This is a genomic window from Streptomyces mexicanus (assembly GCF_902506575.1).
In the GTDB taxonomy this organism is placed as follows: domain Bacteria; phylum Actinomycetota; class Actinomycetes; order Streptomycetales; family Streptomycetaceae; genus Streptomyces; species Streptomyces mexicanus.
The window spans coordinates 4,259,568-4,306,825 of record NZ_LR732544.1 but is presented as its reverse complement, the minus strand read 5'-3'; the positions used below and the strand labels follow the sequence as shown (position 1 = coordinate 4,306,825).

Sequence of the window (47,258 nt, the reverse complement as noted above, 5' to 3'; positions counted from 1 at the left end):
CTCCGTGTCAGGCACAGGGGCTGGGGCGCCGGGGACGGCGGGCTCGGGCGCGGAGGCCGCCTCAGGTGCGCTGTCCGTCTCGGGCGCGGGCGACGTCTCAGGCGCGTAGGCCGCCTCGGGGGCGTAGGCCGCGTCGGGCGCGTAGGCCGCCTCGGGTTCGCCGTCCGCCTCGGAGGCAGGGCGGGGCACCGGCGTCCCCATCACCGGTGGCGGGCCGAACTCCCCCGTCGGTGCCGCCACCGTGCCCGGCGGGGGTGCGGGAACCTCGTCGCCCGTCCCCGGCTCCGGTACGGCACGCAACGTGACCGTCGGGCCGGTACCGGCGGGCGGCTCCGGCTCGGGCACCGCGTGCAGCGGGTACGTGGGCGCCGGCTCCGGCACCGGCCCCCGCATCGTGCGCAGCACCCGCGTCGCGCTGTCCCCCGTCCCGTCGGCCCCGGTCGCGTCGCCCCCGGTCCCGTTGTCCCCCGCTTGGTCGGCACGCGGCGGCCGGGCGGGGCGGACGGCCTCGGCCGGTGGCGCCGGGTGCGGCCGGAACGGTACCGGCGGTGCCGTGCGCACCGGCTCCGCCGTGAAGGTGCTGGAGCCGTCACCGTGCACCAGCAACGACACGACGTAGCCGATGCGTTCGTCGGTGACCGTGGCGTGCACGGGCCGGCCGGTGGCCAGGACGATGCGGTGCAGGTGGTCCAGGACGGCCTGCTGGATCTCCTCGCCGGGCGCCGGCCGTACCGGTACGCCGTCCACGGATGCCCACGCCCCGGTCGGGGAGCCGGAGCCGTCCGCGCCCGCGGCGGCCGCGGGCACGTGCACGGCGATCGGGGTGGTCGGTGTGGATGCCGCCGAGCGCGCGGCGCGCTTGTGTTCCCGCTTCTTCTCGCGGCTCAGTCGAGACATCGGCTCCCTCATTCGGATGTGTGCCATCCGGTTGTACACGTACTGTCGAGTGTCTCCGTTCGCCCGCGCCGTCCACGTCACCGCGTCGTCACAGACTCGCACCAGGACCCGCACCGAAGGCCCTGCCTGTGACCGGGGTAACGTGCCGAGCGCCGGGATCGCCGGGACGACGACGGAGGGAACGGGCATGCGCGCAGGCGTGCAGCAGGGACCGGAGGTCTGGATCCGCGGGCCGGTGGCCGCGACCGACGCCGGTCTCCGTCCCGACCCCGGCGCCCGTCCCGGCTCTGCCCCGGGCCACTCCTGGGTGGCCGCGCACGGCGGCGCCGGCACCACCACGCTCGCGGCCGTCTACGGCGGCCACGACTGCGGACGGGCCTGGCCCGGCCCGGGCGAGCCGCCCTCGGTGCTGCTCGTCGCGCGGACCCATGCGGCCGGGCTGGACGCCGTCGGCCGGGCGCTGGAGGGGTTCCGCAGGGGTGCGGCCCCGGTCGGGCTCTGTCTGGACGGCGTGGTGCTGGTCGCGGACGCCCCGGGCCGGCTGCCGCGGCAGCTCGCCCAGCGGGTGCGGGCGATCGAGTCCGTCGCCGACGTGCACCGGGTGCCGTGGGTGCCCGCCTGGCGCGTGGGCGACCTGACCGGACGGCCACCACGCGAGACCGAGCCGCTCGCCCGTCTCCTCGCCGGCGCGGGAGCGCCCGGCCGGGCGCCGGAAGAACCGGGGCTGGGGCTGCCCTAGACGGTGATGTCCTTCGCCGTGAACCGGGCCCAGGCCGCCGAGCCGAAGACCGCCGCGTACAGCGCCTGCAGCTGAAGGTTCTTCAGCAGGCCGTCCCAGTAGACCGGCTCGCGCATCAGATCGGCGAAGGACAGCCAGTAGTGGGAGAACAGGTACGGCTGGACGGCGTGCAGCTGGGGTATCTGGTCGACGATCTGCACGCTGATCAGCAGGCCCACGGTCGTCGCCATGGCCGCGATGCCGCTGTTGGTCAGGGTGGACACGAACAGGCCGAGCGCGGCGATCCCGACGAGGGACGCGGCGACGACGAGCGCGATCAGCAGGGCACGCCACAGCCCCTCGGCGAAACCGATCTGTGTGCCGGAGATGGTCGTCAGGTCGCCGAGCGGGAACAGCAGCGCACCCACGACGAGCGCCGACAGGGCCACCACGAGGGTGGCGGCCAGGCAGAAGGCGACGGCGGTGGCGTACTTGGTGAGCAGCAGGCGGGTGCGGCCGGCCGGTGCCACCAGCAGATAGCGCAGGGTGCCCGCGTTCGCCTCGCCCGCAATCGCGTCGCCCGCGACGACTCCCACGGCCATCGGCAGGAAGAACGGCAGCGTCGCCGCCAGCGCGGTGAAGACCAGGAACAGCCCGTTGTTGGTGATCTGCGCGATGAACGCCGGGCCTTCGCCCCCGCCCGCGACCGAGGAGCCGTCCCTGGTCTCGATCCGCACGGCCACCCCGACCAGGACCGGCACGGCGGCCAGCACCCCGAGCAGCGCGAGGGTGCGCCAGCGCCGGAAGGTGGTCGCCAGCTCGCTGCGCAGCAGCCCGAACGTCCACAGCCGGTGCGGGGTACGCGAGGGGCATGCCGGCCCGGCGGCCGGCGCGGCGGTCTCAGCCCGCGACATCGAACCCCTCCCCCGTCAGTGCCACGAACGCGTCCTCCAGCGAGGCGCGTTCGACCCCGAAGCCGCGTACGCGCACCCCGGCGGCGACCAGCGCGGCGTTCACATCGGCCAGGTCGCGCTCCGGTGGTTCCCCGGTCACCCGGTCGCCGGTGACGACGACGTCGCCGACGCCCTGTTCCTTCAGCACGCGGGCCGCCTCGCCCGGGTCGGGCGTGGTGACCACCAGTTGGCCGCGCGCCCCGGCGGCCAGGTCGGCCACCGGGCCCTGGGTGACCAGCCTGCCGTGGGCCATGACCGCCGCGTGCGTGCACACCTGCTCGATCTCGTCCAGGAGGTGGGAGGAGACGAAGACGGTCGTGCCGTCCGAGGCCAGCTCCCGCACCAGGGAGCGGATCTCCCGCATGCCCTGCGGGTCCAGGCCGTTGGTCGGCTCGTCCAGGACGAGCAGTCTGCGCGGCTGCAGCAGCGCGGCGGCCAGGCCGAGGCGCTGTTTCATGCCCAGGGAGTACGCCTTGGCCTTCTTGCCCGCGGCCGCGGTCAGGCCCACCCGCTCCAGGGCGGCGGCGACCCGGGTGCTGCGGGTGCGTGGGTCGGCCGTCGGGTCGGCGGCGTCGTAGCGCAGGAGGTTGTCCCGGCCGGTCAGGAAGCCGTACAGGGCGGGGCCCTCGATGAGGGCCCCGATGTGCGGCAGGACCGTGCGCGCGGCACGCGGCACGGGGTGCCCCAGGACGTGGGCCGTGCCGGAGGTGGGCTCGATCAGGCCCATCAGCATGCGGATGGTGGTGGTCTTGCCCGAGCCGTTCGGACCGAGGAAGCCGAAGACGCTGCCCGCCGGGACGGTCAGGTCCAGGCCGTCCACGGCGAGCTGTCCGCCGCGGTAGCGCTTGGTGAGCGCGCGGGTGCGGATGACGCCGTCCACCGCGTCCGGCGCCACCGGTCGCGGCTCCCAGGCGGACGCCTCGTCCATCGGCTCCCTCGATCCGTCGTGCCCCTGCCGGGCGTCACTGTGCGGCGTTCGCCGCCTTCACCAGCGCGTCCTTGGTGACGGCTCCGGCGTACACCTTGCCGTCGTCCGTTATCAGGGCGTTGATCAGGCGGGTGGAGAAGACGGTGCCCTTGCCGAACGTTCCGCTCACCTGGTCGCCGAGCGAGCCGAGGAAGCCGCTCAGGGCGCCCTGGCCGGAGGACGACGGGATGCCGCCGCGGGCTCCGGTGTCGAAGGTGGCGATGGAGTTCCAGCCCGTGCCGAGCACCTTCATGCCGTCCTTGGCCGTCCCGCCGCCGGCGAGTCCCGGCGAGGGGAGGAGGCCCTTGGGGAAGCCACCGGAGGGCAGGGAGTGCTCGCCCGCCGCGGCGTGCTCGCCCTCGGTGACCTTCGCCCCCTTGGGCGGGGTGAAGCGGAAGGTGGAGGCGGCCGGCTCGGCGAAGCTGACCCGGGTGAAGCCCGCGTCCACGACGGCGGCACCGCCGGAGGCCGGGGTGAGCGTGAACTTCAGCGGCATCCCGGTCTTGGCGTCCACCGCGACGCTGATCACGCCGACCGTGGTGCCGGAGGCGTGCCGGGGCTTGACGACCAGCCGGTAGGCGTCCCGGCCGGCCACCCGGGCGGTGCCGTCGACCGTCACCGAGGTGGTGTCGTCGACCGACTTCAGGGCCTCGTCGGCGAAGTCCTTCGGCGTGGCGGGGGCCTGGTCCCGGTGCTCCTTGCCCTGCTGGGGAACGGTGGAGTGGTACACCTCGTCGGACTTGCTGTCGTAGCCCCAGAGGTCCTTGCCGTTGTGGACGATGCTGTACTCGGCGGCGCTCTCGATCAGCGAGATCTTCTGGCGGTCCGGTCCGTCGGTCGCGACCCGCAGGGTGTGCGTGCCGGAGGCCAGCTCGGTGAGCTTCGCGGACGGGTCGGCCGACGACCCGTCACCGCCCTTGCCGCCGCCGGAGACAAGGCCGTCCGCCAGCCCGCCGAGGTCCGGCAGGCCGAGGTCGGTGCTGATCCTGACCGTGCCGGACAGCTGCTCGACGTCCGACTTGGCGATCTTCTCGATGAGTTGCTGCGCGGTGATCTTCGGCAGGTCGGGGTCGCCGGAGTCGGCGAGTGCCGGGACGAGCCCGATGGTCGCCGCGGCCACCCCCACCACCGCGACGGGGACGACGTAACGAGCGGCCTTGCGTCGCCTCGCGTGCGGGTCACCGGCCTTCTCGGCGTCCCTGGTGTCGTCGGATTCGTACGGTGCCATGTGTGCCTTACCTCCGTCGTAGGCGGCGGCTGCCCAGTGCACTGCTCCCACCCCGAGCCGCCATTCTCACCCGAATCGGTGAGGAGTGGTGTGGTCCGTGTCTCCATCTGACCAAATCGGGGGCGCGGAAGCGTCAGACCGCGGAGCCAACTCCGTGTCCACCTGCGGTATGACGCACGGGGTGGACGTCTCCACCGCCCCGTAGGGGTCGGGGTGGAGAGCGCCGCCCGGGCACGGCGCCCGAAGGCGGCTTCCCGAGGGGCGGACAGGGGGCAGTTCCGGAGCGGCCGGGGGCAGTACGGGAGCAGGCCAGGGGCAGCGTCGAAGCAGGTCAGAGCATCCCGGGGCGGCCCGGGGGCGCGCCTGGGCACACCGGGCAGGCAGACCGGGAAGACGCGCCGCAGCAGACCGGGCAGCACCGGGTGGAGACGCCGGCGGACAGTCGGCCGGCCCGGTGCACCACCACGACGGGCGGCCGGCCCGGTGCACCACCGCGACGGCTAGCCGGCCCGGTGCACCACCGCGACGGCTAGCCGGCCCGGTGTACCACCGCGTCGCACAGTTCGAGCAGCGCGTCCTTCGCGTCGCAGTCCCGCAGCGGAGCGAGGGCGGCCCGCGCGTCCTCCGCGTAGCGCACGGTGTCCCGGCGGGCCTGCTCCAGGGCCGGGTGCGCGCGCAGCGCCGCCAGCGCCTCGGCGTGCCGGGCGTCGTCGCTCAGGTCGGAGTCCAGCAGCTCGCACAGCGCGACGTCCTCGGCCAGCCCGAGTCGCGCCGCGCGCTCGCGCAGCCGCAGCACCGGCAGCGTGGCGATGCCCTCCCGCAGGTCCGTGCCCGGGGTCTTGCCGGACTCGTGGGAGTCGGAGGCGATGTCCAGCACGTCGTCCGCCAGCTGGAAGGCGACGCCCAGCCGTTCGCCGTACTGCGTCAGCACGTCCACGACCGTCTCGTCGGCCCCGGACATCATGGCGCCGAATCGGCACGAGACGGCCACCAGCGAGCCCGTCTTGCCGCCGAGGACGTCCAGGTAGTGGTCGACCGGGTCGCGGCCGTCCTGCGGCCCGGCGGTCTCCAGGATCTGACCGGTGACCAGCCGTTCGAACGCCAGGGCCTGCACCCGGACCGCCTCGGGGCCCAGGTCGGCGAGGATCTGCGAGGCCCGGGCGAACAGGAAGTCACCGGTGAGGACGGCGACGGAGTTGCCCCAGCGGGTGTTCGCGCTGGCCACTCCGCGCCGCACCGCGGCCTCGTCCATCACGTCGTCGTGGTACAGCGTCGCCAGGTGGGTCAGCTCGACGACCACGGCCGACGGCACGACCCCCGGCGCGTACGGGTCGCCGAACTGGGCCGCGAGCATCACGAGCAGCGGCCGGAACCGCTTCCCACCCGCCCTGACCAGGTGCTGCGCGGCCTCCGTGATGAAGGGGACCTCGCTCTTGGTGGCTTCGAGCAGCCCTTCCTCGACAGCCGCCAACCCGGCCTGGACATCGGCTTCGAGAGCCTGGCCCCGCACGCTCAGCCCGAACGGCCCGACGACGGTCACGAGGGGTCTCCTGTCTGCTGGTGTCTGCTGGCGATTACACGGTTTGTCGATAGGTCGCTGCCATCACTCAAGTCAGCGTATCCGGTCATGTTTCGATCACCGATAGCGCCCACCGATACAGGCCGGGCGGTATCGGATCACGCCCGATATGACGCCGATCGCCACATATGCACAGATATTTGTCGACGTGATGCTCCTTGACCGAGGTTGCCCGCGCTCGCACACGTGCCCACACATACACACGTTCACACTGGCCATAACGTCACCCGACGTGACCATCGTCACGCTCCCTCGCCCCACACCTCCCTTCGTTTCCCGATTCAACCCTATTAGCACGCCAATTCCTGTTAGCTCTAAATGCCCTACCTGCCGAGTGGCCGTGAGGTGAATCACGTCCACCCCTCGGCCACCCCCGGTCCTCCTTCCCTCCTTCCCGCTTCCCGTAAGCCAGTTGACCCTTGGCAGACGCAAAGGATCAAGCGCCTCATACGCCCCAGACCAAGGTCAATTAGGACGATGTATGTGTCGGGTACTTGTTCGGGACATGTGCTGTCGCATACGTTCCCGCCACGCCGGGCGGACGCCGAATCCTGCCGCCGCCCGGAACCCATCGACCGAACCACTCACGGCAGGAGCGGGGGACCCAGGTAAGTCGCCGAGCCGGAGCGTCGTACGTCGTCCGACGTCCACGCCGCACCGGAACGGCTAGGGGTGAAGCCGTGCTCTCCCGAGGGCACGGCCGGGCACCTCCCCGCCCGAACCCGACAGCTCACCTCGCAGGCGGCGGAGAGGAAAACCCCATGGCTGTTCACGGTCGCCATCGCCGTACCCGTCGCACCGCCCGTCTCACCCGCGCCCTCGCCGTCGGCGGCACGGGCGCCGCCGTCCTCGCCCTGCCGCTCATCGGCGCCACCAGCGCCTCCGCGGCCACCCCGGCGACGACGAAGACCACCGCCACCACGGCGGCCTACCCGAACAACCTCGACGGCTGGATCCGCAAGTCGCTCGCGATCATGCAGGAGCGCGGCATCCCGGGCACCTACAACGGCATCTACCGCAACGTGATGCGCGAGTCCTCCGGCAACCCGGCGGCCATCAACCTCTGGGACTCCAACGCCGTCAAGGGCATCCCGTCCAAGGGCCTGCTGCAGGTCATCCAGCCGACCTTCAACGCGTACCACGTGCCGGGCACGTCGTTCGACATCTACGACCCGGTCGCCAACATCACGGCCGCCTGCAACTACGCGGCCGACCGGTACGGCTCGATCGACAACGTCTTCAGCGCGTACTGACCGGCGCAGCGGCCGGCCGGCCCCGAACCGGCCGGCCGCACCCTAGGCAAACAACCGTTCGAGGACGACGGCGATGCCGTCGTCCTCGTTCGACAAGGTGATCTCGTCGGCCACCGCCTTCAGCTCCCGGTGGGCGTTGGCCATGGCGACGCCCCGGGCGGCCCAGCGGAACATCGGGATGTCGTTCGGCATGTCCCCAAAGGCCAGGGCGGCTTCCCGGCCCAGCCCCAGGTGCTCGGCGGCCAGCGCCAGTCCGGTCGCCTTGGTGATGCCGCAGGGCTGCAGTTCCACGGTGCCCGGTCCCGACATGGTGACCGTGGCGAGCGGACCCACCGCGCCCCGGGCCGCCGCCGCCAACTCGTCGTCCGACAGACGCGGGTGGCGCAGCAGCACCTTGCTGATGGGCGCCCGCCACAGGTCCTCGCGCCGGTCGACCCGCTGGGCGGGCAGGGTCGGGTGCGGCATGCGGTAGCCCGGCTCGATGAGCGTCAGCCCGTCCACCCCGTCCTGGTCGACCGCGGCGTACACCTCTCCCACCTCGGCCTCGATCTTGCCGAGCGCGGTCTCGGCCGTCTCCCGGTCCAGGGTCACCGACCACAGCAGCCGGTCGGCGCCGGCGTCGTAGAGCTGCGCGCCCTGGCCGCACACCGCGAGCCCCGTGGCGCCCAGGGACGCCAGCAGGGACCGTACCCTCGGCGCCGGCCGGCCGGTGACGACCAGGTGCCGGGCACCGGCCGCCGCCGCCCGCGCCAGGGCGGCACGGGACCGCTCGGACACGGTGTCGTCGCCGCGCAGCAGCGTCCCGTCCAGGTCGGTGGCGATGAGGGCGTAGGCAGGGGGTGCGGGCATGATCAGAGAATACGGACCGTGCGCGGGGCCGGATCGCCCGGCCGTCCGGGGCAGCGGCCGCCGCTCCGCCGGGTCCGGCGGGCCTCCCCGGCCCGGTGGGGCTGCCCCGGTTCGGCAGGGCTCCCCAGCTCGGCGGGGGGCGGTTCCACCCGGCGGGGGGCGGCGCCCCCGGCGGGGGGGGGGCTGCCCCCCCGGGCGCGGGCGGCGTTCCGGGGGGTGGGGTTGCCCCCCCCTGTGCGGGGCGCCGGGCCCCCGCGCCCGGCACAGGGCCCGGCTCCCGGCTTACGCCCGGCGCTAACTGGAGGAAGGGTCAGCAGAAAGTGCAACGAAGGGAAATGAAGAAGGCCAGTAGCGGGAACATACGAAGGAGCACAAAAAGACGGATAGCAGGAGGCGTGTGTTTTATTATAAGTGTGCCGCGCGCCAGAAAGACCCACGCGAAGGGGGCCGCCGGCGGCGCAAGATGTGAAAAAGAGACAGCCCCAAAGGACGCTAAGCCGGAATTGGCCACTCCGACAAGGCCAATTCGGACATTGCAAACTCTTTAGACCTGCCCAAGACAGGCGGCACCGCCGTAACGTGTGGCGCGACCACATGAACGTGTGGCCCGCCCCTCCATGGAACGCACGGCACACGACAAGGAAGGCAGTACCCGATGCCCCCCTTCGAGGTCCCCGAGGGCGACCCCTTCGGTCCGCACAACCTTCCCTACGGCGTCTTCTCCCCGGCCGGATCGCAGGAGCGGACCGTCGGCGTCCGGCTCGGCGACCACGTCCTCGACGCGGGCGCGGCGGCGCACGCGCTCGGCTCCCCCTACGCCGCCCTGCTCGCCCGGCCGACGCTGAACCCGCTGCTCGCCGCCGGCCGCACCGCCTGGTCGGACGTGCGGCGCGCGCTGACCGCGTGGGTGACGGTGCCGTCCCACCGGGAGACCGTCGCGCCGTTCCTGCACCCGCTGTCCTCGGTGACCCTGCACCTGCCCTTCGAGGTCGCGGACTACGTCGACTTCTACGCCTCCGAGAACCACGCGCGCAACGTCGGGCAGATCTTCCGCCCGGACGCCGCCGACTCGCTCACCCCCAACTGGAAGCACCTGCCCATCGGTTACCACGGCCGCGCGGGGACCGTGGTGGTCTCGGGCACGGACGTCGTCCGGCCCTCGGGTCAGCGCAAGGCACCGGGCGACGCGGCGCCGGTCTTCGGGCCGTCGGTGCGGCTGGACATCGAGGCGGAGGTCGGCTTCGTGGTGGGCGCGCCGTCACCGCTCGGGCGGCCGGTGCCGCTGGCGGACTTCCGCGAGCACGTCTTCGGCCTGTGCCTGCTCAACGACTGGTCGGCGCGCGACATCCAGGCCTGGGAGTACGTCCCGCTCGGCCCCTTCCTCGGCAAGTCCTTCGCCACCTCGGTCTCGGCCTGGATCACCCCCCTGGACGCACTGGAGGAGGCACGGGTGGCCCCGCCGGAACGCACCCACCCCCTGCTGCCGTACCTGGACGACTCCCAGGAGGAGCCCGGCGGTTACGACCTGAGGATCTCCGTCGCCGTCAACGGGCACGTGGTCTCCGAGCCGCCCTTCTCCACCATGTACTGGACCGCCGCCCAGCAGCTGGCCCACATGACCGTCAACGGCGCCTCGCTGCGCACCGGCGACCTGTACGGCTCGGGCACGGTGAGCGGACCGGAGCCGGCCCAGCGCGGCTCGCTGCTGGAACTCACCTGGAACGGCCGCGACCCCCTCGAACTCCCCGACGGCAAGCGGACGTTCCTGGAGGACGGCGACGTGGTGACCCTGTCGGCCTGGGCCCCGGGCCCGGACGGCGCCCGGGTGGGGCTCGGCGAGGTGACCGGGCGGATCGTGGCGGGGGGAGGGACCGGGCCGGCCGGACCGGAAGAACCGGCCGGATCGGCACAACCGGCTGGACTGTTCCGACCGTCCGGACCCTCCGGAGGGTCCGGATCCCCCGGACGGTCCGGACCGTCCCGACCCTCCGGACCGTCCGGGCTGCCGGTGCGGGGACGTGCGCGGCCGTTGCCTGGGCGCTGGATGAGCGTGCGGGCGGCCGGGCGGCGGCTTCGGGCGGGTATCGGTTGCCGTCAGACCCTGACTCCAGGCGTCCACCGCCGTCATACTGACGGCAGGTCGTGCGCGCGCGCCGCGCACCGGCCGCCGCACGACCCCACCGCACCACACGATCCGACACCCGCCGACCTCCGATCAGGATCCGGAGTCCGTGGCATGACCGTCTGCCTGCTCCTGCTGAGCGCCGTCGCACTGACGGCCGCCCTGCCGGTCCCCCGCGCACTCACCCGGGCGGCGTGGCCCGAACGCGAACCCGTGGTCGCGCTGTGGGTCTGGCAGTGCCTGGTCGCCACCGTCCTGCTGTGCTGCCTGGCCGCCCTCGTGCTGGGCACCGCGGCCGTCTTCCACACCGTCCGCGACCGGGTGTTCGCCCCGGCACCACCGGCCGTGACCGCCGCCTACGCCCTGTCGGCCACGCCCGCGTGGGCCGCCGCGCTCACGCTGCTGCTGGCGTGCGGCGCCGCCTGGACCACGGCGATGCTCGCCCGCGAGCTGGCCGAGGCCCGCCGGCGCCGCGGCCAGGCCCGCGCGCATCTGCGAGAGCGCGCCCCCGAGCTGCCGGCCGGCCCTCCCACCGCCCGCGGGCCGCCGCTGGTGCCGGAGGACGAGTACCCCGCCGCCTGGGGGACGCCCGGCCACCCGCCGCAGCTCATCGTCCCCACCGGCGCCCTGCACCGCCTCACCGGGCACCAGCTCGACGCGGTGCTCGCCCATGAGCGCGGACACGCCCGTGCCCACCACGACTGGCTGCTGCACCTGTCGACGGCGCTGGCGACCGGCTTCCCGCGGGTCCCGCTGTTCGCGCACTTCTGCGACCAGACCCACCGGCTGGTCGAGCTGGCCGCGGACGACACCGCCTCCCGCCGCCACGGCCACCTCACGACGGCGCTGGCCCTGATCGAGCTGAACCAGCACCGCGGGGTCCTCTCCTGCGCCAACAGCCACCGTCTGCTGGGCGAGCGCGTGGACCGCCTGCTGGAGCCCCCGCCCCGGCTGGACCGCAGGCGCCGCGCGCTGACGACGACGGTGGCCGCCCTGGTCCCCCTGGTGCCGCTGCTGATCACGTTCGCCCCGGGTCTGTCGGCGCTGAGCTGAACGTCCCGGGCCGCGCGGCGCGAGGGCCGGTCACCCGATGTCGGCCACTCCCGTCGCTCCCCCGTCGCTCTCCCGTCGGCTCACCCCCAGTCGGCCGGTTCGGGCTCGGTGTCGTACCCGGGCTCGGCGCCGTACGGAGACTGCGTGCCGTGGGGCGGCTGCGTGTCGTAGGGCGGCTCGGCGTCCGTTCCGGGGCGCCGGTCCTGGTCCGCTTCCGGCCCGCCCGAGGTGCCGCCCTCCGCACCGGGCGTCCCGTCCAGGGACGCCAGGACCGCGAGGACGCCCTCCCCGTACGTCGCGAGCTTCTTCTCGCCGACCCCGCCGACCGTGCCCAGCTCGGCCACCGAGGTCGGGCGGACGGTGACGATCTCGCGGAGTGTGGCGTCGTGGAAGATGACGTAGGCCGGGACGCCCTGCTCGCGGGCCTGCTCGGCACGCCAGGCGCGCAGCGCCTCGAACGCGGGCAGCAGCTCCTCGGGCAGCTCCGCCGCCGCGGTCCTGCCCTTGGAGCGTCCCGAGGCGGACGACGAGGACGCGGATCCCGGGCGCGAGGCCGCCGGCCGCTTGGGCTCCTTGCGCAGCGGCACCGTCCGCTCGCTCCTGAGCACCGAGGCGCTCGCGTCGGTCAGCACCAGGGTGCCGTACTCGCCCTCGACCGCGAGCAGGCCCTGCGCCAGCAGCTGCCGTACGACGCCCCGCCACTCGCCCTCGGTCAGCTCCTGGCCCTTGCCGAACACGGACAGCTGGTCGTGGTCGAACTGGATGACCTTGCCGGTGCGCTTGCCGAGCAGGATGTCGACGATCTGTCCGGCGCCGAACTTCTGCCCCCGCTCGCGCTGCAGCCGCACCACCGTCGAGAGCACCTTCTGGGCCGCGATCGTGCCGTCCCAGGTCTCGGGCGGGGTCAGGCACGTGTCGCAGTTGCCGCAGCCGGCCGGGTCCGGGTCCTGGCCGAAGTAGGCGAGGAGCTGGCCGCGGCGGCACTGCGCCGTCTCGCACAGCGCCAGCATCGCGTCCAGGTGGGCGGCCGCACGGCGGCGGAAGGCCTCGTCGCCCTCACCGGACTGGATCAGCTTGCGCTGCTGGACGACGTCGTTCAGGCCGTAGGCCATCCAGGCCGTCGACGGCAGGCCGTCCCGGCCGGCGCGCCCGGTCTCCTGGTAGTAGCCCTCGACCGACTTGGGCAGGTCCAGGTGGGCGACGAACCGGACGTCGGGCTTGTCGATGCCCATGCCGAAGGCGATCGTCGCGACGACGACCAGACCGTCCTCGCGCAGGAAGCGCGACTGGTGCGCCGCCCGGGTGCCCGCGTCCAGGCCCGCGTGGTAGGGCACCGCCTCGATACCGTTGCGGGTCAGGAACTCCGCGGTCTTCTCCACCGAGTTGCGGGACAGGCAGTACACGATGCCCGCGTCGCCCGCGTGCTCCTCGCGCAGGAAGGCCAGCAGCTGCTTCTTGGGATCGGACTTGGGCACGATCCGGTACTGGATGTTGGGCCGGTCGAAGCTCGCCACGAAATGGCGGGCGTCCGGCATGTTCAGCCGCTGGGTGATCTCCTGGTGGGTGGCGCGGGTGGCGGTCGCGGTCAGCGCGATCCGCGGCACGTCCGGCCAGCGCTCGCCCAGCAGGGACAGGGCGAGGTAGTCCGGACGGAAGTCGTGGCCCCACTGGGAGACGCAGTGCGCCTCGTCGATGGCGAAGACGGAGATCTTGCCCCGGGAGAGCAGGTCCAGCGTGGCGTCCAGGCGCAACCGCTCTGGCGCCAGGTAGAGCAGGTCCAGCTCACCCGCCAGGAACTCCGCCTCCACCACACGGCGCTCGTCGAAGTCCTGGGTGGAGTTGATGAACCCGGCGCGCACGCCCAGCGCCCGCAGGGCGTCCACCTGGTCCTGCATGAGCGCGATCAACGGGGAGACGACGATGCCGGTGCCGGGTCTGACCAGGGCCGGGATCTGGTAGCACAGCGACTTGCCGCCGCCGGTGGGCATGAGCACGACGGCGTCGCCGCCCGCCACCACATGCTCGATGACCGCTTCCTGCTCGCCCCGGAAGGCCTCGTATCCGAAGACCCGGTGCAGCGTGGCCAGCGCCTCGCTGTCCGTCACTGGCATGTCGGTGACACCGCCTGTCCCGCCCATCGTCTCGTCCCCCGTACGTCGTCCCTCGACCACTTCCTCCACGATAGGGGGCGCCACCGACAAGCCCGGAGTTGTCCACAGGCCCTGCCTTGACAGTGGGTCGCCGATCCGTTTCGTCGCGTATCCGTCGAACAACTGTGTTCTGTTTCGAACGACAGCTGGACGGTGCCGATGGACGCGCCCTTCCCGGTGGACCTGGACCTGATCCGCAACAGGGTCCGCCGCGCCAAGGAGCGGTGACCGGCGTGTACGCCGCTGCCCGGCGTCCCCTCCACGGGGTGCCGGGCAGTCGGGTGCCGCCGGGGCGGGCTCAGCGCACGAACCCCCCCGCCTGGTTCGCCAGGTCCAGGAAGTACTGCGGGGCCACGCCGAGGACGATCGTGACCGCCACGCCGACGCCGATCGCGGTCATCGTCAGCGGGGACGGCACCGCCACCGTCGGGCCCTCCGGCCGCGGCTCGCTGAAGAACATCAGGACGATCACGCGGATGTAGAAGAAGGCCGCGACCGCCGACGAGATCACACCGATCACGACCAGCGGGGCCGCGCCGCCCTCGGCGGCCGCCTTGAACACGGCGAACTTCCCGGCGAAGCCCGAGGTCAGCGGAATGCCGGCGAAGGCCAGCAGGAACACCGCGAAGACCGCCGCCACCAGCGGGGAGCGCCGGCCGAGGCCGGCCCACTTCGACAGGTGCGTCGCCTCGCCGCCCGCGTCGCGCACCAGCGTGACCACGGCGAAGGCGCCGATCGTCACGAAGGAGTACGCGGCCAGGTAGAACAGCACGGAGGACACGCCGTCCTTCGAGGTGGCGATCACACCGGCGAGGATGAAGCCCGCGTGGGCGATCGACGAGTACGCCAGCAGGCGCTTGATGTCGGTCTGCGTGATCGCGACGATCGCACCGCCCAGCATGGTGAGGATCGCCACGCCCCACATGACCGGCCGCCAGTCCCAGCGCAGCCCCGGCAGCACCACGTACAGCAGCCGCAGCAGCGCGCCGAACGCCGCCACCTTGGTCGCCGCCGCCATGAACCCGGTGACCGGGGTCGGCGCGCCCTGGTAGACGTCCGGCGTCCACATGTGGAACGGGACCGCACCCACCTTGAACAGCAGCCCCATCACCACCATCGCGGCGCCGATCAGCAGCAGCACGTCGTTGCCCATGGTGTTGGCGAGCGCCGGGTCGACGTTGGCCACCTTGCCCTCGACGACCTGCGCGATCGTCCCGTAGGACACCGAGCCGGCGTATCCGTACAGCAGCGCGATGCCGAACAGGGTGAACGCGGAGGCGAACGCGCCGAGCAGGAAGTACTTCACCGCGGCCTCCTGCGACATCAGCCGCTTGCGGCGGGCCAGCGCGCACAGCAGGTACAGCGGCAGCGAGAAGACCTCCAGGGCCACGAACAGCGTCAGCAGGTCGTTCGCCGAGGGGAAGACCAGCATGCCCGCGATGGCGAACAGCAGCAGCGGGAAGACCTCGGTGGTGGTGAAGCCGGCCTTCACCGCCGCCTTCTCGCTGTCGCTGCCCGGCACGGCGGACGCCTGCGCGGCGAAGGAGTCCACGTGGTGGCCGTGCGCCTGGGGGTCCAGGCGCCGCTCGGCGAAGGTGAACAGGCCGACCAGCCCGGCCAGCAGGATCGTGCCCTGCAGGAACAGCGAGGGGCCGTCGACGGCGATGGCACCCATCGCCGCGATGTGCGCCTTGGTGGTGCCGTATCCGTCCGCCGCGAGCGCGACGACCGCCGCGAAGGCGGCGCACAGGGCGACGACGGACACGAACACCTGCGCGTAGTAACGGGATCTGCGCGGGACGAACGCCTCGACCAGCACCCCGACGAGCGCGGCGCCCACGACGATCAGGGTGGGCGACAGCTGCCCGTATTCGATCTTGGGCGCCTCGATCTTCGCGATCGGGTCGGCCGCGGTTGTCCACAGGCTGTGGACGGCTGCTGTGCTCACTTGGCCGCCTCCACCTCGGGCTTGGGATCGGTCTGGTGTACGTCGGACATGGTCTGCTTCACCGCCGGGTTGACGATGTCCGCGACGGGCTTCGGATAGACGCCCAGGAAGATCAGCAGCACGATCAGCGGGGCGACGACCACCAGCTCCCGCACCTTGAGGTCCGGCATCGCCGAGACCTCCGGCTTCACCGGGCCGGTCATCGTCCGCTGGTAGAGCACCAGCGTGTACAGCGCGGCCAGGACGATGCCGAAGGTGGCGATGATGCCGATCGCCGGGTGCCGGGTGAAGGTGCCGACCAGGACCAGGAACTCACTGACGAACGGCGCCAGCCCCGGCAGCGACAGGGTCGCCAGCCCGCCGATCAGGAAGGTGCCGGCGAGCACCGGGGCGACCTTCTGCACCCCGCCGTAGTCCGCGATGAGCCGCGAGCCGCGCCGGGAGATCAGGAATCCGGCGACCAGCAGCAGCGCGGCCGTGGAGATGCCGTGGTTGACCATGTACAGCGTCGCGCCGGACTGGCCCTGGCTGGTCATGGCGAAGATGCCCAGGATGATGAAGCCGAAGTGCGAGATCGACGCGTACGCCACCAGGCGCTTGATGTCCCGCTGGCCCACCGCGAGCAGCGCGCCGTAGAGGATGCTGATCAGGGCCAGGACGAGAATGACGGGCGTGGCCCACTTGCTGGCCTCCGGGTAGAGCTGGAGGCAGAAGCGGAGCATCGCGAAGGTGCCCACCTTGTCCACGACCGCCGTGATGAGCACGGCGACCGGGGCGGTGGCCTCCCCCATGGCGTTGGGCAGCCAGGTGTGCAGCGGCCACAGCGGCGCCTTGACCGCGAAGGCGAAGAAGAAGCCGAGGAAGAGCCAGCGCTCGGTGCTGGTCGCCATGTGCAGGGAGCCGTCGGCGCGGGCGTGCGCGATCTCCGACAGCGAGAACGTCCCGGCGACCACGTACAGGCCGATCACCGCCGCGAGCATGATCAGGCCACCGGCCAGGTTGTACAGCAGGAACTTCACCGCCGCGTACGACCGCTGGGTGGACGCCGTCTCCTCGCCGTGCTCGTGGGCACGGTCCCCGAAACCGCCGATGAGGAAGTACATCGGGATCAGCATGGCTTCGAAGAAGATGTAGAAGAGGAAGACGTCGGTGGCCTCGAAGGAGATGATCACCATCGCCTCGACGGCCAGGATCAGCGCGAAGAAGCCCTGCGTGGGCCGCCAGCGGCGGCTGCCGGTCTCCAGGGGGTCGGCGTCGTGCCAGCCGGCCAGGATCACGAACGGGATCAGCAGGGCGGTCAGGGCGATCAGCGCCACCCCGATGCCGTCCACGCCGAGTTCGTAGCGGACGCCGAAGGCGGAGATCCACGCGTGGGACTCGGTGAGCTGGTACCGGGCGCCGCCCGGGTCGAACCGGACCACCACGGCGATGGCCAGCGCGAGGGTGGCGAGCGAGACGAGCAGCGCCAGCCACTTGGCAGCGGTGCGCCGGGCGGCCGGCACGGCGGCCGTGGCGACCGCCCCGACGGCCGGCAGCACCGCCGTCGTTGTCAGCAGAGGAAAGGACATCGGTATCAGACCGCCCTCATCAGCAGGGTCGCGGCGACCAGGAGCGCCGCACCGCCGAACATCGAGACCGCGTAGGAGCGGGCGAAGCCGTTCTGCAGTCGGCGCAACCGCCCGGACAGGCCGCCCATCGAGGCCGCCGTGCCGTTGACGACACCGTCGACCAGGGTGTGGTCGACGTACACCAGCGAGCGGGTGAGGTGCTCGCCGCCACGGACCAGCACGACGTGGTTGAAGTCGTCCTGGAGCAGATCGCGCCGGGCGGCACGGGTGAGCAGCGATCCGCGCGGGGCGACGGCCGGGACCGGCTTGCGGCCGTACTGGGCCCAGGCGATGGCCACGCCGATCACCAGGCACACCATGGTCGCCGCGGTCACCGTGGCCGCGCCGACGGGCGCGTGGCCCTCGCTGTGCCCGGTGACGGGCTCCAGCCAGTGCAGGAAGCGGTCGCCGATGCTGAAGAACGCGCCGCCGAACACCGAGCCGACCGCCAGCACGATCATCGGGATCGTCATGACCTTGGGCGACTCGTGCGGGTGCGGTTCCGCGTGGGCGCCGCGCTCCTCGGCGGCCGGTTCCGCGCTGGGCTCGGCCGGGGAGGCGGTCGCCCGGTTCCTCCAGCGCTCCTCGCCGAAGAACGTCATCAGCATCACGCGGGTCATGTAGAACGCGGTGATGGCCGCGCCCAGCAGGGCCGCGCCGCCGAGGATCCAGCCCTCGGTGCCGCCCTTGGCGAAGGCCGCCTCGATGATCTTGTCCTTGGAGAAGAAGCCGGACAGGCCCGGGAAGCCGATGATCGCGAGGTAGCCGAGCCCGAAGGTGACGAAGGTGACCGGCATGTGCTTCCTGAGGCCGCCGTACTTGCGCATGTCGACCTCGTCGTTCATGCCGTGCATGACGGAGCCGGCACCGAGGAACAGACCGGCCTTGAAGAAGCCGTGCGTCACCAGGTGCATGATCGCGAAGACGTAGCCGATCGGGCCGAGGCCCGCGGCCAGCACCATGTAGCCGATCTGGGACATGGTCGAGCCGGCCAGCGCCTTCTTGATGTCGTCCTTGGCGCAACCGACGATCGCACCGAACAGCAGCGTGACCGCGCCGACCACGGTGACGGCCAGTTGCGCGTCGGGCGCGGCGTTGAAGATCGCGCCGGAGCGGACGATGAGGTAGACGCCCGCGGTCACCATGGTGGCGGCGTGGATGAGGGCCGAGACCGGGGTCGGGCCCTCCATGGCGTCGCCGAGCCAGGACTGCAGCGGCACCTGGGCGGACTTGCCGCACGCGGCGAGCAGCAGCATCAGGCCGATCGCGGTCAGCTTGCCCTCGGAGGTGTCCCCGACATGGCCGAGGACCGGCCCGAAGGCGAAGGTGCCGAACGTCGTGAACATCAGCATGATCGCGATCGACAGGCCCATGTCGCCGACGCGGTTGACCAGGAAGGCCTTCTTCGCCGCGGTGGCCGCGCTGGGCTTGTGCTGCCAGAAGCCGATCAGCAGGTAGGAGGCGAGCCCGACGCCCTCCCAGCCGACGTACAGCAGCAGGTAGTTGTCGGCGAGGACGAGCAGCAGCATCGCCGCGAGGAACAGGTTCAGGTAGCCGAAGAAGCGGCGGCGCCGCTCGTCGTGCTCCATGTACCCGATCGAGTACAGGTGGATCAGCGAGCCGACGCCGGTGATCAGCAGCACGAACGTCATGGACAGCTGGTCCAGGCGGAAGGTGACGTCCGCCTGGAAGCCGGCCACCGGGATCCAGCTGAACAGGTGCTGGATCAGGGTCCGGTCCTCGGCGCCCTTGCCGAGCAGGTCGGCGAAGAGGACCAGGCCGATGACGAAGGAGACGGCGGCGAGCAGGGTGCCGAGCCAGTGGCCGACGGCGTCGAGCCGCCGGCCGCCGACCAGGAGGACGGCCGCTCCGAGCAGGGGCGCCGCGATCAGCAGCGCAATCAGGTTCTCCACGATTCTTCCGACCCCTTACAGCTTCATCAGGCTGGCGTCGTCGACCGAGGCCGAGTGGCGGGTACGGAACAGCGACACGATGATCGCGAGCCCGACCACGACCTCCGCCGCGGCGACGACCATCGTGAAGAAGGCGATGATCTGGCCGTCGAGGTTGCCGTGCATCCGGGAGAAGGCGACGAACGCGAGGTTGCAGGCGTTCAGCATCAGCTCGATGCACATGAAGACCACGATGGCGTTGCGCCGGATGAGGACGCCGGTGGCGCCGATCGTGAACAACAGGGCGGCGAGGTACAGGTAGTTGACGGGGTTCACTGCGACGCCTCCTCGGTCCGCTTGAAGGTCGCCGGGATCTCGGTGCGTCCCAGGCGCTCGGCGGCGCGCTGCTCCAGGGCCTTCAGGTCGTTCAGCGCCTCGGCCGAGACGTCCCGGATCTGGCCGCGTTCGCGCAAGGTCCTGCTGACGGTCAGCTCGGAGGGGGTGCCGTCGGGCAGCAGGCCCGCGATGTCCACGGCGTTGTGCCGGGCGTAGACGCCGGGGGCGGGCAGCGGCGGTACGTACCTGCCCTCGCGCACGCGCTGCTCGGACAGCTCGCGCTGGGTCCTGGCCCGCTCGGTGCGCTCGCGGTGGGTGAGGACCATCGCGCCGACGGCCGCCGTGATCAGCAGGGCGCCGGTGAGTTCGAAGGCGTAGACGTACTTGGTGAAGATGAGGGACGCCAGGCCCTCCACGTTGCCGCCCGCGTTGGCCTTGCCGATGCCGGCGAAGTCCTTCAGGGAGGCGTTGGCGATGCCCGCGAGGAGCAGGATGCCGAAGCCGAGGCCGCACAGCAGGGCCAGCCAGCGCTGGCCCTTGATGGTCTCCTTCAGGGAGTCCGCCGCGGTCACGCCGACGAGCATCACCACGAACAGGAACAGCATCATGATCGCGCCGGTGTAGACGACGATCTGCACGATGCCGAGGAAGTAGGCGCCGTTGGCGAGGTAGAACACCGCCAGGACGATCATGGTGCCGGCCAGGCAGAGCGCACTGTGCACGGCCTTCTTCATGAAGACGGTGCACAGGGCGCCGATCACCGCGATCGTGCCCAGCACCCAGAACTGGAAGGCCTCTCCGGTGGAGGTGGTGTAGGCGGCGAGCGTCGCGGTCATCGGCCGATCACCTTCTCCGAGGCCGGCTCCTGTTCACCGAAGGTCGACGCGCCCTCCTGCGGCACCTCGCCCTTGGAGACGGCGACCTGACGCACCGTCCCCGGAGCGGCCTCCGTCACCACGCCCCGGTAGTAGTCCTGCTCGTCCGTGCCCGGGTAGATGGCGTGGGGCGTGTCGACCATGCCCTCTTCCAGACCGGCGAGCAGCTGCTCCTTGGTGTAGATGAGGTTCGCGCGGCTGGAGTCGGCCAGCTCGAACTCGTTGGTCATCGTCAGCGCGCGCGTGGGGCACGCCTCGATGCACAGCCCGCACAGGATGCAGCGGGCGTAGTTGATCTGGTAGACGCGGCCGTAGCGCTCGCCCGGGGAGTAGCGCTCCTCGTCGGTGTTGTCGGCGCCCTCGACGTAGATGGCGTCGGCGGGGCAGGCCCAGGCGCACAGCTCGCAGCCGACGCACTTCTCCAGGCCGTCCGGATGGCGGTTGAGCTGGTGCCGTCCGTGGAAGCGCGGAGCCGTGGTCTTCTTCTGCTCCGGGTACTGCTCGGTCAGCCGCTTCTTGAACATGGCCTTGAAGGTCACGCCGAAGCCGGCCACCGGGTTCAGGAAACCGGGCTTGGTCTCCTTGGGCTCCTCAGCCATCGGACGCCTCCTTTCCATCCAGAGATCCGTCACTGACAGTGTCCGACCCACCACTGACAATCAGCTCGCGCTCACGGCGGGGACGGCGCCGAGGCACCGGCGGCAGCTCCTGTCCGGGCAGCGGCGGGACGGGGAATCCGCCGGCCATCGCATCGAAGGCGGCGGGCCGGTCGGCGGGCTGCTCGGCCTCCTTGGCCTTCTCGCGGAACAGGTCGGCGACGAAGGAGAGGACCAGCAGCGCCAGGACGGCACCGCCGACGTAGAGGGCGATGTCGGTGAAGTCGTAGTGCTGGTTGCGCAGGGTGCGCACCGCCGCGACGAGCATCAGCCAGGTCACGGAGACCGGGATGAGCACCTTCCAGCCGAGCTTCATCAGCTGGTCGTAGCGGACGCGCGGGAGGGTGCCGCGCAGCCAGATGAAGAAGAACAGCAGCAGCTGCACCTTGATGACGAACCAGAGCATCGGCCACCAGCCGTGGTTCGCGCCCGCCCAGAAGGTGCTGATCGGCCAGGGGGCCCGCCAGCCGCCCAGGAACAGGGTGGTGGACACGGCCGAGACGGTCACCATGTTCACGTACTCGGCGAGCATGAACATCGCGAACTTGATCGAGGAGTACTCGGTGTTGAAGCCGCCCACCAGGTCGCCCTCGGACTCGGGCATGTCGAACGGGGCGCGGTTGGTCTCGCCGACCATCGTGACGATGTAGAGGATGAAGGAGACCGGCAGCAGCAGGATGTACCAGCGGTCGTGCTGCTGCTCCACGATCGTCGATGTCGACATCGACCCCGAGTACAGGAACACCGAGGCGAACGCGGCGCCCATGGCGATCTCGTAGGAGATCATCTGCGCGCACGAGCGCAGGCCGCCCAGCAGCGGGTAGGTGGACCCGGAACTCCAGCCCGCGAGCACGATGCCGTAGATGCCGACGGAGGCGACCGCGAGGATGTAGAGCATGGCGATCGGCAGGTCGGTCAGCTGCATCGCGGTGCGGTGGCCGAAGATCGAGACCTCGTTGTCCGCCGGGCCGAAGGGGATCACCGCGATCGCCATGAACGCCGGGATCGCCGCGACGATCGGCGCGAGGACGTAGACCACCTTGTCCGCGCGCTTGACGACGACGTCCTCCTTGAGCATCAGCTTCACGCCGTCGGCGAGCGACTGGAGCATGCCCCACGGGCCGTGCCGGTTCGGGCCGATGCGCAGCTGCATCCAGGCGACGACCTTGCGCTCCCAGACGATGGAGAACAGCACCGTCACCATCAGGAAGGCGAAGCAGAACACCGCCTTGACGACGACCATCCACCACGGGTCGGTGCCGAACATCGAGAGGTTCTCTGCGGCGAGGTACCGGCTCATGCCTCCACCTCCTTCGGGGCCTCGGTCGCGTGCGCCGCCGGGCCGATACGGACCAGGGAGCCGGGCAGCGCTCCGGTGTCGGAGGCGACACCGGCGCCCACGGAGTTCAGCGGGAGCCACACCACCCGGTCGGGCATCTCGGTGATCTCCAGCGGGAGTTCGACCACTCCGGCGGGACCGGTCACGGCGATCACCTCGCCGTCCCGGACGCCCGCTTCGGCGGCCGTGGCGGACGACACGCGCGCGCGTGCCGCGTGCCGCGTCCCGGCGAGCGCCTCGTCGCCCTGCTGCAGCACACCGTGGTCGAGCAGCAGCCGGTGCCCGGCCAGCACGGCCTCCCCGGCGGCCGGCCGGGGCAGTACGCCCGCGCGGTGCTCGGGGTCGGCCGCGCGCCGCCCGGTCCACACACCGAGCCGGTCCAGCTCGGCGCGGGCGGTGCGCAGGTCCGGCAGCCCCAGGTGGACGTCCATGGCGTCCGCGAGCATCTGCAGCACCCGCAGGTCGGTCGGGGCCAGGCGGCGGGTCATCTGGTCGGGCTTGAGGGCGGCCTCGAAGAGCCGCACCCGGCCCTCCCAGTTGAGGAAGGTCCCGGCCTTCTCCGCGACGGCGGCGACGGGCAGGACCACGTCGGCGTGCTCGGTGACCTCGCTGGGCCGCAGCTCCAGCGACACGAGGAACCCGACCTCCGTCAGGGCGGCACGCGCGCGTGCCGGGTCGGGCAGGTCGGCGATCTCCACCCCGGCGACTAGCAGCGCCTGCAGCTCACCGGCCGCGGCGGCCCGGACGATCTGCCCGGTGTCGCGACCGTAGTGGTGCGGAAGCGCGGCCACGCCCCACACGGCGGCGACCTCCTCCCGCGCGCGCGGGTCGGTCGCCGGGCGTCCGCCCGGCAGCAGCGACGGCAGCGCGCCCGCCTCGATCGCCCCCCGCTCACCGGCCCGGCGCGGGATCCACACCAGCCGGGCGCCGGTCGCGGCCGCGGCCCGTACGGCGGCGGTCAGGCCGCCGGCGACCCCGGCGAGCCGCTCGCCGACGACGATCACGGCGTTCTCGGAGCGCAGCGCGACCGAGGCCCGGGCCCCGTCGCCCTCCAGGCCGACACCGCTCGCCAGCGCGTCCAGCCACTCGGTCTCGGTGCCGGGCGCGGCCGGCAGCAGGATGCCGCCCGCCTTCTCCAGGCCCCGGGTGGCGTGCGTGGCCAGGGCGTAGACCTTCTGGCGGTGCTTGCGCCAGGCCTTGCGCAACCGCAGGAAGACCCCCGGTGCCTCCTCCTCGGACTCGAATCCGACGAGGAGGACGGCGGGTGCCTTCTCCAGGTCGGTGTACGTGACGCCCGTACCGTCGATGTCCCGGCCGTGGCCGGCCACCCGGGCGGCCAGGAAGTCGGCCTCCTCGCCGCTGTGCACGCGCGCGCGGAAGTCGATGTCGTTGGTGTCGAGCGCCACGCGCGCGAACTTGCTGTAGGCGTAGGCGTCCTCGACGGTGAGCCGGCCGCCGGTGAGGACGCCGGTGCGGCCGCGGGAGGCGAGCAGGCCCTGGGCGGCGATCTCCAGCGCCTCCGGCCAGGAGGCGGGAACGAGTTCGCCCTCGGGGTTGCGCACCAGCGGCGTGGTCAGCCGGTCCTTCATCTGCGCGTAGCGGAAGGCGAAGCGTCCCTTGTCGCAGATCCACTCCTCGTTGACCTCGGGATCGTTGGCGGCGAGCCGCCGCATGACCTTGCCGCGCCGGTGGTCGGTGCGGGTGGCGCAGCCGCCCGCGCAGTGCTCGCACACCGACGGCGAGGAGACGAGGTCGAAGGGGCGGGAGCGGAAGCGGTAGGCGGCCGAGGTGAGCGCACCGACCGGGCAGATCTGGATGGTGTTGCCGGAGAAGTACGACTCGAACGGGTCGCCCTCGCCGGTGCCGACCTGCTGCAGCGCGCCCCGCTCGACCAGCTCGATCATCGGGTCGCCGGCGATCTGGTTCGAGAAGCGGGTGCAGCGGGCGCACAGCACGCACCGCTCGCGGTCCAGCAGCACCTGGGTGGAGATCGCGACCGGCTTCTCGTACGTCCGCTTCTTGCCCTCGAAGCGCGACTCGGCGTTGCCGTGCGACATGGCCTGGTTCTGCAGCGGGCACTCGCCGCCCTTATCGCAGACCGGGCAGTCCAGCGGGTGGTTGATGAGCAGCAGCTCCATCACACCCTTCTGGGCCTTCTCCGCGACCGGGGAGGTCAGGTGGGTCTTGACGACCATGCCGTCGGTGCAGGTGATCGTGCACGACGCCATGGGCTTGCGCTGGCCCTCGACCTCGACGATGCACTGGCGGCAGGCGCCGGCCGGGTCGAGCAGCGGGTGGTCGCAGAACCGGGGGATCTCGATGCCGAGCTGCTCGGCGGCCCGGATGACCAGGGTGCCCTTGGGCACGCTGATCTCGATGCCGTCGATCGTCAGCGTCACGAGGTCGTCCGGCGGGACGGCCGCCGCACCGCCCTGGGAGGGCGCGTTGGTGGTCACGGTCATGCGAGCACCTCCGTGTGCTTGTCCGCCCAGGCCGTCGACTTGGCGGGGTCGAAGGGGCAGCCGCGGCCGGTGATGTGCTCCTCGTACTCCGCGCGGAAGTACTTCAGGGAGGAGAAGATCGGCGAGGCGGCGCCGTCGCCGAGGGCGCAGAAGGACTTGCCGTTGATGTTGTCGGCGATGTCCTGCAGCTTGTCGAGGTCGGCCATGGTGCCCTTGCCGGCCTCGATGTCCCGCAGCAACTGCACCAGCCAGTACGTCCCTTCGCGGCACGGTGTGCACTTGCCGCAGGACTCGTGGGCGTAGAACTCCGTCCAGCGGGTCACGGCCCGCACCACGCACGTCGTCTCGTCGAAGCACTGCAGGGCCTTGGTGCCGAGCATGGAACCGGCGGCCCCGACGCCTTCGTAGTCGAGCGGGACGTCGAGGTGCTCCTCGGTGAACATCGGCGTGGAGGAGCCGCCCGGCGTCCAGAACTTCAGCCGGTGCCCGGGGCGCATGCCGCCGCTCATGTCGAGGAGCTGGCGCAGGGTGATGCCGAGCGGGGCCTCATACTGGCCGGGGCTGGCGACATGGCCGGAGAGGGAGTAGAGCGTGAAGCCGGGGGACTTCTCGCTGCCCATCGACCTGAACCAGTCCTTGCCGTTTTTCAGGATGGCGGGAACCGACGCGATCGACTCGACGTTGTTCACCACAGTCGGGCACGCGTAGAGGCCCGCGACCGCAGGGAAGGGGGGACGCAACCGCGGTTGGCCGCGGCGGCCTTCGAGGGAGTCCAGCAGCGCGGTTTCCTCACCGCAGATGTACGCGCCGGCGCCCGCGTGCACGGTGATGTCGAGATCGAGCCCGCTGCCCAGGATGTTCCTCCCGAGGTAGCCCGCCGCGTAGGCCTCACGGACGGCCGAGTGCAACCGCCGCAGTACGGGGACGACTTCGCCCCGCAGGTAGATGAAGGCATGCGACGACCTGATGGCGTAGCACGCGATCACGATGCCCTCGATGAGGCTGTGCGGGTTCGCGAACAGGAGCGGGATGTCCTTGCAGGTGCCCGGCTCCGATTCGTCGGCGTTGACAACTAGATAGTGCGGTTTTCCATCACCCTGGGGAATGAACTGCCACTTCATCCCCGTCGGGAACCCCGCGCCGCCGCGCCCGCGCAGACCGGAGTCCTTGACGTACGCGATCACGTCGTCCGGCGACATGGCGAGTGCCTTGCGGAGCCCCTCGTACCCTTCGTGCCTTCGGTAGACGTCCAGAGTCCAGGACCGGTCCTCGTCCCAGAAGGCCGACAGCACGGGTGCGAGCAGCTTTTCCGGACTGGAGTCCCTCAGTTCGGCTGCCAAGGTCATCACTCCCCCTCCTTCGCGACAGGTCCTGCCGGGTGCGACGGGTCGGAGGCCGAGGTGTCCTGCGGGGCGTCGTGGGAGCTGAGGTGCTCCGTCGGCGACGGCTCGTGCACGGTGTCGCGCGGCTCGTCGTACGGGCCGCCCTCGCGGGGGTGGACCACGCGCGCGGGTGCGGCCTCTCCCCTGGCCAGGCGGAGGCCCACCAGCGAGGCGGGTCCCGCGCTGCCGCCGGCTTCGGTTGCGCCCTCGCGTTCGTCGGGGAAGCCCGCCAGGATCCGGGCGGTCTCCTTGAAGGTGCACAGCGGCGCGCCGCGCGTGGGCACCACCGGCCGTCCCGCGCGCAGGTCGTCGACCAGGCGCTTGACGCTCGCGGGGGTCTGGTTGTCGAAGAACTCCCAGTTGACCATCACCACGGGCGCGTAGTCGCAGGCCGCGTTGCACTCGATGTGCTCCAGGGTGACCTTGCCGTCGTCGGTGGTCTCGCCGTTGCCGACGCCCAGGTGCTCCTGCAGCGCCTCGAAGATCGCGTCACCGCCCATGACCGCGCACAGCGTGTTGGTGCACACACCGACCTGATAGTCGCCGGACGGCTTGCGCCGGTACATGGTGTAGAAGGTGGCGACCGCGGTGACCTCGGCCGTGGTCAGGCCGAGCACGTCGGCGCAGAACTGCATCCCGGTGCGCGTGACGTACCCCTCCTCCGACTGCACCAGGTGCAGCAGCGGCAGGAGGGCGGACCGGGAGTCGGGGTAGCGGGCGATGATCTCGCGCGCGTCGGCCTCCAGCCGGGCGCGGACGTCGTCCGGGTAGCCGGGGGCGGGCAGCTCGGGCATGCCCAGGCTGACGCCCCGCTCCGAGGAAGAGGTGGTCACCGGTCGACGCCTCCCATCACGGGGTCGATGGACGCGACGGCGACGATGACGTCGGCGACCTGGCCGCCCTCGCACATCGCCGCCATGGCCTGCAGGTTGGTGAAGGACGGGTCGCGGAAGTGGACCCGGTAGGGGCGGGTGCCGCCGTCGGAGACGGCGTGCACGCCGAGTTCGCCCTTGGGCGACTCGACCGCCGTGTAGGCCTGCCCGGGCGGCACCCGGAAGCCCTCGGTGACCAGCTTGAAGTGGTGGATCAGGGCCTCCATGGAGGTGCCCATGATCTTCTTGATGTGGTCGAGGGAGTTGCCGAGGCCGTCGGGGCCCAGGGCGAGCTGGGCGGGCCAGGCGATCTTCTTGTCGGCGACCATGACCGGGCCGGGCTGCAGTCGGTCCAGGCACTGCTCGATGATCCTGAGCGACTGGCGCATCTCCTCCAGCCGGATCAGGAACCGGCCGTAGGCGTCGCAGGTGTCGGCGGTCGGGATGTCGAAGTCGTACGTCTCGTAGCCGCAGTACGGCTGGGCCTTGCGCAGGTCGTGCGGCAGGCCGGTGGCCCGCAGGATCGGGCCGGTGGCGCCGAGGGCCATGCAGCCGGCCAGGTCGAGGTAGCCGACGTCCTGCATCCGGGCCTTGAAGATGGGGTTCCCGGTGGCGAGCTTGTCGTACTCCGGGAGGTTCCGCTTCATCTTCTTCACGAACTCGCGGATCTGGTCCACCGCGCCGGGCGGCAGGTCCTGGGCGAGTCCGCCGGGCCGGATGTAGGCGTGGTTCATCCGCAGGCCGGTGACCAGCTCGTAGATGTCCAGGATCATCTCGCGATCACGGAAGCCGTAGATCATGATCGTGGTGGCGCCCAGCTCCATGCCGCCGGTGGCGATGCACACCAGGTGGGAGGAGAGCCGGTTCAGCTCCATCAGGAGCACCCGGATGGTCTTGGCGCGTTCGGTGATCTGGTCCTCGATGCCGAGGAGCTTTTCGACGGCGAGGCAGTAGGCGGTCTCGTTGAAGAACGACGTCAGGTAGTCCATGCGCGTGACGAAGGTGGTGCCCTGCGTCCACGTCCGGAACTCGAGGTTCTTCTCGATGCCGGTGTGCAGATAGCCGATGCCGCAGCGGGCCTCGGTGACGGTCTCGCCCTCGATCTCCAGGATGAGGCGGAGCACCCCGTGGGTGGAGGGGTGCTGGGGACCCATGTTGACGACGATGCGCTCGTCGTCGGCGCGGGCCGCGGACTGGACGACCTCGTCCCAGTCGCCGCCGGTGACCGTGTAGACGGTGCCCTCGGTGGTCTCGCGGGGGGTCGCCGACGACGGGGTGTGCGTGCTCATGAGTACGACCTCCGCTGGTCCGGAGCCGGGATCTGGGCGCCCTTGTACTCGACGGGGATGCCGCCGAGGGGGTAGTCCTTGCGCTGCGGGTGGCCCTGCCAGTCGTCCGGCATCATGATCCGCGTCAGGGCCGGGTGGCCGTCGAAGACGATCCCGAAGAAGTCGTAGGTCTCGCGCTCGTGCCAGTCGTTGGTCGGATAGACCGAGACCAGCGACGGGATGTGCGGGTCGCTGTCGGGGGCGCTGACCTCCAGGCGGATCAGCCGGTTGTGGGTGATCGAGCGCAGGTGGTAGACGGCGTGCAGCTCGCGGCCCTTGTCGTGCGGGTAGTGCACACCGCTGACCCCCGTGCACAGCTCGAAGCGCAGCGCCGGGTCGTCGCGCAGGGTGCGGGCGACGCGCACCAGGTGCTCGCGCTCGATGTGGAAGGTGATCTCGCCGCGGTCGACGACCGTCTTCTCGATGGCGTTCTCGGGCAGGAGGCCCTGTTCCTCCAGGGCGCCCTCCAGTTCGTCGGCGACCTCGTCGAACCAGCCGCCGTACGGCCTGCTCGCCGGCCCCGGGAGGCGGACCGAGCGGACCAGGCCGCCGTAGCCGGAGGTGTCGCCGCCGTTGTTGGCGCCGAACATGCCGCGCTGGACGCGGATCTCCTCCCCGCCCTGGCCGCGCATGCCGGGGAGGTTGGCGGCGGCGAGGTCCTTCTCGGGGTTCACCCCGTTCGCCGCGCCGTTCACCCCGCCGGCGCCGGCCGCGCCGTCCGGTCCCTTCGCACCGCTGGTGCCGTTCGCGTCGCTCACCGCAGCAGCCCCTTCATCTCGATCGTGGGCAGGGCCTTGAGCGCCGCCTCCTCCGCCTCGCGGGCCGCTTCCTCGGCGTGCACGCCGAGCTTGCTGGACTGGATCTTCTGGTGGAGCTTGAGGATCGCGTCCATGAGCATCTCGGGCCGGGGCGGGCAGCCGGGCAGGTAGATGTCGACGGGGACGATGTGGTCGACGCCCTGGACGATCGCGTAGTTGTTGAACATGCCGCCCGAGGAGGCGCAGACCCCCATGGAGATCACCCACTTGGGGTTGGGCATCTGGTCGTAGACCTGCCTGAGGACCGGCGCCATCTTCTGGCTGACCCGGCCCGCCACGATCATCAGGTCCGCCTGCCGGGGCGAACCGCGGAACACTTCCATGCCGAAGCGCGCCAGGTCGTAACGGCCGGCGCCGGTGGTCATCATCTCGATCGCGCAGCAGGCCAGGCCGAAGGTCGCGGGGAAGACGGACGCCTTGCGCACCCAGCCCGCGGCCTGCTCGACGGTGGTCAGCAGGAAACCGCTCGGCAGCTTTTCTTCGAGTCCCATGTCTTATAAGGCCCCTCAGTCCCATTCCAGGCCGCCGCGCCGCCACACGTACGCGTAGGCGACGAAGACGGTGAGCACGAAGAGCAGCATCTCCACGAGCCCGAACACGCCCAGGGCGTCGAAGGTGACCGCCCATGGGTAGAGAAAGACGATCTCGATGTCGAAGACGATGAAGAGCATCGCCGTCAGGTAGTACTTGATGGGGAAGCGCCCGCCGCCGGCCGGCGTGGGGGTCGGCTCGATGCCGCACTCGTAGGCCTCGAGCTTGGCGCGGTTGTACCGCTTCGGTCCGATCAGCGTGGCCATGACCACGGAGAAGATCGCAAAGCCTGCCCCGAGGGCTCCCAGTACGAGGATGGGCGCATACGCGTTCACCGCTCCTCGCTCCTCTCAGTCGGCACTGACTGCTGGCGGTTGCGTGGACCCACGGCCGTCTCATCTGTCCCACCACCCCCGCTGGTCCCGGCGAAGATCGGGAACATGTGAAGCAGGTCACAAGCCCAACTGCAGGGCATCTTATGCCCGACACTCTGTGATCTGCGACACGGGGTATTACACGAGCTTTGTGATCTCCACCACCTGACGAACGATCATCAAGTCGGATGAGCGGTGATCTTCGCACGCGAAGCACCTGAGTGATCACTAGTGGTTACATTTTACTGCGTCTTTGCAGGTCGGGAGGGGCGTGCACTATCAGATGACAAGCGTTCGGCGCAAAGTGGCGATGGACGTCAAGACCTTGATATAGGGCTTCCTTTCACACATCAGGGGGACGGCGACACGGGAAGTGGACACGTTCACCCGTTCACAAGCCGCGCCGGGCTCCTGCGAGGGCGTCGCAACGATGCGTGGGTGAACGATGTGACCGCTGCGCCTGAAGAGCCGGAAGGGGCAAAAGGGATTTCAGTCGCCCGAGTGGACGTATCGGCGACACCGGCGGGGCGGGCAGAGGGCCGGCGGCGGACGTGCGGACGCACGGGAGGGCAGTGACCGTTCCGTGACCTCCACCACACTCATGAGAGGGCCATGAGAACCGGGCTTGGCCAACGGTCCCCACCGATGGTAGGCGCGGGGCAATTCGGGCGTAACAACGAAAGCCCATGATCACAGGCATGATCACCTGCGTCCGCAATGTCCGTTACGGCGTCAATAAAGGCCGACACGCCCGGGCTTCACGGCTTCCTTTGAGCAAATGTGGCGCACCACACGTTTCTTGAAGATATGAAGGAGCCCCTGGTACCGGTTGTTCCCATGTCCCACACCGCTCACATACGCAGCCACCGGAAGCCCCGCCGTAGCGCGTCGAAAATCGCGATGCGGGCCGGAGTTGCCGGTGGCGTCCTCGGCACCCTGGCAGTGACGGGTGCGTCGGCCTCCTCGGCGAACGCCGCCGAACCGGTCACCCAGACGCTCGAACTGCCCACCCTCACGGCCGACCTGGCCGCTCAGGTCGCCCAGTCCGCGGACGCCACGCAGCAGGCCGCCGCGAACTACCAGCTGCAGGCCGAGCGTGACGCGGCCGCCGCGAAGGCCGCCAAGCAGGCCAAGGCGGACCTGGCCGAGGCGAAGAAGAAGGCCGAGGCCGAGGCCGAGAAGCAGAAGGCCGAGGAGGCCGCCCGCAAGGCCGCCGCCGAGCGCGCCTCGCGCAACGCCGCGCGGACCACCCTGACCGCGTCGGTGAGCGCCGACTCCTCCTCCGGCGCCGGTGCCGGTGCCAGTGCCTCCGTCTCCACCGGCAGCTCCACCGCGACCGGTTCCGTCGCCGCCGTCATCTCCTTCGTCAAGGCCCAGGTCGGCAAGGCCTACGTCTCCGGGGCCACCGGTCCGTCGGCGTACGACTGCTCGGGCCTGGTGCAGACCGCCTTCAAGCAGGTCGGCGTGAGCCTGCCGCGCGTCTCGCAGGACCAGTCGACCGCGGGCACCCAGGTGTCGCTGTCGAACCTGCAGCCGGGCGACATCCTGTACTGGGGTGGCGCGGGCAGCGCGTACCACGTGGCCGTCTACGTCGGTGACGGTATGTTCGTCGGCGCGCAGAACCCCTCCACGGGCGTCGTGGAGAGGCCGCTGTCGTACGACCCGCCGTCCGGCGCGGTGCGGGTGCTCTGAGGCCCCGCAAGCCGTACGGAGAGAAGGGCCGCAGCCGCTCGGGGGCAGCGGCCCTTCCGGCGTTCCCGGCGGCGCTCAGCACGGCTGAAGGGGCTCAGCACGGCTGAGGGCGTCGCGCACCGGCCAACGGCTCGGCACGGCCGAGAGGCACCACGCGTCGGAGGCCGGCTCACCAGGGAGCCGGCCTCCGACGTCATCGCGTCTCGCGCGCTCTCACGCCTTCGGCGCCACCTTGGACAGGCCGTTGATGATGCGGTCCATGGCGTCGCCGCCCGTGGGGTCGGTGAGGTTGGCCAGCAGCTTGAGGGTGAACTTCATCAGCAGCGGGTGCGTCAGGCCGCGCTGGGCGGCGATCTGCATGACCTTGGGGTTGCCGATGAGCTTCACGAACGCGCGGCCGAGGGTGTAGTAGCCGCCGTAGGTGTCCTTCAGGATGCGCGGGTAGCGCTGGAGGGCGAGTTCGCGCCGGGCGGCCGTGCCGCGCGCGTGCGCCTGGACGATGACGTCGGCGGCGAGCTGCCCGGACTCCATGGCGTAGGCGATGCCCTCGCCGTTGAAGGGGTTCACCAGGCCGCCGGCGTCGCCGACGAGCAGCAGCCCGCGCGTGTAGTGCGGCTGGCGGTTGAAGGCCATGGGCAGGGCGGCGCCGCGGATGGGGCCGGTCATGTTCTCCGGGGTGTAGCCCCAGTCCTCGGGCATGGAGGCGCACCAGGCCTTGAGGATCTCGCGCCAGTCCAGCTCCTTGAAGGAGGCGGAGGTGTTGAGCACGCCGAGGCCGACGTTGGAGGTGCCGTCGCCCATGCCGAAGATCCAGCCGTAGCCGGGCAGCAGGCGGTCCTGCGGGCCGCGCCGGTCCCACAGCTCCAGCCAGGACTCCAGGTAGTCGTCGTCGTGGCGGGGCGAGGTGAAGTACGTCCGGACGGCCACGCCCATCGGGCGGTCCTCGCGGCGGTGCAGGCCCATCGCCAGGGACAGCCGGGTGGAGTTGCCGTCGGCGGCGACGACGAGCGGCGCGTGGAAGGTGACCTCGCGCTTCTCCTCGCCCAGCTTGGCGGTCACGCCGGTGATGCGGCCGGTGCGGTCGTCGACGATCGGCCCGGAGACGTTGCAGCGCTCGAACAGCCGCGCGCCGGCCTTCTGCGCCTGCCGGGCGAGCTGCTCGTCGAAGTCGTCGCGCTTGCGGACGAGTCCGTAGTCGGGGAAGGAGGCCAGTTCCGGCCAGTCCAGCTGGAGCCGCACGCCGCCGCCGATGATGCGCAGACCCTTGTTGCGCAGCCAGCCGGCCTCCTCGGAGATGTCGATGCCCATGGCGACGAGCTGCTTGACGGCGCGCGGGGTGAGGCCGTCGCCGCACACCTTCTCGCGCGGGAACTCGGTCTTCTCCAGCAGCAGGACGTCGAGTCCGGCACGCGCGAGGTGGTACGCGGTGGTGGAACCCGCCGGCCCCGCGCCCACGACGATGACGTCGGCGGTGTTCTCGGAGAGGGGCTCAGTCACGACGGTCACGGCGGGATCTCCCCAAGTTCGAAATCTGCGTGCCGACCGGCACTGGACATGGGCAGTCTATTCAGCAGGATTGATCACCCGGCTGAAGGGCTGCCCCGTGAACCGACCTCTTCCCGTGGTACGGCTGCGTGTTCCCACCGACGAGGACGCCGTCGCCTGGCACCGGATCTTCGACGATCCGGAGGTCATGGAGTTCCACGGCGGCAAGTCCGCCGAGCTGTCCGTCTACGAGGAGCTGACCGCCCGCCAGCGCCGGCACGACGCCGAACGCGGCTTCTGCTTCTGGACGATGCTGGACGAGGACGACCGGGTCATCGGCTTCACGGGCGCCCAGCCGTGGCCGGGCCAGTGGGGGCCGGTCGGCGAGATCGAGATCGGCTGGCGGCTCGGCCGCGCGCACTGGGGCCGGGGGTACGCCACGGCCGCCGCCCGGATGACCCTGGAGCGGCTGCGCGCGGCCGGGGTGCCGAGCGTGGTGGCCATGGTGGACTCCCGCAACGAGCGGTCCATAGCGGTCACCCGGCGGCTCGGTATGCGCCTGGTCGAGACGTTCGTGACGCCGGTGGGGCAGCGGAAGGGCCACTGCTACCGGCTCGACCTGCGGGCCGGTGACACACCGTAGTCACACGCCGTCGATTGTCACGGAAAGACACGCGACGCTTCCGGGTGGCACCCCCGGCGGTTACCCTGCCGGTACCGCTGGGGGGTGACGTCCGTGTACCCGACACCCAAGACACCCGAAGTCCGCGTGCCGCGCCTGGTGGGGCTGATGGCGGTGGACGCGCGGGAGACCGCCCGGGCGCGGGGCCTGTGCCTCGACGCGCCGGACCGCCCCGACTTCCACCTCACCGTCGTCGAGGACGTCGTGCGCCAGTACCCGCAGCCCGGGGCCGAGGTGCCCCGGGACTCGAAGGTGTACGTCTGGTTCGACTTCGGCCCGGGCGAGGGCGCGGGCGGCGTCCGCGAGCCGCGCGTCCCAGGACCGCCCTCGGGCGGCCTGCAACGCGAACTCCAGGAGCCGGGCGACCCGTACGTCGCCAGCCCGGCCTGACCGGTACGCCGGCCGGCCCCGCACGACCCCGGTGGCCGGGGCTCTCAGGCCTTGAACCCCCGGTGCAGGGCCACGATGCCGCCGCTGAGGTTGCGCCAGGCCACCTTCGACCAGCCGGCCGCGCGCAGCCGCTCGGCCAGCGCCGGCTGGTCGGGCCAGGCGCGGATGGACTCGGCGAGGTAGACGTAGGCGTCCGGGGCGGAGGACACGGCCCGCGCCAGGGGCGGCAGGGCACGCATCAGGTACTCCGTGTAGACGGTGCGGAAGGGCCCCCAGGTGGGGTGGGAGAACTCGCAGATCACCACGCGTCCGCCGGGCCGGGTCACCCGGTGCATCTCGCGCAGCGCCGCGTCGAAGTCCTGGACGTTGCGCAGCCCGAAGGAGATGGTGACCGCGTCGAAGGTGTCGTCCTTGAACGGCAGCCGGGTGGCGTCGCCGGCCGTGAACGGCAGCCAGGTGTGCCGCCGCTTGCCGACCTGGAGCATGCCGAGCGAGAAGTCGCAGGGCACGACGTAGGCGCCGGCGCGGGTGAAGGGCAGCGAGGAGGTGGCCGTGCCGGCGGCGAGGTCGAGGACCTTCTGCGCCGGGCGGGCGTCGACCGCTCTGGCGACCTCCTTGCGCCACCGCCGGTCCTGCCCCAGGGACAGCACGTCGTTGGTCAGGTCGTACCGTTCCGCCACGCCGTCGAACATCGAGGCGACTTCGTGCGGCTGCTTCTCCAGGGATGCGCGGGTCACGGTGCCATTGTGGCAGGAGGGGGCGCGGCGTCACGGCAGCAGCCTCGGCTTCTTCCGCCCGGCCACGTCCTCCACCCATCCGCACAGCAGCACGAACGCGGCGATGAGCACCCAGCCGACGCCGAACAGGAACCACTGGCTGCCCAGCGGCAGGTACGTCTCGAAGGCCGGCACGTCCCACATCAGGTCGATCAGCGGCACCGCCAGGATCAGCGCGATCTCGTGCCAGAGGTAGATCGTCACGGCGCGCGCGTTGAAGACGGTGACCAGCCGGTCCAGCCGGCGGATGAGGGTCCCCCCGCGCGAGCGGAGCCGAGCGCGGGGACGGGCGAGCCAGGCGAAGTCCGTGCCGAGGTACGCCTTCGCGTACATCAGCAGCGCGACGAACCCCGCCGACCACAACGCCTGCGCGAGCGGGATCTCGTCGAGGTCGTACGTCCCGGCGTCGGCCCGGTGGGCGAAGGCGTACCAGCCGCCGCAGGCCATGGCGGCGAGCGACGGCAGGACCAGCACGGCCGGCCGGATCCGCCCGAGCACCCCGTCGCGGTGCGCGAAGCCCAGCAGCCAGCAGGTCAGGTAGGTCGACAGGTCCTCCAGGGCGGTGCCGAAGCGGTTGTCGGGGGCGTTTCGCCAGAAGGTGAGGAGGAGGATCGGGACGAGGGACAGCGGCAGGACGGTCCGCGGGGCGCGGCGGAAGACCCACAGCAGCACCGGGGAGAGCAGGACGAACCACAGGTAGGTGCGCAGGTACCACAGGATCTCCCAGGCCTGCTCCGCCCACGCGCTGCCCGGCGGGTCGCCCAGCGGCACCACCCAGAACACGATCTGCCGGCCCGGCATCCAGCCGTGCACCAGCATCGCCGTCACCACGAACAGGCCCCAGAACCAGAACGGCGGCAGCAGCCGGCGCAGGCGGCTCCTCAGCACCTTCAGGGCGGGCCGCTCCAGGGACTTGGCCATCAGCGTGCCGGCCAGGCCGAACATGACGCCCATGGAGGGGAAGACCAGCCCCGCCCACGCCCAGCCGAAGGTGTGGTACGCCACGACCCGGACGAGGGCGAGCGCGCGCAGGGCGTCGAAGTAGCGGTCCCGGCCGGCCGGACGCGGCGCCTGCGCGCGGGGCAGCTCGGCGGGGTCCGCCACCGGCCCCGTCCGCACCGCCCCCTTGCTGTGCGCCCCCATCACCGCACCCCGGCCGAGGCGCCGACCTCACCGGTGCGCTTCAGCTTCTGCCAGCGCAGCCGGCCGCCGGTCAGGGCGGTGATGCAGGAGTGGATGAGGACCAGGTACATCATCTGCCGGTACGCCAGCTGCTGCAGCGGCATCATCAGCAGGTACCGGTACTTCTCCCGGTCCAGGCGGAAGGCGTAGGCCGCGCACAGCAGTTGCACGCCCAGCACCGCCAGCCAGGCGAGCAGCGCCGCCCGGAAGTCGATGAAGAGCATCGAGTAGATCGTGAACACGTCGATGAGGGGTGCGAAGACGGGCGTGACGACCTGGAAGAGCACCACCAGGGGCAGGCCGACCCGGCCGAACCGGCCCGAGGGGCCCCGGTCCGTCAGCGACCCGCGGTGCTTCCACAGCGCCTGCATCGTGCCGTAGGACCAGCGGTAGCGCTGGGACCACAGCTGCTTCAGGGAGCCCGGCGCCTCCGTCCAGGCCCGCGCGTGCTCCTGGTAGACCACGCGCCAGCCGGCCCGGTGCAGGGCGATGGTGATGTCGGTGTCCTCGGCGAGGGTGTCCTCGCTCATGCCGCCCACCTGCAGCACCGCCTCGCGCCGGAACGCGCCGATGGCGCCGGGGATCGTCGGCATGCAGCGCAGCAGGTCGTACATGCGCCGGTCGAGGTTGAAGCCCATCACGTACTCGATGTGCTGCCAGGCGCCGATGAGGGTGGTGCGGTTGCCGACCTTGGCGTTGCCGGCCACGGCGCCGACCGACGGGTCGGCGAAGGGCTGCACCAGGTGCCGTACCGTGTCGGGCTCGAAGACGGTGTCGCCGTCCATCATCACCACGATGTCGTTGCGGGCGTGGCGCACGCCGTTGTTGAGGGCGGCCGGCTTGCCCGCGTTCTCCTGGCGGATCACCCGGACGCCCGGCAGGCCCAGGGACTCGGCGATGTCGGCGGTGCCGTCGGTGGAGCCGTCGTCGACGACGATGATCTCGATGGGGTGGGTGCTGCGGGCCAGCGAGGTGAGGGTGGCCGCGATGCACTCCTTCTCGTTGTACGCCGGGACGATCACGCTGACCGGGCGGGTGACCGGTGGGCCCCAGCTGAAGCGGCGTCCGGTGCGCTGCTTGTGGTGGCGCCGGGCGAGGACGAGCATCATCGCGAAGCGGCCCATGACCGCGACGCCCACGACGACCAGCCCCGCCGAGAGCGCGGGCACGGTCCACTCGGCGACGGCGACGGCCCAGATCAGCGCCTTGCCCTCGTAGAGGGTGGTGCCGGTGGCCTTGTGGTGGGCGGCCTGCCGGCCGGAGCCGGCCGCGGTGGCGGGGTCGGCCGGGATGTCGCGGCCGCGGGACGCCACGCCGGTGGAAGCAGAGGGCGCGGCGGCGGAGGACGGGGTGGCGGAGGGCGCGGCAGCGGACGGGGCGGTGGCGGAGGCGCCGTCCGGCCGGGAGGCGGCCCGCTGCTTCTCCATGACCCCGCTGATGGTGGTGAAGGTGTAGCCCTTCGCCTTCATCTTCTTGATGTACTGCGGCAGCGCCTTGATGGTCTGCGCCCGGTCGCCGCCCGCGTCGTGGAACAGCACCACGGCGCCGTCGGTGGACTTCGGGGTCGCCCACTGGACGATCTTCGAGACGCCCGGCCGCTTCCAGTCGTCGCTGTCGGTGTCGACGAAGACGCTGGTGTAGCCGTCCTCGCCGAGCTTTCGGTAGACGGGCCAGCTGTAGTTGTCGATGGCGTCCGTCTCCGAGGAGTACGGCGCCCGGAACAGCGTGGTGGTGATGCCGGCCGCGCCGGCGAGGGCGAGCTGGGTCTGCTCCATCTCGCGCTTGATCCGCCCGGCGCTCTGGTACGACAGGTCGACGTGCGTGAAGGTGTGGATGCCGACCTCGTTGCCCTGCTCGACCATCGTCCGCACGATGCCCGGGTGGCGCGAGACCATCGAGCCCACCAGGAAGAACGTGCCGGGCACGTCGTTCTCCGCGAGAACCTTCAGCACCTGCGGGGTCCAGGTGGGATCCGGGCCGTCGTCGAAGGTCAGGGCGATCGTCTTGGCGGGCGCGGAGACCGTGGTGGCCCGGCCGCCCTGGAAGGTGAGGATCGGGCCGCCGTTCAGCACCTTGTCGGGCACCTTGTCGGCACTGGCGCCGGTGCGCACCCGTTCGTCACCGCCGACCTCGGCGCGCAGATAGCCGTCGAGCAGCAGGGCGCAGGTCAGCGCCAGCAGGAGCAGCAGGGCGAGGATGACACGGGGCCGTTGCAGGGCCGCGGCCCTGCCCGCCGCCCGTTCGATCCGGGTGGGGGCGCGGCGGCGGCCCCGGGAAGGCGTCGTCGTGGTCATGGCCGCGGCTCGGCTCCGTCCTGGGGTCCGGTGCCGCCGGGCCCCTCCCCGTTCCGGCCGGCCTGGCCGACCTGGCCGCCGGGGGTCTTGGCGTCGCTGCGGAAGGGCAGCAGCGAGGACGGGTTCAGCGAGGTCCCCCAGCCCATGAAGGCCGCGCCGAGCACGACCGCGTACGCCAGACACGCGACACCGACGAGGAGGCCGATCCGGCGCAGCACCTTCGACCGGCGTCCGGAGGCGTCGACGAACACGGGTCCCTCGGTGGCACCGGCGCCGCGCCGGCGGCGGCGCCCGCGCGTCGCGGCGCCGGCCTCGATGACGGAATTGGCAGGCTCGTGTTGCATTCCCCGCACATTAGGCACGCTTTTTTGTCCTCACCTCCGCGTTCCTTGTGAACCGCCCATGAAAGGAACGGAAACCTGTCTCTTTGCCATGAAATTCGACCAGGACCGTTCTCGCGGCCCGAACTCCCAGATCGGTGTGAGACATTTCCAGCCCGAAATCCCGTTTGTTTCGGCCGGGGGCCGCCCTCGCGCCGCGACGGACAGCACGAGAGCTGGGTGCATGCGCCATGAGGAGTCTGCTGACGAAGACGGCCGGTCTGACCTGCCTGTTCGCCCTGACGGTCACGGGCTGCTCGGCGGGCTCGGGCGGCTCGGCGGGCTCCTTGGACGCCGCGCCGCCGGCCACCGGGAGAGCGGCGTCACCGCAGGCCACCGGGAAGGCGTCGCGTACGTCGTACGCGCCCTACGTCAGCGCCACCACGGCGTCCGACACCGATTCCGCGGGCTCCCCGACGACGTACAACCTGGCTTTCGTCATTTCCGACGGCAGCACGTGCACACCGAAGTGGAACGGCACCTACGCCATCGGCGACTCGGCGGTGAAAAACCGGATCGACGCGTTGAAGAAGTCCGGCGCCACCGTGCGCGTCTCCTTCGGCGGCGCCTCCGGCAAGGAGCTGGCGGCGACCTGCGGCAGCGTCTCGGCGCTGGCGAAGGCGTACGGCCGGGCCCTGGACGCGGCCGGCGCCGAGCAGGCGGACTTCGACATCGAGGGCGACGAGCTGACCGACTCCGCCTCCGTCGCCCTGCGCTCGCAGGCCATCCGGCAACTGCAGCAACAGCGCCCAGACCTGACGGTCTCCTTCACGCTGCCCGTGATGCCCTCCGGGCTGGACGACGATGGCGTGGCCCTGCTGGAGTCCGCGAACACCTACGACGTGCGGGTCTCCACGGTCGACCTGATGACCATGAACTACGGCGAGTCGTACACCGGCGACATGGGCGCCTACGCGATCACCGCCGCGAACGCCGCCCACGCCCAGCTGAAGAAGGTCTTCGGCCTGTCGGACGCGGCCACCTGGCAGGGCATGGCGCTCACCTCGATGATCGGCGTCAACGACGTCGCCGGGGAGACCTTCACGCTCTCCGACGCCACCCAGGTGCGCGCCTTCGCCGAGGAGAAGAAGATCGCCTGGGTGTCGATGTGGTCGGCCTTCCGCGACCGGCCGTGCCGGAAGGGCGAGTCGGCGCAGGACGACGCGGCCACCGACTGCAGCGGGGTGTCCCAGAGCGCGGGGGCGTTCGCCGCGGCCTTCGCGGAGTGAGCCGGCACTGAGCTGACAGTGCGCCGCCCATGACCCGGAGGTGACCCGGCGACGGCTCAGCGGCGGCGGTGGACCAGGCGGCCCACGCACACGGTCGCGAGGCAGGCGCCGTCCGCGTCGAACACGGCGAGGTCCGCGCGCCCGCCCGGCTCCAGGGCCGCGGGCCGGGCGGCCGGGAGCACGGCGACGTCGTTGCGCAGGGCAGCCGCCCGCAGTTCGGGCGTGTCCAGGCACGGAGCCAGGACGGCCGCCGCGCCGAGCTTGAGCACCGCGTGGACGCGCTCGCGCGGGCTGGGTGCCGCGGGCAGCGGCCCCTCGTGCACCCGGGCGGGCCCGAGCACCCCGGGCCACCGCCGCTCCCGCGCCCCCGGGAACCGCTCCCGCAGTTCGGCGGGCGTGCCCACGGCCGCGATCCGGGTGCCCTCCACGGCGACGGCGCCCTCCACCAGCGGCGCGGCGTCCCACGCGCGGCGGACCTCGTCCGCCAGGTGGATCGTCAGCATGCGACGGGCCTTCAGTTCGAAGCGAGCAGCTTCAGTTCCGGGTGCGCGGTCCCGCCCTCGATGGCGGTGGAGGAGATGTGGGACATCACGCGGTCGTCGACCGGGTCGTTCGCCGGGTCGTCGTGCACCACGAGGTGCTCGTACGTCGTGGAGCGCTGCGCCGGGACCCGGCCCGCCTTGCGGATCAGGTCGATGATCTCCATGCGGTTGGAGCGGTGCTTGGCGCCGGCGGAGGAGACCACGTTCTCCTCCAGCATGATCGAGCCGAGGTCGTCGGCGCCGTAGTGCAGGGTCAGCTGGCCGACGTCCTTGCCGGTGGTCAGCCAGGAGCCCTGGATGTGCATGACGTTGTCCAGGAAGAGGCGGGCGATCGCGATCATCCGCAGGTACTCGAAGAGGGTCGCCTGGGTGCGGCCCTTGAGGTGGTTGTTCTCCGGCTGGTAGGTGTACGGGATGAACGCGCGGAAGCCGCCCGTGCGGTCCTGGACGTCCCGGATCATCCGCAGGTGCTCGATCCGCTCGGCGTTCGTCTCGCCGGTGCCCATCAGCATCGTGGAGGTGGACTCCACGCCCAGCCGGTGCGCGGTCTCCATGATCTCCAGCCAGCGCTCGCCGGACTCCTTCAGCGGGGCGATGGCCTTGCGGGGCCGCTCGGGCAGGAGTTCGGCGCCGGCGCCCGCGAAGGAGTCCAGGCCGGCCTCGTGGATGCGGGTGATGGCCTCCTCCACCGACACACCGGAGATCCGGGCCATGTGCTCGACCTCGGAGGCGCCCAGCGAGTGGATGACCAGCTGCGGGAACGCCTCCTTGATGGCGCGGAAGGCGCGCTCGTAGTACTCCACGCCGTAGTCCGGGTGGTGGCCGCCCTGGAACATGATCTGCGTGCCGCCCAGCTCCACGGTCTCCGCGCAGCGCCGCAGGATGTCGTCCAGGTCCCGGCTCCAGCCCTTCTCGGTGTCCTTGGGGGCCGCGTAGAAGGCGCAGAACTTGCACGCCGTGACGCACACGTTCGTGTAGTTGATGTTGCGCTCGATGATGTACGTCGCGATGTGCTCGGTGCCGGCGTACTTCAGGCGGCGCGCGGCGTCGGCGGCGGCACCCAGCGCGTGCAGCGGGGCGTGGCGGTACAGGTCGAGGGCTTCCTCGGGGGTGATCCGCCCGCCCGCGGCGGCACGGTCGAGAACGGGCTGGAGGTCGGCCTTCTCGGTCACCGGCGTCCCCTTCACTGGATTTCGCTGGATTTCGCTGGGTTCGTAAGGGTTGTGGACGGACCCGGCCAGCCTACGCCAGGGCGTCTGCCGAGCCGACGTCAGGCCGGGTCCGGCCAAGGGCACTGCGGTGCCGCGGTGTTCCTGTGCCGCCCCCGGCTGCCCGGGGGCGGGGGCGGCGTGGTCGGGCCCCTACGGCGGCCCGTAGGCGGGCGTGGCGTTGTCGAGCCCCGTCCCTACGGTTGCAGCAGGTCCACCTTCACATCCGCCGGGAAGCCGGTGGTCGGCCCGACCCGCCGGGCGAACTCCGCGACCGCGGACAGCTGCGGGGCGCCGAAGCTGAAGTCGAGGGTGGTGAAGTACTGCTCCAGCACCTTCTCGTCGAACGCCTCCCAGCGGGCCGCCTGCTCGGCGACCTTGCCGACCTCCTCCAGGGAGAGGTTGCGCGAGGCCAGGAACGCCTCGTGCACCTGGCGGGTGATGGCGGGCTCCCGCTCGAAGTAGTCGCGGCGCGCCGCCCAGACCGCGAAGACGAAGGGCAGGCCCGTCCACTCCTTCCACAGCCGGCCGAGGTCGTGCACGGCCAGGCCGTAGCGGGGGCCGTCGTGGAGGTTGGCGCGCAGGGCCGCGTCGCCGATGAGCACCGCGGCCTCCGCCTCGCGCATCATCAGGCCCAGGTCGGGCGGGCAGGTGTAGTAGTCCGGCGCCACGCCGAACCGCTCGGCGAGCAGCAGCTGGGCCAGGCGGACGGAGGTGCGGGAGGTCGAGCCGAGGGCGACGCGGGCGCCGTCGAGGCGGTCCAGCGGGACCTGGGAGACGATCACGCAGGACATGACGTCGCCGTCGCAGCCGACCGCGATGTCGGGGAAGGCGACCAGGTCGTCCGCGTGCTTGAGGAACTCGACGAGGGTGATCGGACCGATGTCGAGGTCGCCCCGCACCAGCTGCTCGCTGAGCTTCTCCGGGGTGTCCTTGGTCAGCTCGAAGTCGAGCAGCGTGCCCGTTCTCGCGAGCCCCCAGTACAGAGGCAGGCAGTTGAGGAACTGAATGTGGCCGACACGCGGCCGGGTGCGAGAATTGTCCACATCGCGAGACTAGACCCCGGCTCGCCCGCGCCCGCCTCCGGGCCCTCGCGCGGCCGCCCGCGCACCCCCCTGTCACCCGCTCGGCCGCCTCGTCAGCCTTCTTCTCCCGATTCCGCCGCGTCAACCTCTCCCCAGAGCCTTCAAACATCCGGGTGACGTGATCTTGATCCCTCTTGCATTCCGCGGCCCGCATGCTACGCTCACAGCAAGTTGCAGTTTTGGTTTCCCTTGCAGTACAGAGCCTGCGGAGCATGTGACCGCGGGCTCTGGTCGTTTTCAGACGTATGCAGTTGTGCGGCGATTTCGTTTCCACATTTGCAGGTTCTGGAGCAGGGCGACCCTTTGGGCCCAAGGAGGGCTTATGGCTACCGGAACCGTGAAGTGGTTCAACGCCGAAAAGGGCTTTGGCTTCATCGCCCAGGAAGGCGGAGGCCCCGATGTCTTCGTCCACTACTCCGCGATCAACGCGACCGGTTTCCGCTCTCTCGAAGAGAACCAGCAGGTGAGCTTCGACGTGACGCAGGGCCCGAAGGGCCCGCAGGCGGAGAACGTCACCCCGGTCTGAGCGAACCTCGCGCAGTACCAGATCTGAGTGCAGTACCCAAGGAGCCCCGAGCCGACCGGCGACGGGGCTCCTGCCCTTTGTACGGGCGAGGACGCCGTGGGTCACGGCGTCCCTCCGGTGAATTTCCGGCGAACACTTTCGGCCATTTCGCTTACGTGCGGTGATGCGCGCCCGGCGGCATTGTCAGTGGCCGCCGCTAGGGTGCGCGCCCATGACGGACACCGCCGAAGCCACCGACTTCCTGCGCACCACCCGCGCCTTCTACGACGCCATCGCCGAGGACTACGCCGAGCACTTCCGGGGGGACCTGAAGCCCCGGCCGCTGGAGCGGGCCGTGCTCACGGCCTTCGCCGAACTCGTCGCCGGGGACGGGCTCGACGGCGAGGTGGCCGACCTCGGCTGCGGCCCCGGGCGGGTCACCGCCCTGCTGGACCGGCTCGGCCTGCCCGTGTTCGGCGTGGACCTGTCCGCGTCGATGCTCGCCGTCGCCCGCCGGGAGAACCCGCACCTGCGCTTCGAGCAGGGCTCCATCCTGGAGCTGGACCTCGCCGACGGCGCGCTCGCCGGCGCCCTGTCCTGGTACTCGTCCATCCACACGCCCGGGGACCGGTTGCCGGACCTGTTCGCCGAGTTCCACCGGATCCTCGCGCCGGGCGGCCGGCTCCTGGTGGCCTTCCAGGCCGGTGACGCCCCGCTCCGCCTGGAGCGGCCCTTCGGCCGCCCGGTCACCCTCGACTTCCAGCGGCGCCGCCCCGAGCGGATCGAGGAGCTGCTGACCGCGGCCGGCTTCACCGTGCAAGCCCGGCTGGTACGCGAGCCGGACGAGACTCGGCGAGTCCGCTCCGCAGGCCTTCCTCACCGCCCGCAAGCCGCCCGCCACGAGCGAGCCCGCGGTCCCCTCCGCGAGCGGTGCCACGGCCACGGGCTGAGCCGCGGCCTCCCCGGCCCCGGCCCGGACTCAGTCCGCGTACAGCCCCTCCACCTGCCGGGCGAAGTCCCGCAGGATCACCTCGCGCCGGAGCTTCATCGACGGCGTCAGGTGCCCGGCCTCCTCGGTGAAGTCCACGGGGAGGACGGCGAAGCGGCGGATCGACTCGGGGCGGGAGACCAGCTTGTTGGCCTCGTCCACCGCGCGCTGCAGCACGGCCGTCAGCTCCGGGTCGTCCACCAGCAGTTCGGGCGGCACCGGATGCTTGCCGTTCATGCGGCGCCAGTGGGTGAGGCCCTCCGGATCCAGGGTGATCAGCGCCGAGACGTAGGGGCGGCCGTCGCCCAGCACCATGCACTGGGAGATCAGGGGGTGGGAGCGCAGCCAGTTCTCCAGCGGGGCCGGGGCCACGTTCTTGCCGCCCGCGGTGATCAGGATCTCCTTCTTCCGGCCGGTGATCGTCAGATAGCCGTCGTCGTCCAGGCGGCCGATGTCGCCGGTCGGGAACCAGCCGTCGTACGTCGCCGGGGCGACGCCGCCGGCGTGGGGGTCCCAGTACCCGCGGAACACCTGGCCGCCGCTGAGCAGCACCTCGCCGTCCGCGGCGATGCGCACCCGGGTGCCCGGCAGCGGCCAGCCGACCGTGCCCAGGCGGGGCCGGTGCGGGGGCGTGACGGTCGCCGCGCCCGTCGTCTCCGTCAGGCCGTAGCCCTCGTAGACGGCGATGCCCGCCCCGGTGTAGAAGGCGGCCAGGCGCCGGCCCAGCGGCGAGCCGCCGCAGATGACGTGGCGCAGCCGGCCGCCGAGGGCGCCGCGGATGCGGCGGTAGACGAGCGGGTCGAACACGGCGCGGGCCGCCTTCAGGGCGCTGCCGGGGCCGGGGCCCGTGCCGTGCCGGCGGGCCTCGACGGCCTCGGCGTAGCGGCGGGCCACCCCGGCCGCGCGGTCGAAGGAGGCGGCCCGGCCGCCGCGCTCGGCCGTCGCCCGGGCGTTGTTGTAGATCTTCTCCAGCATGTACGGGATGGCCAGCAGGAAGGTCGGCCGGAAGCTCGCGAGATCGGCGAGCAGGTCCTCCGCCTTCAGGCTCGGCGCGTGCCCGAGGCGCACGCCGGCGCGGACGCAGGCTACGGCCACCATCCGGCCGAAGACGTGCGACAGCGGCAGGAAGAGCAGCGTCGCCGGTTCCTCGCCGGGCTTGCCCTTGAACACCGGGTGGAGGAGTTCGACGGCGTTGTCGACCTCGGCGAGGAAGTTGCCGTGGGTCAGGGCGCAGCCCTTGGGGCGGCCGGTGGTGCCGGAGGTGTAGACGAGCGTGGCGAGGGTGTCGGGGCCCAGGACGCCCCGGCGCACCTCGACCTCCTGGTCCGGGACGCGCGCGCCGCGCTCCGCCAGCCGGTCCAGGTGGTCCTGGTCCATGACCCACAGGTGGCGCAGGTCCAGCAGTCGCTCGCGTTCGGGGCCGAGGGCCGCCGCCTGGCCGGTGGTCTCGGTGACCAGGGCGACCGCGCCGGAGTCCTGGAGGATCCAGCGGGTCTGGAAGAGGGAGGAGGTGGGGTAGACGGGGACGCTGACCAGGCCCGCCGCCCACGCGGCGAAGTCGAGCAGCGTCCACTCGTAGGTCGTGCGCGCCATGACCGCGATCCGGTCGCCGGGGACCAGCCCCTCCGCGATCAGCCCCTTGGCCAGGGCGAGGACCTGCGCGGCGAACTCGGCGGCCGTCACGTGCGTCCACTGCCCGTCCGCGCCGCGGCGGCTGAGGACGGGACGGCCGGGGTCCGCCTGGGCGTTCTCGAACGGCAGGTCGGCCAGGGAGCCGTGCGTGACCTGGGCCACCAGCGGCGGCACGTACGCCTCGCGCACGGCGCCGTCCCGCCGCCGGGGCTGCGGGGCGACGAGCGCGGGTCCGGCGGCGGGGTCGTAGTCGTAGTCGCCCTCCGGGGCGGGCGGCACCGGGGCGGAGGACGGCGACGAGGACGAGTACGAGATGGGCATGGCAGCTCCTGGGGCCTGCAGCTGCGTACGGCTGTGCTGCATGGGTACGCGCCGTGCGTATCGATTCGTTCACCGGTGGTGCGCGGCTGTGCGGGCCTTGGAGTGTTACCGCCGGTTGCAAGCGGGATCGTACGGCGCGCACGTGGACACTCCGTGCGGGTTCGGGGCGGATCGCGCGATGCTCCGGAGCCGGGACTGTGCGCATGCCGGCGAGTTTCGAAGTCGGGCCCTGCACGCCGGCGTTCGGACGCCAAGCTCACGGACGCGTGTGAGGGATCGCCGCGCCCGCCGGCGGTCGAGCGCAGGCGGGAATCGCCTACGCTCACATGGGTGACGTCGACTCAGCTTCACCGGCACCGGTCGCCCGACCGGGTCGTGCCGGACGGCTCGGTGCTCCACCTGACCGCGGGCACCTCCGCCCTCGGCCCCGCGTCCGTCCCGGTCGGTCCGGGGCTGCCCGTGGACGTCGCCGAGACCACCGCCCGGCTCGCCCACCCGGCCTTGGGCGCGGTCAACGACCAGGCCGTCCGCGTCTGCGGGCAGAGCCTGCTGGGGGCGTGAGGACCATGACCGGCACCGACCCGCAGCAGCACCGGCCGCTTCGCGCTGCGCTCGGCCGACGAGCGGCGGACCCATGTGGTGGGCGAGGTGCGCCCGCGGCCGGCACGTCCCGCGCTC

At 71.5% G+C, this 47,258-nt stretch carries 37 protein-coding genes, 3 pseudogenes and 1 riboswitch; of the genes and pseudogenes, 10 read left to right on the top strand and 30 right to left on the bottom strand.

Annotated elements, in window-relative coordinates; genetic code table 11:
- Nucleotides 1–897: pseudogene (locus GV126_RS19275) on the bottom strand (tetratricopeptide repeat protein); the annotation flags it as partial.
- Nucleotides 898–1,084: 187 nt separating this feature from the next.
- Here GV126_RS19275 and GV126_RS19270 point away from each other — a divergent pair.
- On the top strand, nt 1,085–1,636 hold the full coding sequence (locus tag GV126_RS19270) for a DUF6668 family protein (RefSeq protein ID WP_159668395.1): 552 nt from the start codon (nt 1,085–1,087) through the stop codon (nt 1,634–1,636).
- Here GV126_RS19270 and GV126_RS19265 read toward each other — a convergent pair.
- The 4 genes from GV126_RS19265 to GV126_RS19245 all read right to left on the bottom strand — a co-directional run bounded on the left by GV126_RS19265 (nt 1,633) and on the right by GV126_RS19245 (nt 6,303).
- Nucleotides 1,633–2,529, bottom strand: coding sequence for an ABC transporter permease (locus tag GV126_RS19265; protein ID WP_159668392.1), 897 nt, complete (start codon nt 2,527–2,529; stop codon nt 1,633–1,635). The two genes, GV126_RS19270 and GV126_RS19265, sit on opposite strands and share 4 nt — an antisense overlap.
- Nucleotides 2,516–3,496 carry an ABC transporter ATP-binding protein gene (locus GV126_RS19260; protein ID WP_159668390.1) on the bottom strand — a complete coding sequence of 327 codons (981 nt, stop codon included), beginning with the start codon at nt 3,494–3,496 and terminating at the stop codon, nt 2,516–2,518. The genes GV126_RS19265 and GV126_RS19260 overlap by 14 nt, the downstream gene beginning before the upstream one ends.
- 34 nt (nt 3,497–3,530) lie before the next feature.
- Entirely contained in the window at nt 3,531–4,763 is a 1,233-nt protein-coding gene (locus tag GV126_RS19255; RefSeq protein ID WP_185946742.1) for a LolA family protein, read from the bottom strand.
- Nucleotides 4,764–5,292: 529 nt separating this feature from the next.
- Complete coding sequence (locus GV126_RS19245) at nt 5,293–6,303, bottom strand: polyprenyl synthetase family protein (RefSeq protein ID WP_159668379.1); 1,011 nt, start codon at nt 6,301–6,303, stop codon at nt 5,293–5,295.
- A gap of 602 nt (nt 6,304–6,905) precedes the next feature.
- A riboswitch (cyclic di-AMP (ydaO/yuaA leader) is annotated at nt 6,906–7,099 on the top strand.
- A gap of 4 nt (nt 7,100–7,103) precedes the next feature.
- On the opposite strand from GV126_RS19245, the gene GV126_RS19240 reads away from it, so the two are divergent.
- A complete protein-coding gene (locus tag GV126_RS19240) occupies nt 7,104–7,595 on the top strand; it encodes a transglycosylase SLT domain-containing protein (protein ID WP_159668376.1) in 492 nt (163 codons plus the stop codon).
- Nucleotides 7,596–7,637: 42 nt separating this feature from the next.
- On the opposite strand, the gene GV126_RS19235 is transcribed toward GV126_RS19240, so the two are convergent.
- Nucleotides 7,638–8,444: an HAD family hydrolase gene (locus GV126_RS19235; RefSeq protein ID WP_159668373.1), complete on the bottom strand. Its 807-nt coding sequence runs from the start codon at nt 8,442–8,444 to the stop codon at nt 7,638–7,640.
- Nucleotides 8,445–9,099: 655 nt separating this feature from the next.
- Here GV126_RS19235 and fahA point away from each other — a divergent pair.
- Nucleotides 9,100–10,302, top strand: a pseudogene (gene fahA, locus GV126_RS19230) (fumarylacetoacetase); the annotation flags it as partial.
- A gap of 1,397 nt (nt 10,303–11,699) precedes the next feature.
- Here the strand turns inward: fahA and recQ are convergent.
- From recQ to GV126_RS19155, 15 genes are all read right to left on the bottom strand, one after another.
- Complete coding sequence (gene recQ / locus GV126_RS19225; protein WP_236570276.1) at nt 11,700–13,757, bottom strand: DNA helicase RecQ; 2,058 nt, start codon at nt 13,755–13,757, stop codon at nt 11,700–11,702.
- 310 nt (nt 13,758–14,067) lie between these two features.
- Entirely contained in the window at nt 14,068–15,717 is a 1,650-nt protein-coding gene (gene nuoN, locus GV126_RS19220) for an NADH-quinone oxidoreductase subunit NuoN (RefSeq protein WP_159668367.1), read from the bottom strand.
- Nucleotides 15,714–17,285, bottom strand: coding sequence for an NADH-quinone oxidoreductase subunit M (locus tag GV126_RS19215; protein ID WP_159668364.1), 1,572 nt, complete (start codon nt 17,283–17,285; stop codon nt 15,714–15,716). Before GV126_RS19215 ends, nuoN begins: the two co-directional genes overlap by 4 nt.
- 5 nt (nt 17,286–17,290) lie before the next feature.
- Nucleotides 17,291–19,237 (bottom strand): NADH-quinone oxidoreductase subunit L, encoded by a 1,947-nt coding sequence (gene nuoL, locus GV126_RS19210; RefSeq protein ID WP_159668361.1) that lies wholly within the window; start codon nt 19,235–19,237, stop codon nt 17,291–17,293.
- A gap of 15 nt (nt 19,238–19,252) precedes the next feature.
- The gene (gene nuoK, locus GV126_RS19205) at nt 19,253–19,552 is read right to left on the bottom strand and encodes an NADH-quinone oxidoreductase subunit NuoK (RefSeq protein ID WP_028420845.1); all 300 of its coding nucleotides are present in this window, start codon (nt 19,550–19,552) and stop codon (nt 19,253–19,255) included.
- Nucleotides 19,549–20,388 carry an NADH-quinone oxidoreductase subunit J gene (locus GV126_RS19200; RefSeq protein WP_159668358.1) on the bottom strand — a complete coding sequence of 280 codons (840 nt, stop codon included), beginning with the start codon at nt 20,386–20,388 and terminating at the stop codon, nt 19,549–19,551. The genes nuoK and GV126_RS19200 overlap by 4 nt, the downstream gene beginning before the upstream one ends.
- A complete protein-coding gene (gene nuoI / locus GV126_RS19195; RefSeq protein WP_159668355.1) occupies nt 20,385–21,026 on the bottom strand; it encodes an NADH-quinone oxidoreductase subunit NuoI in 642 nt (213 codons plus the stop codon). The genes GV126_RS19200 and nuoI overlap by 4 nt, the downstream gene beginning before the upstream one ends.
- Entirely contained in the window at nt 21,019–22,383 is a 1,365-nt protein-coding gene (nuoH, locus tag GV126_RS19190; protein ID WP_159668352.1) for an NADH-quinone oxidoreductase subunit NuoH, read from the bottom strand. Before nuoH ends, nuoI begins: the two co-directional genes overlap by 8 nt.
- Nucleotides 22,380–24,884, bottom strand: a complete 2,505-nt coding sequence (locus GV126_RS19185; protein ID WP_159668349.1) for an NADH-quinone oxidoreductase subunit G — start codon at nt 24,882–24,884, stop codon at nt 22,380–22,382. The genes nuoH and GV126_RS19185 overlap by 4 nt, the downstream gene beginning before the upstream one ends.
- Entirely contained in the window at nt 24,881–26,233 is a 1,353-nt protein-coding gene (gene nuoF, locus GV126_RS19180; RefSeq protein ID WP_028420850.1) for an NADH-quinone oxidoreductase subunit NuoF, read from the bottom strand. Before nuoF ends, GV126_RS19185 begins: the two co-directional genes overlap by 4 nt.
- The gene (gene nuoE, locus GV126_RS19175) at nt 26,230–27,099 is read right to left on the bottom strand and encodes an NADH-quinone oxidoreductase subunit NuoE (RefSeq protein WP_159668346.1); all 870 of its coding nucleotides are present in this window, start codon (nt 27,097–27,099) and stop codon (nt 26,230–26,232) included. The genes nuoF and nuoE overlap by 4 nt, the downstream gene beginning before the upstream one ends.
- Nucleotides 27,096–28,427, bottom strand: a complete 1,332-nt coding sequence (locus GV126_RS19170) for an NADH-quinone oxidoreductase subunit D (protein ID WP_159668343.1) — start codon at nt 28,425–28,427, stop codon at nt 27,096–27,098. Before GV126_RS19170 ends, nuoE begins: the two co-directional genes overlap by 4 nt.
- Nucleotides 28,424–29,224 (bottom strand): NADH-quinone oxidoreductase subunit C, encoded by an 801-nt coding sequence (locus tag GV126_RS19165; RefSeq protein ID WP_185946738.1) that lies wholly within the window; start codon nt 29,222–29,224, stop codon nt 28,424–28,426. The genes GV126_RS19170 and GV126_RS19165 overlap by 4 nt, the downstream gene beginning before the upstream one ends.
- Nucleotides 29,221–29,775 carry a NuoB/complex I 20 kDa subunit family protein gene (locus GV126_RS19160; RefSeq protein WP_159668340.1) on the bottom strand — a complete coding sequence of 185 codons (555 nt, stop codon included), beginning with the start codon at nt 29,773–29,775 and terminating at the stop codon, nt 29,221–29,223. Before GV126_RS19160 ends, GV126_RS19165 begins: the two co-directional genes overlap by 4 nt.
- Before the next feature lie 15 nt (nt 29,776–29,790).
- Nucleotides 29,791–30,150 (bottom strand): NADH-quinone oxidoreductase subunit A, encoded by a 360-nt coding sequence (locus GV126_RS19155; protein WP_007383963.1) that lies wholly within the window; start codon nt 30,148–30,150, stop codon nt 29,791–29,793.
- A gap of 876 nt (nt 30,151–31,026) precedes the next feature.
- Here GV126_RS19155 and GV126_RS19150 point away from each other — a divergent pair.
- Nucleotides 31,027–31,881, top strand: coding sequence for a C40 family peptidase (locus tag GV126_RS19150; RefSeq protein ID WP_159668337.1), 855 nt, complete (start codon nt 31,027–31,029; stop codon nt 31,879–31,881).
- A gap of 213 nt (nt 31,882–32,094) precedes the next feature.
- Here the strand turns inward: GV126_RS19150 and GV126_RS19145 are convergent, their stop codons facing one another.
- Nucleotides 32,095–33,387: a geranylgeranyl reductase family protein gene (locus GV126_RS19145; protein ID WP_159668334.1), complete on the bottom strand. Its 1,293-nt coding sequence runs from the start codon at nt 33,385–33,387 to the stop codon at nt 32,095–32,097.
- Between the two features lie 97 nt (nt 33,388–33,484).
- Between GV126_RS19145 and GV126_RS19140 the strand changes: the two genes are divergently transcribed.
- Together GV126_RS19140 and GV126_RS19135 are read left to right on the top strand one after the other, a co-directional pair.
- Nucleotides 33,485–34,009 carry a GNAT family N-acetyltransferase gene (locus GV126_RS19140; protein WP_159668331.1) on the top strand — a complete coding sequence of 175 codons (525 nt, stop codon included), beginning with the start codon at nt 33,485–33,487 and terminating at the stop codon, nt 34,007–34,009.
- 147 nt (nt 34,010–34,156) lie between these two features.
- Nucleotides 34,157–34,438, top strand: coding sequence for a PASTA domain-containing protein (locus GV126_RS19135; protein ID WP_236570275.1), 282 nt, complete (start codon nt 34,157–34,159; stop codon nt 34,436–34,438).
- Between the two features lie 44 nt (nt 34,439–34,482).
- Here the strand turns inward: GV126_RS19135 and GV126_RS19130 are convergent, their stop codons facing one another.
- Genes GV126_RS19130 through GV126_RS19115 form a run of 4 tightly spaced genes read right to left on the bottom strand, consistent with a single transcriptional unit; the run spans nt 34,483 to nt 39,034 of the window.
- Nucleotides 34,483–35,175 carry a demethylmenaquinone methyltransferase gene (locus GV126_RS19130; RefSeq protein ID WP_159668327.1) on the bottom strand — a complete coding sequence of 231 codons (693 nt, stop codon included), beginning with the start codon at nt 35,173–35,175 and terminating at the stop codon, nt 34,483–34,485.
- A gap of 30 nt (nt 35,176–35,205) precedes the next feature.
- Nucleotides 35,206–36,357, bottom strand: coding sequence for an acyltransferase family protein (locus tag GV126_RS19125; RefSeq protein ID WP_159668324.1), 1,152 nt, complete (start codon nt 36,355–36,357; stop codon nt 35,206–35,208).
- On the bottom strand, nt 36,357–38,690 hold the full coding sequence (locus tag GV126_RS19120; protein WP_159668321.1) for a bifunctional polysaccharide deacetylase/glycosyltransferase family 2 protein: 2,334 nt from the start codon (nt 38,688–38,690) through the stop codon (nt 36,357–36,359). Before GV126_RS19120 ends, GV126_RS19125 begins: the two co-directional genes overlap by 1 nt.
- Complete coding sequence (locus GV126_RS19115; RefSeq protein WP_159668318.1) at nt 38,687–39,034, bottom strand: hypothetical protein; 348 nt, start codon at nt 39,032–39,034, stop codon at nt 38,687–38,689. The genes GV126_RS19120 and GV126_RS19115 overlap by 4 nt, the downstream gene beginning before the upstream one ends.
- Nucleotides 39,035–39,261: 227 nt before the next feature.
- Between GV126_RS19115 and GV126_RS19110 the strand changes: the two genes are divergently transcribed.
- A complete protein-coding gene (locus tag GV126_RS19110) occupies nt 39,262–40,299 on the top strand; it encodes a chitinase (RefSeq protein WP_159668315.1) in 1,038 nt (345 codons plus the stop codon).
- A 56-nt stretch (nt 40,300–40,355) separates the two neighbouring features.
- On the opposite strand, the gene GV126_RS19105 is transcribed toward GV126_RS19110, so the two are convergent.
- From GV126_RS19105 to GV126_RS19095, 3 genes are all read right to left on the bottom strand, one after another.
- Nucleotides 40,356–40,802 (bottom strand): imidazolonepropionase-like domain-containing protein, encoded by a 447-nt coding sequence (locus GV126_RS19105; protein WP_159668312.1) that lies wholly within the window; start codon nt 40,800–40,802, stop codon nt 40,356–40,358.
- Nucleotides 40,803–40,813: 11 nt separating this feature from the next.
- Nucleotides 40,814–42,013: a cyclic dehypoxanthinyl futalosine synthase gene (gene mqnC / locus GV126_RS19100; RefSeq protein ID WP_159668309.1), complete on the bottom strand. Its 1,200-nt coding sequence runs from the start codon at nt 42,011–42,013 to the stop codon at nt 40,814–40,816.
- Nucleotides 42,014–42,246: 233 nt separating this feature from the next.
- A complete protein-coding gene (locus GV126_RS19095) occupies nt 42,247–43,095 on the bottom strand; it encodes a menaquinone biosynthetic enzyme MqnA/MqnD family protein (protein WP_159668306.1) in 849 nt (282 codons plus the stop codon).
- A 361-nt stretch (nt 43,096–43,456) separates the two neighbouring features.
- Here GV126_RS19095 and GV126_RS19090 point away from each other — a divergent pair, with 361 nt between their 5' ends.
- Both GV126_RS19090 and GV126_RS19085 read left to right on the top strand, forming a co-directional pair.
- Complete coding sequence (locus GV126_RS19090; RefSeq protein WP_004984723.1) at nt 43,457–43,660, top strand: cold-shock protein; 204 nt, start codon at nt 43,457–43,459, stop codon at nt 43,658–43,660.
- Nucleotides 43,661–43,871: 211 nt separating this feature from the next.
- Nucleotides 43,872–44,589, top strand: a pseudogene (locus GV126_RS19085) (class I SAM-dependent DNA methyltransferase).
- A gap of 29 nt (nt 44,590–44,618) precedes the next feature.
- Here the strand turns inward: GV126_RS19085 and GV126_RS19080 are convergent.
- Entirely contained in the window at nt 44,619–46,580 is a 1,962-nt protein-coding gene (locus GV126_RS19080; protein ID WP_159668303.1) for an AMP-dependent synthetase/ligase, read from the bottom strand.
- A gap of 330 nt (nt 46,581–46,910) precedes the next feature.
- Here GV126_RS19080 and GV126_RS19075 point away from each other — a divergent pair, with 330 nt between their 5' ends.
- Nucleotides 46,911–47,141, top strand: coding sequence for a hypothetical protein (locus tag GV126_RS19075; RefSeq protein ID WP_159668300.1), 231 nt, complete (start codon nt 46,911–46,913; stop codon nt 47,139–47,141).
- Nucleotides 47,142–47,258 lie beyond the last annotated feature (117 nt).

Coding starts and splice junctions, on each gene's coding strand:
- GV126_RS19270 (WP_159668395.1), top strand. CDS start 1,085: ATGCGCGCAGGCGTGCAGCAGGGACCGGAGGTCTGGATCCGCGGGCCG.
- GV126_RS19265 (WP_159668392.1), bottom strand. CDS start 2,529: ATGTCGCGGGCTGAGACCGCCGCGCCGGCCGCCGGGCCGGCATGCCCC.
- GV126_RS19260 (WP_159668390.1), bottom strand. CDS start 3,496: ATGGACGAGGCGTCCGCCTGGGAGCCGCGACCGGTGGCGCCGGACGCG.
- GV126_RS19255 (WP_185946742.1), bottom strand. CDS start 4,763: ATGGCACCGTACGAATCCGACGACACCAGGGACGCCGAGAAGGCCGGT.
- GV126_RS19240 (WP_159668376.1), top strand. CDS start 7,104: ATGGCTGTTCACGGTCGCCATCGCCGTACCCGTCGCACCGCCCGTCTC.
- GV126_RS19235 (WP_159668373.1), bottom strand. CDS start 8,444: ATGCCCGCACCCCCTGCCTACGCCCTCATCGCCACCGACCTGGACGGG.
- recQ (WP_236570276.1), bottom strand. CDS start 13,757: ATGGGCGGGACAGGCGGTGTCACCGACATGCCAGTGACGGACAGCGAG.
- GV126_RS19215 (WP_159668364.1), bottom strand. CDS start 17,285: ATGTCCTTTCCTCTGCTGACAACGACGGCGGTGCTGCCGGCCGTCGGG.
- GV126_RS19200 (WP_159668358.1), bottom strand. CDS start 20,388: ATGACCGCGACGCTCGCCGCCTACACCACCTCCACCGGAGAGGCCTTC.
- nuoI (WP_159668355.1), bottom strand. CDS start 21,026: ATGGCTGAGGAGCCCAAGGAGACCAAGCCCGGTTTCCTGAACCCGGTG.
- nuoH (WP_159668352.1), bottom strand. CDS start 22,383: ATGAGCCGGTACCTCGCCGCAGAGAACCTCTCGATGTTCGGCACCGAC.
- GV126_RS19185 (WP_159668349.1), bottom strand. CDS start 24,884: ATGACCGTGACCACCAACGCGCCCTCCCAGGGCGGTGCGGCGGCCGTC.
- GV126_RS19170 (WP_159668343.1), bottom strand. CDS start 28,427: ATGAGCACGCACACCCCGTCGTCGGCGACCCCCCGCGAGACCACCGAG.
- GV126_RS19160 (WP_159668340.1), bottom strand. CDS start 29,775: ATGGGACTCGAAGAAAAGCTGCCGAGCGGTTTCCTGCTGACCACCGTC.
- GV126_RS19150 (WP_159668337.1), top strand. CDS start 31,027: ATGTCCCACACCGCTCACATACGCAGCCACCGGAAGCCCCGCCGTAGC.
- GV126_RS19135 (WP_236570275.1), top strand. CDS start 34,157: ATGGCGGTGGACGCGCGGGAGACCGCCCGGGCGCGGGGCCTGTGCCTC.
- GV126_RS19125 (WP_159668324.1), bottom strand. CDS start 36,357: ATGGGGGCGCACAGCAAGGGGGCGGTGCGGACGGGGCCGGTGGCGGAC.
- GV126_RS19120 (WP_159668321.1), bottom strand. CDS start 38,690: ATGACCACGACGACGCCTTCCCGGGGCCGCCGCCGCGCCCCCACCCGG.
- GV126_RS19115 (WP_159668318.1), bottom strand. CDS start 39,034: ATGCAACACGAGCCTGCCAATTCCGTCATCGAGGCCGGCGCCGCGACG.
- GV126_RS19110 (WP_159668315.1), top strand. CDS start 39,262: ATGAGGAGTCTGCTGACGAAGACGGCCGGTCTGACCTGCCTGTTCGCC.
- GV126_RS19105 (WP_159668312.1), bottom strand. CDS start 40,802: ATGCTGACGATCCACCTGGCGGACGAGGTCCGCCGCGCGTGGGACGCC.
- GV126_RS19090 (WP_004984723.1), top strand. CDS start 43,457: ATGGCTACCGGAACCGTGAAGTGGTTCAACGCCGAAAAGGGCTTTGGC.
- GV126_RS19080 (WP_159668303.1), bottom strand. CDS start 46,580: ATGCCCATCTCGTACTCGTCCTCGTCGCCGTCCTCCGCCCCGGTGCCG.